Origin of the sequence: Phyllobacterium sp. NPDC097923 (assembly GCF_044760925.1) — a bacterium.
Taxonomy (GTDB): domain Bacteria; phylum Pseudomonadota; class Alphaproteobacteria; order Rhizobiales; family Rhizobiaceae; genus Phyllobacterium; species Phyllobacterium calauticae.
The window spans coordinates 1-53,352 of the sequence record NZ_JBIWBL010000009.1 but is presented as its reverse complement, the minus strand read 5'-3'; the positions used below and the strand labels follow the sequence as shown (position 1 = coordinate 53,352).

The window sequence follows — 53,352 nt, the reverse complement described above, 5'->3', positions numbered from 1 at the left end:
TATCATTTCTCGGGAGAGCGCTTCGACCTCGTTTTCGCCAGACAGGAGCGCCATCGCAATCTTCGTATCGTTGGCGTCGATCATGGGAGGCGGCTCTTTCGGCATGACCTGGCTATAGCCCGGCAGATCGAGAAGAACCTGCTCCAAGCTCTGGCAAGCCTGCTTCAACCGAAGAAAATCTTCATGCTTGCCTTCATCCGGCAGGCTGACTACGCGGCCGTGCTTGTCCCTGAAGCGGCCAAACCATACGAGGTTTTCAACGTTATTAAGCTGGAAAAACTCTGTCAGCAGTCGCGGATTGTAGTCAACATATCCCCGCTCTTGAAGGAAAGTCAGAGGCCGGGGAAGCGCCTTGTTGAGCTGCATAGCTCGCTGCGCGAACACGCTGTTCGATCCTTCTGCTGGCGGAATGAATGTTTCCATCAGCGTGCTTTTCTGGTCAGATGACCCCATCGAAAAGGGGTTGAAAGTGTTGGTCAACTTGACTTCGGAATGGCCGTAAAAATCCTTCGCGCCCATCATGAAGTTGAGGGTGAGAAAGTCCTCATCCCTACCGAAAAGGCGGGTGATTTTCTTCAGTGAGTTGAGGGTATCGGCCGATGCCTTACCGTCAACCATAATCGCACCGCTGTTCAGGCAAAGGGCATTGAACACAAGTCCAAATATCTCTTCGGACTTACCGGAACCGGTGCCGCCAAGAACCATTCTGTGGGTCTGGATGTCTTTCGCGGCAGACCACACCTCCTGACCAGAGTACGCCCCCCGGCCTACTCCGTGGTAAATGACGCCAGCGCCAACGTCGCCTGTAGACTTGTCTTTGAAGCCCTTTTTGCCGAGGTCCATCGGAACCCGGTAAGGGGCATCCCACAACTTACGGGCATAGCTCCCCTGTGACAGAGCGAGGAATACCGCGCCAATCGCCAGAAGTTCCGGCCAGAATGGTGCCCAAGACAAGAGCAGAGCTATGACAGCCAAGCCAAAATAGGGCTTGAGAACGTCAGCGGGATCGTTGTGGCAATCCTTCACCCATTCGGTGAGGCTTTTCCTCCTTTCGCGCCGGGAGGATAAGCGAACAACGTCTGTATGCTCGACGCCTTCAAACTCTCTCGTGCGCTTCGCCATTCAACTACTTCCCTGTGCCACCAAGGCGACGGGGCGGATTGCTCCCTCCGTTGCCAAGGCCCCCGCGAGGCTGGTTCCGCATCCGGGCAATCTGACTGCCAGTTCCGGCCAACGACCCACGCCCGCCGATGGCAATCTGCGATGCTGCCGCAGCAGCAGGATTTCCAAGCATCCCTTCGCCGCGCTGCGCTTGCGATCCGAGGAACCGGCTCATACCTGCCTCGACGCCATCCATCACGGCATCCCCAACGCCGTCGATCAGGCCGCAGCAGATGGAAACCAGCGCTACCGCCGCCGAGGCGTAGATCATGAACCCGCCGATTGCCAACGCGATATTGCCCAACTGCCCCCCGGCGCTGACCGGTCCAGCATAAGCCATGGCCGCATATGCGTTTCGTGTGAGGATGTTGAGGAAATCCAGCCCCACGCGCATGAGCATCATGCAGAAGATAAGTCCGATGATGATGAGAGCCGGGCGCACCAGCAATGCCAGCAGCACCATCAACGCTCGCGCGATGCTCGTCCCCTGCAAACCACCTTGCCGGTTTGGGTAGAACATTTGCATCAGCCAGAACGGCGCTGTGATGATCGTCTGTACCGCCAAGATCAACCACGAGAGTGCGGCGAGAAAGAAGTAGATCAGCGGCATGTACGGCACGACCACAGCCAGCAGAAAGCCGATGGCGACCAATAGCCAGCCGAGGGGACCCACCATTTCAAGCAGCTTTCCTCCGATATACGCCAGTGGGTTCACCATCCCCACCGCCGATTCCGACGCAATTTCACCAGCTTTGGCAGCAGCGACGAGAGCGCCGCCGGCACCGAGCATCGCACCGCCCGTCGTTTGCAGTTGCGGGATAGGATCGGCCCAACCTTCTCCGTTCAGAGAGTTGCCTTCATTGTTCTGGCCCATCATGCCGAGCACCCAATCGGTCAGACGGCCCCAACCCATACCCGCACCGCGAATAGCCGCGATATCAGACGAGTTCGTCCCCAATCCGCTATCTCGGTTTGCGTTGTTCAAGAATGTGCCCGACATCTGATCGAGGTTGGCCATGTCCGACGAATACTGCTTGAAGAAGACTTCCAGTTCATTTGAACACGTTGATTTCCAGAAGGCCCACGAGCTGGAGACCACGCAGCCCCAAGCTGCCGCCAGATCGCGCGAGGCAGGAGTAGCAGAAACGGATATCCCCTTGCGGATGCCGTCGCGGGCAGAGGTCGCATTCACGAGAATACGCTGGTAGAGGACCGCATAGAACCAGCCGTTTCGATTAGAAGCAGACATTGCCTGCGCAGTTGTCTGGCGCAGCTCCGGTTCAGATTGCTGAAACTGAGTGTTGATGGCTTGCTTAGCCGCCGCCACAACCGTCGAGATAGACTGCCCAATAGCGTCCACTTCTGCCGGGCCGCGCTTCCGCATGCCATCTGCAGGGTACAGTATGTCAGTCAACCTCTGCGCTTCGGTATCGAGCGACGAGAGGATTGCATCGGCACCGGCCTTACCTGTTCGGGCAGCATATTTGCTGATTGTGCTGGCGATCTGGTTCTGGATGGCCATGTTGGAAGGATCAGCGTTCGCGTTCGCCTGAGCGTTCGGCACCGATTTTTCAATGGAATAGGTAGCCGTAACGCCGCCGCAAAGCCCAATGCTGTCATTCAGCGAAGCAGGAGCTTTGAAGTAGATGCTCCGTTGCGCAAATCCTTCTTGGGTGTCTCGTACCTCTGCCCCCGAAACAGGAGTAATCTGGCCGTTCGTCGTTGCCATACTGGCAAGACTTTTATTCAGCGAACGTTTGCAAAGCTCGCCGCCCACCCGCGCCTGCAACGCTTGGGTTATAGCAGTCCGCAGATCAGATTCGGTGCCATCCCCCCCGTCACTCCACCAGCCGCTCTCATTCAGGTTCGTGAACGTCTTGTTGACGGCATTGGCACTTGCCATTTTATCGCCAGCGATGCGCCACATCGAGTCCCCGAGGCCAGACGACCATACGGCCACCTGCATCGTGCCTATTTGCAACGCGCTGTATCCGTTGAAGGCCGGGAAGCAGAGGATCGCGCCCAAACCGGCTAAAACAAGCGTCCAGCTTGGGTTCATTGAACGACCACCGGCCTCGCCATCATTTGCCGTATCTTTAAGGGCCGCGAATATGAGGTAGGTGGCAACGACAGCGATGACAGCCAGCATCGCCCAATTCAATGTTGTGACGAGCTGCGCCAGAATATCGTTGGTGTTATCGCAGCTACCGCCAGACGGAGCCGCTTGACCACCCGGCACCCATAGGTAATCGAACGTGCAGCCAAGAATTCGCCGAAGGAATACGAGGCCCGCACTATAATCTTCGGGAGTGAAAAGCTCTGTAATATCCGGCCGCTCAGCCATTGTGTCCCCCTAAGACGTTAAATACTCATACGTGGTGTGGCCGCATTTCTAGGCTCAGCCGGGCGCGCTCGTGTCTTGCTATCAAGGTCAGACCTACTTGCCTGCACCACGGCCCTCATATTCGACATGAAGGTAGCAAGCTCGTCGCCAGTAGGCGTCAAACTTGGGGAACCGACGCTTGAAAGCGATCCCCCCATCTGTTCCATTGATTGCGTAGCCGCCACGTGGGCCTCAAATGCCCGCGCAAATATCTCTGCTGGTTCGGTCAGGTACGCCGCATACTGCGGAGAGATAAGGCCCTTTTCTTCCAGCGCCGAGACAATCCTTCTGGTGGATTGCGCGAATTTATGGGAGCGAACCTTTTCCAAGATAAAGTCTTTATCGCCAACATTGTGTATCTGGTGACCGATCTCGTGAATCAGGGCACCGGGCCGCGTCGGCACAATGTGAATTGCGTGAAGCTGAATATCTTCGTTGGCTCGATAAAGCGTTGCCGATCCACGGTCCAAGCCACCGGCCCGGCCCATATCAGGGGCAAAGAAAAACTTCACGGTTTCATCGCCGAAAAGGCGATCTCTCGGCATTCCAAAGGCTTTCGCCGCTGCCGACAGCGCTTGAGTAATACGTGCCTTGGCGTCAGTGGCAAGATCGAGCGACAATCCCTGTTGGACGGTAAAGGTGTTCGGGCCGAGATCGGGCGCACCCTTCGGCTGGAATTTCGCTCCATCATAGGCACGATAACTAATCCGTTCGCCCGCAGCCTCCACGAGCCGCCCGCGCAGCGATGAGGCAAGATCAACCTCCGCAAGACCGGTGGCATTGATAACCGAAACCTCGCGCGCAATGGCTTCCACCATTGCCTTGATTGACGTGTCGGCCGCGATCTGCGCCTCGCGCCCACCCGCATCCCATTCCATCAGGCTATCGAGCTTCTCTTGCCATCCATGCCGACCGGTAGAGACAGCTAGCAGAACCGTTCCCCATGTCTCGGCCGCGCGTAAAGGACCAACCTTGGCTACTAAGCGGTCATAAACCCCGAACGCGTCCCCCTCAAATGGCAGTTGCTTGGCGGCAGCGGCTCTTGCACCCATCACCGCATATGCATGCTGGATTGAACGGTTTATATGCTGCAAGAGGGGAACCGGCGCGTCGGCCGCAAAAGCGTTCAGCACCGCATCTGTGACCTCGCGGGAGGATCGAGCGGGAGGCGCAATGTTCGTTGGCGCCCGTGCTGTAACGCTCAGTGCCCCCATAATGCGCCCCTTGTCAAAGAATGCTTCCAGCCGGGTCACGACATCATTTAGCGAGCGCACATCGTTCATATGCTCATAGATCGCTGGGCGGCCATCGTTACCGCTCTGGATCATCGCCCATCTGCCTTCGTATGCCTTCTCAACAGCCGCAGGGCTAGGCTTATGCGCTAGCTCCAATCGGAGAAGATAGCGGCCCCCGCTCTGCCTCAAGGAAAGCGAGATGCCGGGGCCGAAATCGAACCACTTTTTCGCGTTCTGGTCCATCTCTCCTCACCTTTCATCGAAGCTGAACGGGTTGATCCCAAATCCTATGTCGCTAACGCGCCCGACCAATTCCTGCTCGTTTATGACGCCTGCCGGGGCAAACTTCGTTCCATCGTGCTTGACGAGGCAACATTTATCGAACTTCAGCTTCTCGCCGTTCTTGTCCTGTGCCTGCAACAAGGCACACGCCTCCATCTGAATCTCACCGGCCTTTTCTTTGCCGAAGGCCAGAGTGACCCGATAACCTGGCTGCACTGCCCCCTTCGGTTTCGGGGCTATAACGAAAAGCCAGAGTCCCGAATCCGGCCCATCACCTTTGAACCAAAGGACGCTGCGGCCGGGAGGAATAGCGTCACAGCCAATTCGCGCAATATACTCGCCGATTGGCATGCCGCCCGGCTCACCATCGATGAACGCCTCTTTTTCCGCTGCATATGCAGCATTCTTGAGGGTGATGTTCAGTGAGGTAGATTCCTCAACTGACAGCCTTTTCACCTGCGGCGAAGCCTCTTGCTTCGGCGTGGCGGCAACAGAAGGCTGCTCGAACGACGTTTCGCGCTCCGATCGCTCGAATTCCCCGATCTCATCCTCATCCGAGAACCCGACCTGATCTTTCGCCTGCTTCTCGATCATTGCAGCGCTCGGAGCATCGTCGTCATCTTCCACACTCGAATACGCATCAACCGTCATAGTCGCTCTCCGCATGTTTCGATCCGCTCGATGCAAGTCGCTCGTCAGCCAGCCTCTCCACGGCTTCCTGAATCTGCTTGGCGGCATAGAGCATCTTCGGCATTCGGCTGATCCGACCTAACGCCTCATTGATCGCCGCCTTCATCCTGTCTGGATTGAGCTGCACATCAGATTTGCGTCGAGCCTCTTCGTGCTTCGCCGCCGTTGCCAGCTCTGAAACGTAGATGTCCCGTGCAGCCGAGGGGCGCGAGGGATCATCTACCTCATAGGTAATTTCGATGTCGCCATCGCCGACCTCGAAATCCTGATCATCGAAATAGCCGTCGCTATCCGGGACAGCCACATCAACGTCTACTGTCGCTATCTCGTGGCTATCGTTGTGATCTGCGCGTTCGGCTGGCTTATTTCCTGTCAATTCGATCCCTGTGCCTCTGCTGCGAGCATTCCTGCAACGACCGCGGCCTTGCGAGCCTCTGACTCCGAATGGTAGGTGCGGAGGCGCATCGAAAGTGCCCGCAAGCGGTTAAGTTCGATCATCAGGCCACGCTCTGACTGCATCTGAAGAGCATTGGTCCATTTTTGATAGGCGGGACCACCGCCATAGTTGTCTATCAAGGCATCCATGGCCTGAAGGACGCTCCCCGCCCCATCTCCGTCCCCGCTGGCCTTATTCGACATCGCCGCGACCGCAGCCAACGAAACTAGCGCAGGCGAGCGCCAAGCCTCTGCCTCGCGCGCACGCAGCATCGAGAATTCACCTCCAACAGTGCCTGTCTCATTACCCGTGGGCTTCTCCACCGCAAAACCAGCGAGCTGCTGGATTACTTTTCGCTTATCCTCTTCCGAGGCATTTACATCGAGCAACAACGAGGCGTCCGTCGAGCGCGGATCTCGCCGGTCAGCCGCCTGCTGCGCGACACTCGGAACAGATCCCGGCGATACGTCGATCTGCTTGTAAACACGCGAGGTTGAGCTACCGGTGCCATCAATAGCGCCCGTCACCTTCTGCAAAAACGCCACTTGGGCGCATGCATTGGGTCCTTGCCCTGTCTCATACGAGTAGTTTTCCTTGATCGCGACCAAACGCTCGCGCCGCATCTGCTCAGTTACGGTATTTGCGTAAGCCTCTTGGCTCTTCTTGGTGGCCTGCTGCAACCTTTGCCCTTCGCCGGAAGTTTGCCGGTTGAGCACCTTGAGCGCTGCGAGGACCTGTTCCAGCGTCTCGGAGCCAGCTTTGGCGACATCATTTTCCAAAATCTGCGTTTCTTGGATCAGATGCTTTTCGACTTGCTCGTGGGTGGCAATCCATCCAGTGCTAATCGCACACCATGCCGCAGCGGCCGAATTAGCGCCAAGCAGCATGCTACCGCCGAGAACAACTGAACCGAGAACAAAACGCTTATGCTTTTTCATCGGACAGCTCCTATTGAAGACCGGCGCGGCGCTGGCCAGCGCCTACAGAGACAACGCCCTCGTTGCCGTTGAACACAGCTCGGTTAACCCGAGACAGGGCATAGGAAGACAGCGCCAGTTCCGTTCTCGCATTGTCTTTGACCTGAAAAGCCATCAGAGCGATGTTTGCGGCTTCAATCCGAACAGCGTCGAGCAGCGTGGCTCTCAGCGGCTTGTCGGCGCTGGCCTGCGCCCACTTCACCCCACCATCGTCACCTGTCCAATGCTTCATCAGCTCGGCCAGCTTTTCTCTCGGGCCACCCGGCTCATTTTCGGCAGCGATGGACGACAAAACGTTCACCACGACCGAACGACGAACATCGTTCCTGTTCTTTTCGAAGGTCTGCAAATCGCCTGCCACACCGCCACCGGCTTGCTTCTCAATCGGGGGTCCGGCAACGAAATTGATATACTCTGCCGCCGCCGAGCTGTTGCCGCTGAATATAGCTTCGGCATCAAAGTTCGAGCCGCTTTGCGCCAATGACGCCCAATCCTTCGGGGACCCATATTGGCCCGGCTTGAAATAGGTGCCATTACGATAGGACGCGGCTTTCCCGGCCATTGCCATGTTTGCAGCATAGAAAGACTGGCTCTTTGTCTGCAAACCGCAACTGTCATAGCCCGTGACGCCATAGCGCTCTTTCGCATCGGCAATTTGATACGCCTGCCTCTGCGCAACATTTGCGCTTGCTGCCGCTTCAGCAGATTTCTTTACCACGGTAGAGGTTTGCTGACCCGATCCCGATTCCTGTTTCGTCAGGACCTTCAGCGCTGCCAACAGAAGCTGGCGTTGGCGCATCTCTTCCGTGATGAGCAACGTCTTCGATTTCACGATCTGCGTCGTCACAGCAGTATCGAGCTGTAGCGTCCGCTGGATTACATGCGCCTCAACAGCACATGTCACGGCAAACGCAGGGGACGAAATCCCCGCCATCGTAATCGCAGCGAGATAAAACGCCGCCTTTTTCTTCGAAATAACGGTCATTGCATATCGCCTCCCATACCCGACACCGCCACGCCCATCATTGTCGAACGGGACGCTGAAAGCGCCGCGCCGCGCATACGGGCATTCATCAATTCCAGACGATCCCCTACAACTTCAGCATTAGGCTTGATCGTCGGCAGTGGGGCGAGGACATCAATGTAGTCCGCAGCCGTCACGACTTCAGCGCCGCCATAATTTCTATTCACGAGAAACGGCGCTGCATTCGAATCCCCGGCGTTGCGCTCGCTTCGAACGGTCGATTGGCAGTATGTCGGGCCGAGGGCCGCACGCTCCTGATCGGTGCAGTAATGTCCGATCCTCTTAAGAAGCGAGTTCTTGATTGTCGCGGCCGCGTTTCCGCCGCTGCTCAGGTATTTCTGATCAGATGACCGGAAAGCGGTCAGCATCTTCTTTTCGGAATTATCGACACCTGAGAGACCCGACCTTGCATCCACAACAGCGCAGGATGTCTCACCTTGACCAGTTTCATACGAATATCGGTTTTTGATGTCGGCCATACGGAGCGCCTGCTCTTGCGCAAGTTCCGCATTCACCGCCGCCTCTTCCGATTTCTTGATCACGTGCTGTGTTTGGGATGCTGAGCTGGAGACTTGCCGGTCAACCGTTTTCAGGCCAGCCATGAAGCGCTCGAAACTAGTCGCCCATTCCATGATCGTTGCATTGGCAGCGCCCGGCATCGTCGTGCCAGCGAAAGCGATGCCAATCACCAGTGCGGTTGCTGCTTTTCGCATCGGATATCCCCTTTACTGCTGGAAGAGATTTCCGAACGGGTTGCTCGTGTTTCCGGTATTGCCGGTGGGCTGCGTTCCATTACCCACCGTGTTGTTTCCAGCCTGCACGGCAGGCGGGGTCATGATCGGCTGGTCGATGCCGTTGCCGGTGCTCATTGACGCCAGCGTGAAGTCATACTTTCCGATGCCAGGAATACTCGGAAGCTTCAGCTCTGTTACGCTATTCCCTGAACCGCCAAGCAGCTCATTCATCTGTCCTCCCATGACGGAATCGAACTGGTACATATTGTTGTTGATCTTCCCCACCACCTTCTGCAGTTGGTCATTGAGCACTTGGCAAACTTGCTGCTGAGCTTTCTGGATCAAACCATTGATCAACTGATCCGCCGCCCCGCCCAAGAAATCGAAGCTTGTGGGGATCAGGTTCGAGAGATCGAGGGAATCGAGCAGGTTTGAGCCAAGGCAGCTATTGGCCCCGTTAAAAAACTCGGAGCTATCCACTTTCGCTGCATCGAGAAGCGCTATCTGTCTCTGAACCGCTGCATCGGCCGCTTGAGTGATCCCGCATCCACCCGCACCTTGAGCGGAAGCCGGTGAGGCCGCAAAAATCGCCGCCGAAACTGCCAACCCTGCAAACGTCGCCTTCGTTGTGGCACGCATGTCCGTCTCTCTCCTGTTAGCCTCTTTCCCACGCGGCAAGAGCCGCCAAAGCAATTCTCAAATTTCTGACGGACAAAACCGCCGCGAGATGATCGGCACCATATGCCGCCGTCTTCTCGAAACCTTGGCCGGTGCGATCCTCGACCGCGAGCGGCTTGTACAGGTCAACGAGGACGGCACCTTTCAGCGGATTTACCGCCAGTTGAGTTCCGCTATCGGGGTTTGCGTTCTCTGGCACTCGCTCGACCTCTGAATTTCACTGTGAAATCAAAAAAAGATTTACTGCATAATGCGGCAATATCCAACCCCCCGCAGGCCGCATTGAGAGCAATCCCGCAGAGTTGAATAAGAACGGCCTGTCGGCAGGAAAAACGCTAAATACGGAACCTTTGGACGATTTTGATAAACCGCTCTTCGATTTTCGGAGCATCAAGGGGGATATTTTTCTCGGAGCAGAACTTTCGGAAGGCATTCGCCACAATATCTGCATCAGGGGTGACGCCTGTCGAATGCTCCCTAACCAGATCACGCCAATGGCTGAAATAAATCGATCCGCTTGCTGGAAATGCTACGGCTCCAATGGCCCGCCCACCTTCTCTGCGCGGCTCTGTTGTCTTCGATCTTTTATTTAAAAAATAAGATTCTGATTTCTGCCTAGTATTTTGTGTACCCCTTGCAGCGGAAACCGGGCGGTCAGACCGGTCCTTTTTTTGCATTCGCTCAAGTCGAGCGCGGCACCAGTTCACGACCTTGATCAAGCAAGCCTGAGCGGGCCGTATAATCGACGTTACACCCAACGTCTTCCCGCTCTCAACCACGATGAAACCGCTCGATTTCAGATGAGCCAAAGCCTGCTCGACTGATGATCGGCTGCACCCCGCCTTTTTAGCTATTGTCGCAATGGAAGCGTCACATCGCCCGCGCGCGAGGGCGCTAAGCTCGCAGATCGTGTGCAATACCGCTCGAAAACTGGCACGAGGAAGCTTCGCATAGATCTCGGCTACGTTTGCCCCGCTCTTTTCGAGCTTCGCTGAGAACCAACCCGCACTGATGTTACGAGTTCTCGCCTGCGCACGCCGTTCCTCCAAGGTAAGCCTCGAATGGATGGCCAAGGGTGTGCCCCATTTTACCGGTCGCGCTCTCCGGCCCGCCGAGAGTTCCGCCCGACGCTCATTCACCGCGCCGTAGACAGACTCCACAAACTCATCATCCAGTAGCCCGCGAGCGTGCGCACCGATGACAGCCTTGATGCAACTATCCAACGCCGAATGTGACCATGTATTTTTGACGTTAGATAGGATTGTTCGTTCGCTGAGTTGGCACGTCGCCAACGCTGAAGCACTCATCTTTCTCTCTTTCCGGTTAGCCGGAAACGCCGAGAAAAAAAGACAAAAAGACTTGCATTTCGCCCTGAAGGAATCTACCTTCTAGGGAGAACGGCGCTCGGCAAAAGCGTTCTTTTCTATCTTAGTTTTCGACCCCGGACGGGAGACCGTCTGGGGTTCGGCATTTCTGGGGTTAGCTTTCTAGTCCTTGACTGATTCCCTTTCCAAAATTTTTCACAATGAAACCCGACAGAAAAAGTATGTCAAACTTTTTAACGCCGGGTAACTCATTCTACACGGCTGCAACTGCTGGTGACGTGGCTCTCTCTGAGCGCACCGACATAGTAGCCTCCGTTTTTGCTCCCAAATGCTGACTGATCAGCTCACGGGAGAGATTCGCCACAACCTCATTGTACACGACCAGCGCGCCTTTGATGCCGATCATCCCATCAAGGGACTTATCGCTCGCCGCAGCGCATAGAATCGCGGCTACGTCCGACGCCGATGCGATCTCCTTCGCCACTGTCGAGTTGCGCACCACGGCCGTGCCAAGCTTGTTGCTCCAATCTGCGCAAAGCGCATCCTTGGATTTGTCGCAAACATCGTTCTTGGCTTTTACGATTACGCCGAAGGTCTTCCCACCGAAGGCAGCCAGCGCGCCTTTTTCGCTGAGTGACGCGGCGCACCTGGCTATCTCCTTTTGGTCCCAATAGACCCGGAAACCACTGGCCGCGTCAGACGCGCCCTCTCGAATTCGGATCGATGCGCCGGGAGTGAAAAGCTTTTGCGTCGAGTCCCCGAAAGGATCGGTGCCGACAAAAAGACCGGTATTGATCGCCCCTTGCTGCCGTACAGCTTTGACGATTTGCTCATGCATCTCTTGCAGCCGAGGCCGGATCAGATCGCGAACATGATCAATCGTAACCTTGCAGCCACCGTGGACCATCCTTGTGAGCATGTCACAGGCGATGTATTCCGCCCGCGCCTCGTCGTCTGCCTCGCTGATAATCCCCGTCATTCCTAAAAGGAGGCCGGAAACGGAAGCCACGTCAGCTTTCATGAAGCCGACACGGCTTGCCACGCTCGATGTCAATTGCTCGAGCACTTTCTTGTGCCCATCGCGCTTGAGCAAAAAGCAGTGCCGGATCGCGCCGCTTTCGTCCGTATACATTGCCTTTTCGCCCATTCGCTTCCCCGCGAGAGCCGAAACGGCGGCAAAAAGGTTGCCTTCAACAGCATATCGCGTCCGACTGACGCTCCCGCCCTGCACATTCTGGAACAGGGCCATCATCACGCTGTCTTCGGGACTGCCATCTCCCAAGAACGGCTTCCAGTGAAGACGTTCATAACCATTTCCGAAATCGGGGGATTTTCCCTTCGCTTCGGCTTCTTCCAGCGCCTGAGCGAGAGGTTGAGACCACATGGGCGCAATGGACCGGGCGAGGCCAATCCCGTCATCGTCCAGACGCGCACTCTTGAACGCCCATATCTTCGTGACGCCCTTAGCCTCAACTGTCGCTTGGTGTTCTTCGCGTAGGATCGCATAGACAGATGCCATCGGCATATCGATCAGGTGCTCCTCGCCGGGTACTGCGATCCGCACGCTCCACTCGCCAAGATTCAGGGGCTTCTCCTCGTTGAAGCGTACATCGGTGATCACGGCCGGGACACCGATCTCTCTATCGGTGTGATCTGTCCCGTCGATATAATCGACGGCGGCATTGAACAGCGTCGAATCTCGCAGCCTTGAGACCAGCTTGGGGTAAACCGTGACGATAGCGCCGGGTGCGAGTGTTGGTGCTATGTCGAGCAGGAAATCAAGCTTGTGCCCGGCATCGAGCACCATTTTCTCAAGCCCCTTGATTTCCTTTTCAGCATCGCGTGTCCATTGATTATCCCAAAACCCTTGGGCGACCTCCAATGGGTGTTCTGTCGCTCCAAGGCTGCGCAATTCGTCAGAGCGGTTCATCACACGGTCGAAAATCGGATCAGAGAAACGAATTTCCTGACCACTCGGCGCGAGGCTTTCCAGCCGCTCAACAACCGACATCTCGCGGCCAAGGGTTTGATCGATCATCCATCCCTTGCCCCGCGCTACCGCGTCCTCAACAGCCAGCACATCGATTGGCTTGATTGTCTCCTTGTAAGTCAGCTTGTTGAGCGCAAGGGGACGTTCGGACATGCGTGCTGATGCCGCGTTGCCACTTATCAGCGATGCCACTTCTTTCACCTGCGCCCGCCAGTCATATTCTCGCAGCCGCAGAGGATTTTCGCCGAGGGCGTCCAGCAAGGCCACGCGCATCTGAAAAGCGGTGTCCAGCTCGCCCATGATCGTGCGCTGCATGCCGGAAGGCAGCGCGATCATACGGCCCATCAGCTTCTCAGAATATTTCGTCTCGATATCGGATTCCGGGTCGATATCGAGCGTGACGGCAATATCCGGGTTATTCTTGAGATATTCGCGGCTGACAAATTGCCCCACCTCGTTGAGAAGGTCGAGCGTATCCTTAATGTTGGACTCGTTTTCACGGGTGGCCGTAGAAGCCGCTGTAAGCGAACGGTTCTTTCGGTTGAACAACTGCGCCAGACGATCCGAGCTGGCCAGCCCTTGCAGGGGCACCGTATAGAGCGGAGGATGAATTTGCCCGACACGATTGATGCGGCCGTCCATCTGGCGCTCCTGCGTCACATCGCCCTGCATCTGCGCCTTGATCATCTCCCGCTGCCGCACGTCGAAACCATTTGCGGGTGACGCCTGCGCCGACAGGCCCACAGCGGCCGACTGGTTCAGGATCAGAACATCCACACGACCGTTATTGAAGTCCGAAACAACATCGTGCTTAAGCGGCTTGGGCCGGGCGCTAATGACAAATCCGCCCCCATCTTCCGCTGGTCGCGACATAAAGGAACGGCCCGTGATTTCTCCCAATGATAACCCGTGCTTTTCGAGTGCCACGGCTAAGTCGTCGATCACGGTCATCGACAATAGGGAAAAGTCGGCCGCATCCACCCGCGCATTGAAATCAGCCAGCCAATCTTCGTATTCGTGAAGGCGAATTTCTGTGACCGCCCCGAATCCATTGCTTTCCTTAACGGTCAGCAACCGGTCAGCTACACGCTTGATCACATGCCCGAGGTGGGGCTTCTCAGGGAGGACATAGGCTGACCCCTTCATGATGCCCGCATTGTCGGCATCATCGAGGCCATCATTATCCCAATGGCTCGCGATCAGATCGCGCATCAACGTGTCGCCAGTATTGGCGACCGCCACCAGAGGCTTCCTGCCTTCGGCGATTGACTTCAGCACGAGGTCTTCCAAGAAAACCCCATTGATAGCCAGCGTCAGGTAGTTCGACAAATGATGGAACCGGGAGGCTGGTGATTGATAATGCACGCCGACCGAGCCTAGAGCACGGTCCCGTTCCGCACCCTCTGGCATCTGTTCGATGTCCTTTTTCAGCTCCTTTTGCCGATGCTGAGACCAATCTTTGACCTCGCGGCCGAGGGCCAGCAACTCGGACATCTTGTGCGCGAAAAGATCGACCTTTTCGAGTACCTGAGCAAAGCGAACCGGATCGACATCTTGCAGAGAAACAGTTTCGCGAGCGACTTCAGTGTTGTCGAGTTCACGCGCAATAAGCCCTCCCGACCGCGCCATCTCGTAAGAAAGCGCTTCCTGCAAAGCCAGCGGCTCTTTTTCGATCAGCTCCACCAGTCTGTCGGGCGGAATCCCGACATCCGGTAGCGCAGAGCCGTAGACGCGCAAATTCCGCGCACCCTTCAACGCCGTCCCTGACGCATATGCAACGGAACCACCTGCCGCTTTGACGCCCTCAACCAGTGCTGTCATCGAGAGACCGACGTTCGACCCCTCACCGGCTGCTCGATGAGCCTCGTCCATGATCAACAATGGTGGCTTGTCCTGCTTGCCAAGCCACTCCATGATCGCCGCAAGTTTCGCTTCCCTGCCCTGCGCGCCGAGCTGCGAATATGACGACAAGATCATGTTCATCGACGGATCAATCGTCTTTTCACGTTTGGCAGACGATGGCGATGCCCGGAAAACGAAACCCTCTCCACGTCGCCGCTCCCCCTGAAAATCGGGGTCAAGGATCGATGCATCCTTACTGCTGTTGACGATGTAGGGTTTGATAAACTGCGGCAGCTCATTGGCTGGCTTCCGCATTACCGTGGCCAGATCGCGCGCTACAAAATCCGTGAATAACGAGGCATTATCGGTGAAGAACAACACCGGCCGATCCTCTTTGAAGGCCGCACGGGCGAGCGCCGCGAGCTGACGGCCTTTCCCAACGCCCATCAGATCTCCGACAATAATGGATTCTGCCCGCAGCGCTTTATGAAGCGCAAGCCCTACACCATCGACCTGTCCAGCATGCAGCAAGCCTCCCAACTCGCTGACCTCAACGCCAAGGCTGTCTGCAACAAAATTATCTACCGGCCCGCGAACGCGCTCCAGCTCCGTGAGGGCAAGTGCGACCGGTTCTGCCAGCGCTTTTTGAATCTTGAGAACAGGGCCACCAACAAGGGAGGCGGACTCATACGTGACTTGGAACGGATCATTCTCAACAACCAAGTCATCGACCAGCACATCAGGCGAAACCACGAACTCGGCCTCGTCCTCCGACATCTCAAGTTCGTCTTCACTGACCGCCTCGAACACCGGTTCCTCGACACCTGGACCGACCGGGGGAACTGCCGGGACCAGAGCCGCCGGCACATCACCGTTGGGCGTCTCATCTGTCGTGATATCAGCGTCGTCAAAGTCGGGAGCTACGAACGTTCTAGCAACCCGGGTGTCTGGCGCCGAGCGCCGAGCCATAATCTCGTCCATGGCCAAACGTGCAGCATCGCCCCACGCGAATAGCTGATCAGTGGTATGGAGATATGGCAGCTCATCGGGGATTTTTTTCGCTCTCTCAGCGGAGAGCGGGTTTTCAAGCCGGGGGCCAAGGGCATAGACGATCACAGGGAACTCAGCGCCGGATTTCCGATAGAGCCTTCCGTCGAGCATGGCAGCGCCAGCAACCTCGAAGGTCGCATGGAGATAGTTGTTGAAGAAGCGTGTCGCTCCCTCAAGCTTGCCTTCGCCCATCATCTCACCCGGTAGAACTAGGAACGAGCGACCACTGTCCGCTCGCACCTGGTTCAACGCGTCATAGACGATCCGATGGTCAAGGCGTGAGATGGAGAGCGTGCGGCCCTCTCTATCAGCCACATTCTGTGCCTTGATCGCCTCAAAGGGTGGGTTTGCCAGAACGGCGTCAAACGCCATTCCTCCAAATCCACCTTCAGCGTTCACTTCGAAAGCTCGCGGCCTGATATTTACAAACGGTGCGCCCGCATCCTTCAGCACTCTTGTGCCACGTTCTGCGCGTGCCTTGTCCAGCTCAAAGCCTTCTATACGTGCTCCGGCCGCCGCAGCGCCGAGCGCCAGCGTTCCGTTTCCGGCCGTTGGCTCAAGCACCAATTCTCCCTCGCGGATGCGCAATATATCCTGTGCGACAGCCGAGATCGTAAGAGGCGTTGAATATTGCTGCAAACGCAGCCGTTGCGCATTTCGTTCGCCATGAGCGGCAGACCTATCAGTCAGCTCTCTGGCGACTTCACGGAAAGCCCCACCGCTGCGCACGAGGTTTGCAGCTTGGACCGCCAATGCGGCTTCAATTTCCTCCTGAAAGGCGAAAACGCTAAGGAAAGGAGACGCGTCATCGACAACTATATCCTTGTGCAACCGGGCTATCGATCCCCGGTCAAAGCTATCACCTTGCACGATAGCCAGTGCTACACCGGCCGCGCACCCTGCCAGCTCAGTTGTTCGAATCGCGCGTAGGAACCGATCACGATGCTCGCCTTTTTCACGACCGTTGCTGAAGCGGTCGTACTCGTAGTGGGCCTCATTCGCTTTGTTGACTGCTACTCGGCCCCCGATGGTTTCAAATACCTTTGAACCGGCGAGGTTAAGGCCGATCTGGCGCGGAGTGACCATATCACCCATGCCGGTGCCGCTCATGCACTCGTGAAAACGCTTGGACAAGAGCGCGCGGTCGGCAACATCGACGTTGAAATCATCGTCCCAAAGCCGCCTGATCGGAAGGCCGCAAGCAACCCACAAGTCGCTTGGATCGAGATCGCCGGGCGGTCTTACGACGAAAATCGTGGCTTCGCCCCTCGTAACCGTATTGAGAACGGGCACATTGCAATACTTCAGACCGCCCCGCACGCCGGTTGCCCGCACATCATCGGTCGTCGCAATCAAAAGATCGCCTGCATTGCCGTGCATGCGAGAAGCACGCGGTATATACGCGGCTCCGATGCCATCGACAGAAAGAATGGGGAGTGGAACGGAAGGCATACCTTAGCCCCGGCCCTAGAAGTCGCGACCCGGCGAGGCAAAACGCGCGGGCGGGCGACTTTGAAGCGAAGAGGAAGGCTTTTCTCCTCCAGCCGACAGCAACCTTTCATGCGCTCTAATCGCTTCCTTCGCAGGCGTCGGCGTGACCTCTGGCGCGGACTTTGGCAGTGCAGAATAGCTCGTAACTGCATACGCGGCCGGACGCTCTAAAGCCCCGCCGTCTGCACCGCGAATGGCTATTGCTATCGCCCCGGCGAAGGAACCCGAATGAAACAACTCTGGCCGCTTCAGCAGATTATCCATCGACTTCCGTACGATTGGCACCGTAAAGCCCGGTGTAAGGGCAACCGATGCCTCTCCGGACTTCACCACATCATAAATCCGTTGAACCGCTGCGCTGTCCTCGGGAGCGGCTTCGGACATCCGGTCGATGACGATCTGCGCCGAAACGCCAGTCGCCGCCGCAATTGCTGCCGCTGCCGCCGCTGAGTTGCTATCGAGCTGGCTACGTTTCAGCGTGTCACCAAAACCGTTCGACAATTGGAACTGCACGCCATTCCCGAGGTCAGCCTCAAAGCTTGCGCTCCGCATGTAGAACGCCTTGCTCTGCGCCTCGCCTTCTTCATTTTTCTCTGAAATCGTCACGATCACGGTTCGAGCCATAACGCCAGAACCAACCGGCGACCGAACGTCGAAAGCCTCTTTGACAGCGCGTTGAGCCTCATCCTTTGAGGAAGGTGACAGCAACACCGCCTTGTCTGGCTGGTAAACCTGTAGCCGCATCGAGCCATCGGAAAATTTCGAGAGTGACACCGTACCCGACATTGCTGCCTGAAACTCGGGATCGCTAACAAAGCCATATGCTGCTTGCGCGTAATACTGGCGATCACTGAAATCGAGCCGGGTATTGTTGAGCAAGATTACTCCGCCCGGCTTCACGCCTTGATCGTTTGTCCTATCGGCGAACTCGGATAGCTCTCTTCGATTGGCAAAGCGATCTTCCCATAGACGCACCCGCTCACGATCATCAACATCATTGCGGCCCTTCATCATGTTCGCCGCTCGCGCTGGTGACATGAGTTGGACGGTCAGCTCTTCGCCATTTTGAAGTTGAGTGCCCTTAACGGACGTTACACCGTCTTTTGAGGTGTATTCGCTCACACTGAGAGCGACGTTGCCGAGGGTGGCAGGCAATTTTGGACCAGCAAATTTCTTAGCACGTTCGGCCATGCTCTTCTCCAACCAACTAAATCACCGTCTGACAGACTCGCCAGCACTCACTGCGAAATAACAGACAGCAATCAAATTGATTGTCAAGCCGGACTCAAAAACACTGTCGAATCACCGACGAGGACGGACACGCCGAAACCCTACAGAGCAGCTAGTTTCCATGCATTGTCGAGGCCAATTGACAATGCATCTCTGTCGGAAAAAATCTCTCGTGTCGAATGGGCGACCACCTGACCGTAAGCTAAGGCAGTGGCCTTTCGCGCTTCTTCCGTCGCAAAGATCGTGGCTTTTGAAAAACGCACGTCGAACCAGCCACCTCGTTTTAAGTCCACGGAAAATAACGGTCTTTCGGTCGGCAGCATCCCGATTATTTTCCCGACATGTTCTGAGTGCCCCAAGACAATCGGCATTATGAAGCCGTCTTCCAGCCACAAGCCCGATGCAAAATCTGGAAATTCGGGTGCAGCCATCGCTTCACCAAGAAGCGCAGCGGCATCCGATCCGATCTTAGAGGCCGCGCGCTCGATGACGGCTTCATACAGCTCACGTTGCACATCGAACGGGTTGGGACATTTTGCTAATCGGGTAGCCACAACATCCGCAAACGCACCTTCGACAACGAATCGCGTTAGCTGCGAGACTGTGAACTCAGTACGTTGATCTGGTGCGCTCAAACCTTGTACCTACCTTGGAACAGTTTCATGATCACTTGCCGCTCGATCATGTCACGAGGCGTATAACCTTTACGGGACGCATAGGCCGCGAGCGCGATGTAGACGACCCAAAAAATGACGAATGGCCAAAGGAGGGGTAGCTTTGTGAACTGCCACACCATCCCCGTCGCGATCCCCGAGGGGATAAGCAGCATCACTGAACCATGAAGCCCTAAAACCCCATTGATCGGCTCGCCCGTCCAGCGCCACCCATCACCGGAAAAACTTACCCGCTCTTCATCAGCCATTCCGATCTCCTATGAACTGGTTGCATGAATAGGGCCAGCAGCGGATTTGCCCGACATCCAAATGTGTGAAGCGGGAATACACCCCTACACCGCCGCCTTTAAAAGTCATCGCCGCGATAGCCAGTGATCGAGGCGGATATCCCGGCACTTTCAGGTCAGCGGCAAGCCCACCCATATGAAGAGAGTTTCTAGCCGCAGTTTCTATGGCCGCATTATGCCGGGGCGTGCGATAACCGCTTGTGAGGATAAAAGGCAGCATCGAACCATGGATCATCGCCATCGTTGACTGAACCGACGACACGAAGTCGAACAGCGACGGCTCGATCCAGAGCGCCTTATCGTCATCCTTCACATCTCGCCAGAACCACGATAATTCCGCGACCGCGCGACGGTCCAGCTCGCCGTTGAACCGGTATCTAGCCGCGATGCTCTCACCCGTTGCCTCACGGTAGAGCTGTAGTGACCCAAAACCAGAAGTGCGAGGATCTGTTTCGGGCGCAGCCTTCTCGACTTCTTTTGTGAATGCCCGATCCTCGGCATCATCAGCCGACGGCGCGAACGGTATCCTGTCCTTCTTATCGACCGCACCCTCTTCGGCCGCAAAGGCTGTCGCCCCCACGGCCCACGCGCTCGAAAACGCCCCTACGAGGAATGAGCGACGATCCAGCATCTGTCAAAGTATCCGCTCTGAGCTGCTATAGCCGTAGCGCTTGAGCGCCAGTATTGCAGCCTCTTCCGAGATATTGCCGGATTTAAACTGTTCCGCGACAGTCGTCTTCATCGGCTTGCCTGATCCGCCGCGCGACATGAGGTCGTAGAGAAAGGCACGAGAGCCGAGAAAACCAACTTTCGTAAGTTCCTGCCGCGCGTCGTCATTGAGTACCACCCACTCCCGCAGGCAGACACGACCTCCTTTGGTATCTCTCACCAGTACCTGGCTGACGATCATATGAGTTGTCGCCACCGCCATCTCGAATGCTTGGCTCTGCATTTCACGCGGAAATTTGCCAACAATACGCTGGATCGCCAAAGCCGCAGTGTTTGAGTGAACCGTGGTATAGACCGCGTGCCCCGTGTTCGCCGCCTCTTGGGCTGCGGCCATTGTCTGATAGTCGCGCTGCTCGCCAACCACGATCAGTCGCGGCACGCGGCGCATCGCTTCTTCAATCCCCATTTCAAAACTGCTGAAATGCGTCGGGATTTCTGATTGCGCTATTACGCAGCGGTGAGACTGAATTGAATCAAACGTGAACTCAATAGGCTGCTCAAGCGTAACGATGTTGCCTTCAATGGGCGTTTCTTCTTCCATCACTCGCCGAAGAAGCCCTGCAAACGTTGTCGTCTTCCCCGATCCGGTCGGGCCAGACAAAATTACAGACCCCATCTCAGGCGTCGATTCCGCGATAATGTCTTCCTCAAGCTGGATGTCTCGAACGGTGGGCGGATGTTCGGGAATATAGCGCAGCACCATTTGCCCCCCGAGCGAGGCCCCGAAAGCGCAAGCGGTCACGTTCGCTCGAAAACGGTAGACTTTAGGCTCGCCATGCTCATCGCGATCCCCGAAATCACGAGCGTCGATCCGCTTATTGAATGACCGCGCCCCGGCAAGCCGCGTCTCGACATCACCACCCGAGCCGCTGATGTGTTTTGCAGCCCGCATGAAGTCCGTAGTGTCGTATGTCCACTCGGTCAGAGCGATCAGCGAGCCGAGCTTGTTCATCAAGATTGGGGAGCCAGTCTGGAAAATGACATCCTGACAGCCATTTCGCGCAGCGTAGCAGAGGATGCGCATAACATCCTCGCCAGTCTCAGTCATGCGAAAGCTTTGCGACAGATCGCGTTTACCCGACCATAGGCCAATCACCTGCGCATACTGCTGGTCCATCATTTGCCCTTCGCGATTGGCACCGGCACGTTGCGCATCGTCACATCAGCAGACCCCACAGGGAACGCATCCACACCGGCCTTGCCTCGGAATGTCGGCGAGACGACGATCTTGATCGTCTTACTTCCGCGAAGCGCTACGCGGCCGTCACGGCTGATCTGAAGAGCCTTGCTCTTTTGAGAAGCGATAGGCATCGAAATTGCGCCTCGGGATGCCAGATCATGGTAACGGGCCATTCCCTCGTAATCACGCCGCATGCGCCGTTCAGCTTCTTCAAAATAAGACCGAGCCTCGGCAATTCCAATTGACTGGCCTTCCTTGTACCCGCTTTGCCAAGCTGTGCTGTCCTCTTTAGAATGAGGACGCAGGTCGATGCCATTCTCAGGATCGGACTGCATGAACAGGTACGTGCGCCATGAAGGAGCCTGCGCTGTCACTCGCGCAGGAGTGACGATTTCAAACCTTCCAAGCGTTAACTCAAGAATCTGAGGACCATTCTTTTCAACGCGGCTGTTCGTGAGCACGACAACTGGCGGGACAATATGATCGTTGATCATAAGTGAGGGAAAAGGATAGGTGCGGTCCAACCAGCCCGCCATCTTATTGAGGGAGGCGTTAATCCGCTGAGCCTCCTGCGCATAACCGTCTCTGATACCGGCAGTGCGAGCAGTCTTCCTGACCATCTCTTTTCGGGCGGGACCCTGCCCCCCGAGACCGGAACCGGGCGGGACTTGTGGTCCACGTCTATCAGGCGTTTGACCACGCATATAAACTGAAGGATCGACAACCACATTCGACCCTGCTCCTGTAGGTGCTTGCAGCATCTGACCGGACGCAGGATCGCGGATGACGCTCTGGCCAGCCATCCCCGGCTGGTTCAGCATAACGCCCTGTTGCTGGCCCGGATATGCGCCGGGATAACCACCGGGATAAACGCCGGGATAAACGCCGGGATAACCAACTGCCGGATAACCGGGATAACCCATAGGATACATATTAGGATAAGCAACCGGGGGCTGATATCCGCCGGGATAGGCAGTCACCTGATTGGGATACACATTCTGTCGTACCGGCAGAGTGTCCTCTTGCGCATGCGCTAGGGAAACCCCTGTCATCAATATTGCCGCCGCAAAAGCGCCGTTCATGCGAACCATCTGATAGTGCCTCCTAGAAAATCAACCAAGGCAACATTCCCCGGTGGATCGCCCAAGCCTCGCTTGGCAGTTGCAATGCTCTTTTTCTCAAACCCGATTCGAGCAAACCGCGCTATCGCTGCCGCACGTTTCTCAACCGGTAGAGATAGAAGATGAGCGGATAGCTTCTCTTCCAATATCGTCAGGGGGAGCACGATCCCGGCTTCTCCTGATGTCTCATCATCCATTTGTAAATCACCCCTGCTCTCCCCAACGACGAGCGCTTTTGAGCAGCCCCCTTACTATACTAACTTCACATTGCTTCGCAATCTTGAAATCAATGTCCTTTATTCCCGATGAGGCTTCTTTCAGGACCGTTGCATTCCCGCCAGCCCCATAAATCGTTGATGCACCGTGGCGACCGATCTCAGCAATTAGAATTGGCCCAAACTCCCGCCACGCTTCGCGACGAGCTTGCGCAATATGCATAGTGATATCGCGCTTGCCTCGCTTGGCGTAGCAAACGCCGGTTTCGAATATCTCAGCGACCCCATTTACCGAGACGTTCAACCTCGTCTCAATGATCTCGCAGGTGCGCTTTTCAACGAACATGGCCGTCTCGATATCGACCTTACGAAACTCGACCTCATCGCCTTCAGCTCCATCAGAAACCAGTGCGATCCGCCACTCCTTTGAGCCAAAATCTACAACGGCAAAACGTCCCTTTTCCTCTTTGCCCCCACGAGGTGAAATCCCTGCAAATTGATCCAGCGAGAAATCAGCCAACACCGCTTCAGCCGAACCCATTACACCCAACTTTGAGACCAACAACGCGCTACCATTCGACAAGCGGCAGTTCGAAAGAGAAGAACGTAGATATGCCGCTTCATCGCTAGATGGGGCAACACCTGACCCGACCATTAGGACTGATGAGCCAGCTATCCCCAAGCGGTCATAAGCTGCGGCGATCATTACCGCCGATGAGTGAGTATCCGAGAGGGCCTTCGGCAACTCAGATTCAACGAAGCCTGTCCGATCTGAACGGTCCCCTACCCTGACAACCGCATCACCGTAAGTGACAACTTGGGGAGGCTTATCGCGAGGACCCGAGACGCGAGTCCCCAATCCTAGACGTGTTGGAAACTGAACCAGACGTGTCCCACCGGGAACCGTCGCCATAGCCTTGACCCAAACCGAACCAATATCGACGGCGCAATTTCGAGCGGTTACTGCCATGCTAATATTTATGAATTTGGAGCAGCCGCTGTGTTTACGTCAGCAGAGGCCGAGACCCGTGGAGCCATGGTGGTAGCGTTGTTCTCCAGCGTCCGCTTTACATAGGCGTCAGTTGGCTCATTTGATGTTGTCTGGCAACCGGCGAGAGTGGCGGCGACAACAATCACAGCAATTGACTTTCCAAGCATGTTCACAACCTTCTACAAATCAAATTCAATGTCCTTTTATGCCAGCTAGAGGATGAAATGAAAAGCACCAATTCGCTTGATGCCGAGGCCATCGGGAAGCCATCACCTGATAGCACGTGATATCACTTGATGGCAGGGATATGCTGCAATACATCTGATGATATCAGTGGTCCGTAAACGTAGGGGATGTTGTTTTGCCATCATTGAGAACGGAGAAGGCATATCGAAGGGCTGCGACCCGTTGGAATGCAGAACTGGCTCGTTGTGGTTTGGAGCCGACCCCCGAGAATTATGTGGTGGTCGCCACGGCAGATGATCCTTATCTAACTGATGCGAGTTGGCGCTTCATCAGAGCGGCGATAAAGTGGTGGATTACAAGCGAGATTGGTCATGAGGAAGCTGAGCGATTTACGCGCCTTTTTCGTGAGAAAAAGCCAGCCGTAAAGCCGAAGCTAAAGCTGCCAAAAGGCGTTGGGCCACAGTTAGAACAGGATTTGATCCATGTCCTTCGAAATGGAAATCGTGGACGCTTCCAGCTTCTTGCCGCAGATATGATTGAAGCCGGTATCGCAACAGGCTTGAGACCGGTTGAATGGAAGGATGCAAGCCTTGTTGATGATGTCTTGACAGTTCCGAACGCAAAGTATCGGCCGGGCGTTTCCGGTAATGGTGAGAAAAGAGAGCTATTCCTGCTAGATGACGTGATTACGTTCGAGCAGCGTTCGGCCATTGATAGGGTTATTACTGCCTTGAATGGCGTTGAGTGGGATGACATTGGAACGCATGTTCGCCGCGCCCTACGTGGAGCAAAGGCAGAACTAAGAAAGATGAAACTGATCACTCCCAAGGAGATGAAAACGCGAATTTACGACGCCAGACACCAGTTTGCAGCTAACGCGAAAAATACATTGGATTATCAAGGTGGTGAGGTTGCGGCAGCTATGGGACACCGTAGCGCAGTAACTGCACACACATCCTACGGAAACCGTAGGAAAGGGCGTGTTGGTCTCCCGGTTAAACCGTCCGCTGTAAGCGTTGAGAATGTCGATAAAAGGTCTCTTGCTAAGTTGGCCGGTTCAATTGCTAAAGCCGTTAATCAGTCCGTGAATATTGCTCAACCGAAAGCTTCTGATAATGGCGCTTCCAACCAGACTACGAATAATGAAATGAGCACGGCGAAAGTTCGCGCAACACCCTCACAGACATCGGGGTTCAAACCATAAATCAAGCCGTCTCGTATTGCATTATTTGCTGTCTTTGATAACTTCTAGGCTCTATTTTTGTGAGGCTTAGATGACGACAAAACGCGTTAGGTCGGAACGGGATGATAATCTCAGCTACGACGCGAAGAAGGCAAAAGAGATTTTTGCACGCAAGCTTGCTGACGATGCAGGTGGAAGGCGCAGCAATTCACAGATGAAGCGCGATGCTGATTTGATATTGACCCTCCTTCGTGATGGAGAGGTCAAAGGGGCCAGAATGTCTGTTTTCACAGCTACGTTCCAAGACCTCTTCAGCATCTCTCGTGAAAGTGCGGGTGCTCGATGCCGGGCTGCGATCAAATTTTTGAAGGATGAAGGCCGGGTTCATCCCAATGAAGACAAACATCCGGTATATTCTCTCAGCGAGTAGAATGAGGTGTGATGTGCGCGACCTGGCTGAAGTTTCGATGATTGATCATTTTCCGCGTGGCGGCATGGATCGCCGGGGCGCAGCCAACGCCAACGATGGCGCTGTTCATCGTGCGCCTAAGCGCGCCAGCTTCCCTGCCGACCGCCTTACGGTGCCCGCTAAGGGGGTTTTGATCCGTATTCCAGTTTCAATCGATATGTTCGATGACTGTGCTATTCGTGACAAGCATCTACCACAACCGGACCTTGAAGTTTCTATTGCTGTTGACGAGCAGGGCGCGTTCCTTACGGCGCGTCTGAATGGGGCGTCTTTCAGGCGAACAATGAGGCGTGTTCGCGATGATCAACGTGATCATAAGCCGCTTGGTAGACTGTTTATTGTCGGGAGAATTGTCACGCCGGGTGTCATCACCGATCCCGGTTTGCAATACGAGTACATTTGATCTGGTAAGGCTGTGATCCGATTTGGATCGCTCCCGTCACCTACGGCGCAATTTGGGAGCGCGGTTCCCGCTCGCGATCTGCTTCATGAGCGGTTCGGTAAGGTGATTATTTCTCAATTAGCGTCAAGGTTTCATAATCGATGAGCAGCCGAGTGTTTCCATCGGCGGCAATCTTGGCGTTGTCCATCATGAAGATCAGCATTTCGCCGACAGACAAGCGGTGATTTTTCTTGAAGTTTTTCATGCGGTCAGACTGGTCGCGTGGCAGACGCATGGAGGAATTATCTATCGTCGGCCTCACGTCATCGTCTGAATCGAAACGGGCGTAGTCAACGAGGACCCTGTTTGATCCATCTTCGTTGATGCCGGTGATGTTCATCAGGAACACGTAAAGGTCGCCTGTTGGAAGCCGGTGGAGTTTTTTAAAAGTCTCAACTCGTGCCGCCTCTTCTCGGGGAAGGCGCAACGTATGCATGTCAATGATGGGGCGTTCGGCTATCGCCTCGCCCGATCCAGCTTTCGATGCTCTTCGCGGAGCCATTATCTCCCCTTCCCCAACCTATGTCGCCGCATCTGGAGCGGACGCTTAATGTTACAATCAATACCGTGCAATGGAAAGTGATATCCTGCGAATGATTAAGATATGGGATGTCGAAATCTACGACGCATTTCATTAAATCAGATCATTGCGCGCTGTGCATCTATATAATGCTACCAACCGTTAGCACGCGCATGATAGCGATGTAAGGCGATATGAGGTGATAGCACGTGATATCATGCGGTGTACGCCGTGGTAATATGGCGGTCTTGATATCAGTTCACGATTCGATTACTCTGTCCTTGAGCGATAATAGGGAGCGTACACCCATGCCTGACGTTTCAGAAATGGCTTATAAGCCAACGAGCCTGCCCGTCGCTGCATGGGAAGCCTTGCCCTTCGCATTTTCAATGGATGTCGCAGAATCGCTGGCTCACCCTGCAATAAAAAGCCTCTTTAGGCTATGGGGTTCTTCAGACGGTGAAGTCGCTCGGGGCGGCTATACATTCACAGTAGATTCGGGTGATCTTTCTGTATCAACGGAATTCCTTAACGGAGACGGCGATTGGTGCTCTCTTTCCTTGTCCGGTGATGGTCTTGTGCTTGTAATTGGTAACAACGGCGAGCGGTTGAGGCTTACTGTCCCGGCAGATCAGTTGGATCGGGTCGAGTTATTCGAGGAATGGTTCCCGCACATCCAGCTTCAGTGAACCACAACAAGTAGCGAGCTGGTCTAACAATGAAAATCTTCCGACGCCGCAAGGTGGCTCAGACTACCGATGCTGATGATACGCCCCCGGTTGCAGATAAGAGGGGCTTTTTGCGTTGGCCCGGCAGGGTGATCCCCCGCCCTATTAAAGATTCTCACCGCAACGCGTTGAAGATGACGGTCTCGGCCTTCAGCGCTGATCGACCTGATTGTCCTGACTGCAAGCGTGAAGGCCGTAGCGGCGTTCTTGTGCCGATTTCGGGACGGCCCAACGCTAGACGATGCTCCGATCCAGATTGCGGACTGGAGATTACATTACGTGAGCTTGCGGACATCAATGGGCCTGTCGTCCATTATGCTCCCGAGGCTCGTAGAGCCTATTTTATTAGATCGGCGACCATTCTGTTTGTGATTGCTTGCGCGGTTTTGTCAGCCGCAGTGCTTTATAGCGGCTGGGTCGGATCGGGCCTAATGATGTTTGCGGCCTTTCTGCTTTCGATGCCGCTTTTCATGGGCTGCTTCGCTATGCGCTACCGCGCTTGGCAGGTCGCTGAGAACCGATTTTATGAGGAAAAAGCTCCACTTGGGGAGTTCATACAAGCAGAATTAGCAAATATATTTAAAAAACAATCCTAAATGGAACAATAATAAGGTGGGGGTAGAGAAATAATAAAATGCGAAAGGATAACGCTGTACACGAGGGCACCAGCCATTTTATTTAATTGTGACAATCTGACAAATCACTAAGCTTTGATTGTCACGGCATACCTACAGGAGTCTATCCCGACAATGAGAAATGAAGTTCTGCCGCGTGGGGAGGTGTACCAATGACGCGGAAGACGCAGAAGCGCGGTAGCCATCGTCCCACTGAGAGGCGATTGCGAACGCGTTTACGAGCAGTCATCGAGAAGCAGCGTGAGTACATCGGTGAGTTGTCGGAGCTTATGCGTCAGGAGCAGTCATTGATTGCCGAGCTGGACCATACCCCGCCTCGTGCAGATGAACTCCAAAATTTCGATACCGCCGCCCGGCGCAAAGCGCACGACACGCTCACTCAGTACATCGTCAAGCTCACTCAGCTCCGAGATTACACCAAAGATTTTCTCACCGTGATCGATGAACTGGATGACCTCGACAGCCGCCCTCGCCTTCTGCCCGTGAGAGATGTCGATACCGCGACTACCAGCGATCACATCACCAGCTTGCTTGATGGCTCCCAGTTTCAGATCCTGACGCGCAGTCTCGTCGGCTATGAGATTACGGCCGACGATTATCGCAGGCTGTTTGGCCTGCCAGATGAATATTTGCTTTGGACCAAGAAGGTCCAAGACACGCGGCGTGGCGTCGTCCTGAAACATCGGGTGTGGGATAAGAGGCGCGTTAGCAAAGGCCACGACGATGATGAAGGCTGAAAACGGCCACAGAGCTTCGTAGGGAGGCGTTTCGCCCCTCTGACGTTAGTTTCCCCATTGAACCTCGCATTTCGCTCTGTACGGGCAAATGCGGGGTTTGTTTTTTCCTGGCTGTTGGTAGTTTCGCAGCCTTGATAGATCGCTCCCGTCACCTACGGCGCAATGTGGGAGCGCGGTTCCCGCTCGCGATCAGGCTGCGTGCATTAGAACGCAAGTAAACGCAAATGCGTTCATGCACGTGCAAGCAAAAGAACGCGCAAGAACGCAACAGCAAGCGAAAGAACGAGACCGCACGCGAACGCTTGCAAAAGCTGTTTACAGAACGTTAAAGATTGATAATGTATATGAAAGATACCGAACGCATTTGAATGAGTTTGCGTGCGTGCTCACGCTACAATCCAAAAGGAGCGCTTATATGCCCGTTATTGCAGCATTTAATTCGAAAGGTGGATCAACCAAAAGCACGGCCCTGCTCGTGCTGGCGGATTCGTTGGCACGACAGAATGCCTCAGTGACGGTTATCGATACTGACCCTCAGCGATCGATCGCTAACTGGCGTGAGCAGGCGACGACATCGACCATTGAAGTCATTGAGCAGACATCGAGCACCGGCATTCACAAAGCTATCAAAGATGCCTCAGCCAAGAGCGCGTTTGTGTTCGTTGATATGGCGGGTTTCACGTCCGATATGAGAACCCCTGTCGTGAGCAGGGCCGATCTCATGATTATCCCGATGCAGCCTAGTCCAGAAGACGCACGAAAAGCCGCAGACTCCTTCGCATTGATTACGAGCGACGAAGAGACGCTAGGTCGGACGGTCGATAAGCGAATTCTCTGGTCGAGGACCGTACCGAATATGATTTCGCGCGTGGAGCGCAAAATCATGGCTGAAATTCAAGGGAACGATGTGCCTTCCTTCACAACCCACCTCCACGAGCGGTCTGCTTACAAGGCCATGATGCTGGAAGGCGTTCCACTCGCAGAGCTAAATCGCGACGAGTACAACGGTGTCGATAAGGCGATAACAAATGCCGACCTTCTCGCGGCCGAGCTGGTCGAATACATCATCAACAAGCAGGAGAAAGCCGCATGAGCAGCAAACCTCTCGGATTTGGGAACCGTCATATCGATCCAAACCCGGCCGATGTGAGAAACAAGCTTAGCCTTGCTGCCAGCATGAAGCCGACCCCTGTAAGCGACGATCTGCCGACCGCCAAGGAAGTCGAGCGAATTGTAGAAACGCAGGAAGGTACGATCCGACAGCAGCCGCTCAAGATCGCCAGCAAGCGCAAAAGCAAAGGGATCGTTCAGCCTCTGAACATGCGGGTGCGTCTGGCAACCCACAACCGGTTCGTGGAGCTTTCCAAGACATTGCGCATGCCCTACGACGAGACGCTTGAATGGGTTCTGGAAAGGGCAGGGGTGGATGAAGATGGGAATCCGCCAGCTCTCTAGTGGCGGATCGACGCGAGGACCGCAGCCTTGCTTGCGGTCCTCGCAACAGACGATTAAGCCCCGGCCATACCGAAAGCCTTGCACATGTTGTCGAGTCCGACTTCAAGGCCGATAGTGTTCGCGATCATTGCAGTGATGCCGTTGACGAAATAGCACATAATTCCCCCGATCAGATAGTAGACCGGTGTGCTCCATGGCACCATCTCGCCATTGGATTTGCGATATGCCGAACGGGCGGCGTTGAAAAGCGCCACCGTGCCGATGATCATCCAGATCAGAGTTACGGAGTATTGGAACTGCTGGCAGTACGTGCCCGTGATCGAGCCAGATTGCGCATAATCGAGAACATTGCTCGTGGTCGCATCTTCGGCGAGTGAAAAGGTGCCAGCCAAGCGGTAGAAAATAACTGCGCCCATCGCCGCTGCGCTGCCGAGGGCTAGCTTCATGATCGCGCCGGTAAACGTCGCCTGACGCGTCGAGAAACGGCTATTGCCGCTGGTGTACTGGTAGCCTTCTAAAAGTCCCATGCCGCCCACGATGACCCCAAAGATCGTGATCGACAGGATCATAATGGAGAGAAGGATTGAGTTGGCTTTGAAGAGATTGATTATGATTTCGGTGAGATCGGTCATCTTTTAATCCGCTTTCCCCAATTCCTTCAGAAGTGTTTCGTTGTACGCTTTTAGCTTCCGGTTCTCCGCCCGAACCTCCATCAATGCGTTCTCCAGCTCGCGGACCTGATCGCGAAGAATATCGACCTCGTTGCCGAACAGATCGGTGTCAGCTCCCGCAGGCGGTGCTTTGTATTGAAGCGTCGGCTGGTCTTCTGGCGCAAATTCATAGCGAGACACGTTGCCTTCGCCGCCCGGCCTAGTAATCACAGGGTCTGGTGCGCGCGCGTCCTGAGCTGCGGCCATCTGCGGTAGCGCTCCGCACAGGATCGGTAGCGTTATCGTGAAGAGAATTCGTGAAAACATACCTTGTCCGTGACCTGTTTCGAGTTTCATTCGACAATGTATCTCGATACGGAAACATTGTCATGTCGCCTTTCTTCTGGCAAAACAGTTTCCAGTCAAGGGCGCTGGAATCTTCGTCTGCGCCTTGTGCGAGTAGGAGTAGCACTCGCGCGCTTGAGCAAGGAGAGGAAAACTCATGCAGTTGAAGCGAACGGCCATAATTACTGCTGTTTCGGTCGCCACGGCGCTCTCGTCTACCGCCACCATGGCGGCACCGTTGACGTTCACAGAGCTTTTTAACCCGGCCGAGATCAACGATCCGAAGAATGTCGTTGCTTCGATTATGAACCGCTTGTGGAAGAACGATATCCAAGAGGTTATGGGCGCGAATTACGAGTTCATGTATGCCTCTTTTGAGGCGAAGGGTAACACTTACCTTGTCTCGATGATGGGATCGCCTCTGTGCGGCGCCAATTCTTGCTCATGGTACGTCCAGCGTGTTTCGCCTGACTTCAAGGTGCTGGCGACAAGTGAGCGCATCAACGCTTGCCAAGACCGGAATACGGTCGATGTGACTGACGACAAGCTTTCGATTTGCGGCAAACAGGTGGAGCTTCCATGATCAGATCCTCGCGCATCCTGTTCACGGCCGCGACGATCTTTCTCGCGGGCACCATGTTTGCCCATGCGGCCAGAAACCCGCAGCCCACCGCAACAAATTGCGGCTCGATGCTCAACAACATACGGCAGAGCGAGGGCAGCGGGAACTATAGCACCAACACCGGGAACGGTTACTATGGTGCTTATCAGATGGGCCGATCCGCTTTGATCGATGTCGGGTATATGCGCGGCGACGGCACTTGGACCGGTAAGAATGGCATCAACTCGCTAGAGGACTATCTGAATACGCCGTCGGCGCAGGACGCCGCATTTCTGGAATACGGAAACCGGAACCTCACCTATCTCGGGAATTACCAGCAGTACATTGGTCAGACGATAAACGGGGTCACTGTCACCCGTGGCGGCTTGATCGCCGGCAGTCACCTTGTCGGAGCGGGGGGCCTCAAAGATTGGCTCACAAGCGGCGGTTCCTGCACTGGCAGAGCAGTGGACGGCAATGGAACGTGCGCGGGCACCTATGTTGCTGAAAATCAGGTCAATGAGACGTGCAGCGGGGATGAGGTCGCGGCAGGTGGGGGCGGCTCCTGCTTGTCAGCCCATCCCGTTCAGAGTCCTGTTGTCTTCAGTGAGTACGGTGCCTGGAATCGCCCCGGCGCGGGTTCTGGTAACGGCTGGCATCGCGGATCGGACATCTATCCGCAGGGAGCGCAGGGCCAAGCTTCCACTAATCAGCCTCTATTTGCTGCCCATGACGGCAAACTGAGCGTCGGTTCGATGGGCGTCAAAGTGACAGGCAGTCAGTTCCGAACGCTCTATCTGCACTCATATTCGCGGCCTGACCCGAAAGACGTGAGCGCCGGGGAAGAAATCGCCAAGATCGGCGACAATCAGTCGGCAGGAAAACCGCACCTCCATTTCGAGGTGCAAGTTCCAGCAAGTGCCGTCAAAGCGAGCAAATGCGTGCCGGGATCGAGCACTGACGATTGCGTGTTTCCCGTAGGCGGCGGCAAACGCGATCCGAACGGCTATGCCACCTCGGATGCATTGTCGTCGGCATCCCCGAATACGTGGTATTATGTGAATCCAGAGCGCTACTTGAAAGAGCGCGTGCCTGTCGTCGGCATGGCTGCTGTTCGCGCCGGTCGCAGCCAGTCGCTCCCCAATACCTGCACGCCGGGCCAAGATGTTGCCGAGACACCGACCAGTTCTGGCGACAGCGACAATTCTGCCGCGATGGCAGGAGGCGAGGGGACTTACATGACCAGCGGAGGCAGCGCGGCGGCAAACGCCGACAAGGATTTGCGCTCGCTGGCGATAAATATGACCCGGCAGAATGCCCTTGAGCTTCGCGCAGCAGCTTCGCTGGCGCAGAACCTTGAAGGTCGAACCGATAGTGCTCTCGCACATATGCTCCTGTTGATGTCGCGAACAGAGATCGGGCAGCAGTGATGATCCGCGGTTTCGTGATCGCGTTAGTTTTCTCGGGGGGCGCGTTGGTCGCGTCTCCCGAAATTGCTTTTGCGGATGGATACGTTGGGCACTGGCTGCGGGTGATAACCGCCGAGGGGGAAGAGCCTGATCCAAAGAACAATGAAGGCTGTGAGGCTTTCTTGCGGTCAGACGAGTACGATCCCGACGAGAGTGCAGCGGCAAATCTGACCATCACGCCCCATCGCATGGAGACAGATGAAGAAGGCTCAGATGTTACCGGGGTCGTTGAATTCGGCCGGACTGAGGGAGGGCGCACGCCTTTTTCGATCAAGGCAGAACACGAGTACAGCGTGGTTGGCCGTAAAGGTTTCATCGAGCAGCACGACAGCAACTACATCTCGATCACCATCCATGATGTCCAGCTTGACGAGCAGGGCAGCGTCGGTGATGTGGTAATGCGTTATTGCCGCCAGCGCTGACGCCCGGCGCTAACGCCGCTCATAGATCGGTCGCAGCATCAGATAGACGGGATGAGCGACAATCGCGATCCTTCCCACCAGCTCATAATCTGAGGTCGAATCCGCAAGCCTCTCCATCTGCGCTGCCGTACCGAAGAGGCCAGCGAGAGCGAGCATGATTCCACCTAGCAGGAAAGTGGAGAGTAGCAGGGTGATTTGCCACGGAAGCACGAGAGATTCCGTGTAGTGCGCGACAAGGAACACGCTCGCGCCGCCACCCAATAGACCGCCGAGTGTTACGAGGTAGCTACGGCAATATGTGCCCCATGAGGCTTGTGATTTATCCGATCTCGTCATCGTAATCCCTACCGATCCGGCACCAGCTCTGGCACTTGTGCGTTGTCGTCGTTCCACATTTCGGACGACTTGATAATCATCTCATCGACCGTGTTGGTCTGGTTTCGTACCTTCGCTACCAGCTCATCAAAATCGCGCATTGTAAGCGCGTCAGGCGACTGTTTTCTGGCTTCTTGGACGATGGCCGTTATCGTGCTTTCCGCAATCTCAGGCCGTGTGCGGCCGGTCTTCAGAACAAGCTCTGTCTGCCAGTGATCGTACATTCCAGCCGCTTCCGGGCAGGGGGTTTGCATGCCGACATAGTTTAGAAAACGCCACATGCTTCTGTCGGCAAACCGCAGCCAGAGGAACGTGTTTGGTGCCATGACCCCGGCAGATCGAGCGGCTTTAAGTGTACCATCCTTGCCGTCAGTAAGCGACGATGCCAAGACGCCAAATACGTATCCGTGCCGCTGCACGATCCTGTCTATCACATCGACCGGGCGCTTCGGATCGATCCCGGTGGCGGGCTTCACGATGATCTTTGCCAGCTCTTCTTTCGCCCGCTTCGTTGTTTTGAAATTGGGGCCGACCTTTGCCAGATGTTCCGACAGGATTATCATGTTGGATGGCTGCTCGATGCCGGTGCCGATATCAGCACCCTTTGCTTTCTTTTTCTTAGGCTTCCCGGCCTTTTTATCGGGATCAGGGTAGTCGTATGGCCCGATCACAAGACTGTCGCCAAGCTTGGTCTTTTCACGGTTGATGTCGCGCCAGACATCTCGAAGGAACTCTTCGCTCGCATCCAAGACACTTGAGAGCTTGATGTCGCTGTCGTGAAGCGCATTCACGCGCACAAGGGCCGAGTACAGGATCACGGTCGCGTACCATGGCAATTCATCTATCGCAGCCCTTACAGCGGCGTCATTACGAAGGTTCACATTTAGAAACGGGTTGTGCGGCCCAAAGGGCTTCTCTAGGGCCTTTCGCAGAGCGCTGCGATTGATTGCCCGTTCACCTGCCTTTCGGTCCTCGTCGGCTTCTTCCGGCTTGGGGGAGGTCTGTTCTTCGTCGTTCTCAGGAACCTTGAATTTATCAGCGACGATAGCGCCGCTGTCGATCAGCAGCTCAAGTGCTGACATCGGCTGAGACGCAGGGCCGGAGCTGGCCGAATATCTGTGCATGGGGAATTTCAGGAAGAACTCGCAATGAGGATAGAACGGCGCGAAGCGCTGCATCAGCTCCTTGTGGCTCATTGCATACTCTGCATCCTTCTTCGGCCGCAGATAGGTAATGATGTGCTTGCTCTCGACCTTCGCTCTCATAAAGAGGCCGACCAGAACTATGATCCCGGCGCACACCACGCCGAAGGGAAGGGACGACAGAAAGATCGACTGGATACTCAGGTCCTTGCCCGGCGTGTAGGCGAAATAGTCGCCCCACGCGGTCAGTTTCCAAAGCGTGCCGGTTTCAGCAGTGCGAGCCGCGCGATAGAGCATTCCTACTGGCGCGCGGAAAATCACCCATACTACAGTTAGGATCGCCAGACAGAAAAACAGCGCCGTGCCGATTTCCAGCCATCCGACGCTCTTCTGATCCCTTGGTGCCATTTTCCCTTTTCCCACTCGATCATTGACAATGATTTCATTAGCGGAAACGTTATCAAATGTTTCAGCGATTTGCTATCAGGAGGGTGCAGTGAAACTCATGATTGTCGAAAGCCCTACCAAGGCTAAGAAAATTGGATCGCTGCTTGGTTCCGATTGGCGAGTAGAGGCCAGCATGGGCCATATTGTAGATCTTCCAACGGACCAGATGGCCGTTGAACCGCAAACATACCAGCTCACCTATGTAGCATCCGAGCGCGGCCGATCTGTCATCAGCCGGTTGAAGCCATTGGTCGCCGAGGCCGATGCCATTTATCTTGCAACGGACCCGGATCGTGAGGGGGAGGCGATTTCCGAGCATCTGAAGCGTTACTTGCGCATCGAGCGGTATCAGCGGGTCACATTCAACGAGATAACCGAGACCGGTATAAAGGCGGCACTCGCCGCGCCTCGCCCGATTGATCGGCGGCTTGTCGCGGCACAGGAGGCACGCAGAGCAGCGGATCGGTTGATCGGCTACCGAGTGTCCTTTCCGATATCGACGGCAGCGGGGCAGTCCCTGACAGCCGGTCGTTGCCAGTCGCCCGCAGTCCGCCTCGTTGTCGAACGGCAGAATGAGATAGACCGCTTCAAGGTGACAGACCATTTTTCGGCGTTAGCGGAGTTTGAGAACGGCTCGTGGACCGCCGAGTGGCAGACCAAATCCTTTCTGCAGGGCGATGACGAATACATCCTCGATCAGAGTTTGGCCGAGCGAGCTGCGGCTTGCCGCCGCTTCACGGTGACGGCAGCGGCCGAGAAGCCCGTTGCCAAGGGACCACCCGCACCGTTTACGACCTCCGCGCTCTTGCAGGCGGCGGGAGCCACCCTTGGATACCCTCCAGCCCTGACACAGAAGCTTGCACAGAGCCTTTTCGAAGCCGGTTTGATTACCTACCACCGGACAGACAATCCGAACCTCTCAGATGACGGGATTGCGGCTATCGGTGCCTATGCTGAGGGGCAGGGATGGCAGCTTTCGGAAAAAAAACGACGCTGGCCGCTGCCTGAAGGAGCACAGGAGGCTCATGAGGCTATTCGACCAACTCATGTTGAGGATCGTGAGGCGGGGGAGGATGACAAGCAAAAAGCGCTATACAAGCTGATTTGGCAGCGCGCCGTTGCCTCGCAGCTCGCAGATGCCGTCTACAAAACAGTGACGCTCGATCTCACGGCCGATGCCGGTGGCGAGCGCTTCCATTTCCGTGCTCGCAGCGCCGAGCTGGTTAAGCAAGGGTGGAGGATCGTTGCTGCGGATGAAAAGAGCGATGACGAAGATGAGGACGAGTCGACCAACGGGCGCGTCCCGATGCTACAGCCAGGTACTTCCGTGACAGCGACGGGAGGCAAGATTTTGCGCAAGGCGACAAAGCCGCCCCGGCGCTACACCGAAACCAGCTTGATCCGCAAACTTGAGCAGATGGGCATCGGTAGGCCATCGACCTTTGCGGCTATCGTATCGAATATCTGCAACAAGAAATATGTTGTGGTGGAAAAACGGTATCTCGTCCCGACACAGAGCGGCCGGGCCATCGTCGGAAACCTCGTCGGCCGTTTTGACTTCGCCGAATACGACTTCACCAAAGACCTCGAAAAACGCCTCGATCTCATAGCGGAAGGCAGAGAACGCTATGTCGATGTGATCGCTGATCTTGATCAGCGCCTCGATGTTGAGCTTGGGAAGCTCGCGAGCGTGAAGCCTGCCCACCCATGTCCTAAGTGCGGCAAGGCGCTGCGACTTGTGACGGGTAAGTCGCGGAGCTTTTTCGGTTGTTCGGGCTATCGCGATGGATGCCCTGTCATTTGTGAAAACGACAACGGCAAGCCGGGAGCAGTCATCGAGCGGTCGGATACGCCTTCTGAGAAGCAGGCAGCGTTTGCAAAGCGGATCGCGGAAGAGAATGGCTTATCTCTGCCGGAAGAGGTTATGGCGTCTGCAAAAGCTCTCTCGGTGTGGATTGATGAGGCCCTTGCCGCCGCGCCGCCTCGACTTGCCAGCGACAAGCAGCGTGAGTTCATCGCGACCTTGATCGAGCAAAATGGGCTACAGCCCCCTGCCGGATGGCCGGATAATGTCACAAGCGATGTGGCGAGCGCCTTCATTTCCAAGAACGGGAAGGCTAAGGGAAAATCGAAGCCCGCGCGCAGGCGTAAAGCTTCATGACATCAGCAGGGGAAACAGATGGGCGTTCATCCTAAACAGCCGAACCAGATTGACATCGATGTGGGCAATAAAATCCGGCTGCGCAGGCGACTTACTGGCATGAGCCAGACGGCTCTAGGAACAGCGCTTGGGATCACATTTCAACAGGTCCAGAAGTACGAGAAGGGCACAAACCGGGTCGGCGCAAGCCGACTGTCGGATATGGCCCGCATTCTAGGGGTGCCGGTTTCGTATTTCTTTGAAGATGGGCAAAGCCATGATGTGGCTGAAAGCTCCGGGGAGTCTGAACTTCTTACTCAGTTCGTTGGCACTTCCGAAGGTCTAGCCTTGAATCGTGCGTTCGCGCAAATACCCGATGGGGGTATCAGACGAAAGGTTCTCTCACTGGTGAAGGCTCTAGCCGACGAAGAGCAATGACCGGATGGCCGTCCTATTCGGCGTTGTTCTTGAGTGCCATAATCGTTCGTGATGCCTGCGGCGCTCCGCTGATCAGGTCAGCTACGATCTGATCGTCCCCTCGCGTACTGATCGATATCGAGCCGAAGCCGAGTATCCGGCCGAGAACGGATTGCGTAAGCTGAACGCCTATGATCTCTCGAACAGAGGTCGTGAACATATCTCGGCTGATGAAACCGGTTCGCCAGAGCACGCGGTTACTGAAAACTCTAAGCTCTGTTGTCATGTACCTGATGAGGCACACGAGCACTTGTGTTGCAAAGCCCATGGCAATGATGGCGGTCGCAATTCGGCAGACAAGGAAGATCGTGGGGTAAAAGCTCTCGTAAAGAGATAACCCGAGCACCATCGGGCCAAGATTGTGCATAAGGTAGAGGTCAGAGGTCCAGACGTACCAGAGAGCCGCTGTTCCGAGGCCAGCAATCAGCACCGGCCCGACGAATATGATTTTCGAGAGACGGTAGATCGTCAGTGGTTCTTGTTCGCCGTCTTCCATCCATCACTTCCGTTGTTTGTTTCACAACGAAGTCATATCATTTTTTGTTGTCGAAGGAAAAGCGGGAAAGGGGCGCATGAGCGCCCCTTCTGGTTTCAAGGTAGCCAGCGTTCGCGCGAGCACCAGTCGTCCAGCCAGTCGGCGGCAACCTTGTAAACGATCCACATGACGAATGCACCGCCGAGACCGATTGATGGAAATCCGGCCATAAAAGCGACAGTGAGGACGATAAGGGCGTGAAAGCTTGCTTCGATAGATGTGCTCATTTTGTATCTCCAAGGTTTGAGCCGCAGGGAGATAACCCCTGCACCTTGATTCTCTCCCGCTTCCTTGCAAGGCACAAAAAGGCCCTCGAATCCGCCGATAGCCGATCAGACAGGGTTGGGTCGGAACCGCTCAGGTTTCCTTGTTTCGGGTTTTGACGAGCCGATACTCCTTGGAGACGACGCCGCTCTCACTGGCTGCACCAACCATGGCAGCTCTTACCCACACGGTCTTTTCAGGTAGACGACGAAGGTGGCCCCGGCGAAGATGAAGACGGGGGCTGGCGTGTGAACCGCCCCGACTTTACCGGAGACCGTTTGGTTTAAGTTATGCTGCCATGGCCGGTGCGTCCAGCATGGCGTAGTAGCGTTCCTCGGCCTCGGCTGGAGGCATGTTTCCGATGGGCTCCAGAAGGCGGCGGTTGTTGAACCAATCGACCCATTCCAGTGTTGCGAATTCGACCGCTTCGAAGTTGCGCCATGGCCCACGTCGATGAATGACCTCGGCCTTGTAAAGGCCGTTGATCGTTTCGGCGAGAGCGTTGTCATAGGAATCGCCAACGCTGCCGACGGAAGGCTCGATACCTGCCTCCGCCAGCCGCTCGGAATACTTGATCGACACGTATTGAACGCCCCTGTCGGAATGATGGATGAGCCCGCCGCGATGGACGGGCTGCCGATCATGAAGCGCCTGGTCGAGGGCATCGAGCACAAAGCCCGCATGGGCGGTTCTGCTCGCTCGCCAGCCGACGATGCGGCGGGCGAAGGCATCGATCACGAAAGCGACGTAAACGAAGCCCTGCCAGGTGGCCACATACGTGAAGTCGGATAACCACAGCATGTTCGGCGCTGGAGCCTTGAAGTGTCGATTGACGCGGTCGAGCGGGCACGGAGCAGACTTGTCCGATAAGGTGGTTTTGATCGGCTTGCCACGAATGATGCCTTGAAGTCCCATCATTCTCATGAGCCTTGCGACGGTGCAGCGTGCGACGTCGAAGCCTTCTCGCTGCAACTGTCGCCACACTTTCCGCACGCCATAGACCTGGAAGTTCTCGTTGAACACCCGGCGTATCTCGACTTTCATGGCAATATCATTCCGTTCGCGGGCCGATAGGCGACCCACGTCCGTGCGCTTGGCGACGACTTCGTAATAGGTGGACGGGGCAATCGGCAGCAGTCTGCAGATCGGCTCGACCCCGAGCGCCGAGCGGTGTTCGTCGATGAAGGAAATCATCGCTTCAGTGGGCGGTCGAGCTCCGCCTGGGCAAAATACGCCGAAGCTTTGCGTAAAATCTCATTCGCCTGACGAAGCTCCCGGTTCTCCCGCTCCAGAGCCTTCATCTTCTCCGCCACGTCACTCGGCAGACCTGCACGCTTGCCGCTGTCGACTTCGGCCTTCTTCACCCATTCATGGAGGGTATGCGCTGAGCAACCGATTTTAGCCGCTATTGATGATACCGCCGCCCAGCGGGAGGGATGTTCGGCTTCATGCTCCGCCACCATTCGAACGGCGCGGGCACGGACTTCAGGAGAAAATTTGTTCGTCGTTTTGCTTGTCATAGACCCTACTTCTCACGAGTTGGGGTCTCCGGCAAAGCCGGGGCGGTTCAGTGTGTTCCACTTGCGCTGCCGGTATTACCGGGGGACGGACGATCAGCGGCCAGCGCCAGAACCTTATAAGAAAAGAAAGGCTGCTTCCCCTTGGCAATCCGCGCCTTGTTCAGTTTGGCAGGGGCTTCAATATCCGCCGTCGCTACGTTTTCGCAGTTGAGGACTGCACACGCTTGAACCACGGCCATACCTTCATCCCTCGTGTCGTTCATTATGTTCGCGAATCCGGTTTCACGGTCGCTTCTCGCAATGACCGCTTCGAAATGCTCCGGCTGAAGAATGAACGGCTCTGCTGCAAACTGCTGCGGCTTTTTGGGCAGCAAACCGGCGCTGTTAAGGGCTTCCATCGCGCGGGCGCTCAAAGGGCTGACTTGAGCCTGATCGACTGCTGCCAAGCTGTTCTCGTAGGGAACGAAAGCCCCGCCGATACCTACATTCCACGTCTCGATGACATCCAGCCATGAAATAGGAAGGATAAAGACGCCTCCCTGCGGAAAGCGATCTAGGATGACGTTGAGATGCGCCAGTTGCGGCGGCGTTGCACCTGGCTCCCAACAAAGGGCAATGCGACGGGTTGACTTGTAGTGATCGAGATAACCCGCGTCCTTTGCATCGGTTTTCTGCCAAGGAGCTTCGAAAGCAACGAGCGGGAAGGGGAGCTTCAGGAGGTCTATGTGCGCTTGCGATACGTGCAGCGGATCAAGCAGCTCTGCGCAGTTGGGCAGGATAAATTTCACTGATCTGCGAAGCATATCGCTGACGATGCGGATCGCGTTGATGGACTGAACAAAATGCGGGGGGAGACGCTGTACGACCTCTTTCATGCTCTCAATCGCATGGGCGCTATAGTTCAGCGCCGTAAAGTTCTCGCCTGTCTCCATTTCTAGTCTCCTTGCCCGTAGATCACTTCCAGAAGACCACGGGCATCCGCGTCTTCAATTGCTTTCAAAGCCGCCGCATGTCCGGCGACATTTTCACGTTCTCGTGCGAAGCGCGCTTCAACATCGCGCTTGAGAGTTTGGATCAGCTCGTGCTTCTCGGCGGTAGGAAAGACGGCATAGTGCTCAGCGGCCGCGAAGGCGACGTGCGGGATCGTAAACTCGTCAAGCGTCGGTTCATCTACATGATCCGAAGGCATGGGATCAGACCTTCACAACATATTCGGGCTTGATGGGAATGCCTGTTTCCATATTGACGCAGCAAGGCGGGATGGGGATCATGCGGCCATCAGCCAGATGGCGAATATGACCTCTTCGCCAGTGTGGTTTGACGGTCCAGCCGCCCTCTCCCTTCCGGTTTTGTGATGCCTGTTGGCTGGCGCGAACATCGATCACGATCATTGGGCCAATAGGCGGCTTTTTCTTCTGCAAGCGCTGCTTGTTCAAGCGCGCCGGGGCAGGCTCTTCCCGGCGGATGGCTTGCGGAGTGGCAAGGGCGCCGATCAGCGCCGCTGACACACCAAAGCCCGTGTCCACGAGCAGTTGCGTCGAATCGTTGTCGGCGTGGCTGACAAGGACGTGCTTGTGATCGCCGCAAACTCTCTGTCCGACTTGATTCAGGAAGACCAAGCCATTGCGGCGATGATTTTCGAACATGACGCGCACGGAAAGCGAGACGAGCTTTCCATCGATAGGGCTCATATTTTTCTCACAGAGAGCCGCCATATGGACGTGCTCATCGAGCACCTTCTGCACCCACGAGACCCAAAAAACATCGTGAGGGATAGGAGCAACTTCCGCGTCCCATAGCTCGTTGGCAAAGTCTATGAATGTTTGGAGGGTATCGTCTTTGGGGTCTGCATCGAGAAAGCTGAAGGTAAATTCGGCGGCGCTGGCGGCGCACGCCTCAACATGCCGGGCCATCTCATCGATCTCATTGGCCTTCCATGGCTCCATTGAGCGGTAGTGGCCGGATTTCAGGTGTTCGAGGGCTGTGTGCAATCGCATTGATGGATCTCCGGTTTACGACTGACACCATTGGTTTCGATCACGGTATCCTCCGCGATAGGCATGGCCGAGGCCGAGCTTGATCATCTGGTCTGCAATGTCTCCATGCTGCGTCATCACCTGCGTCAACACGCGGCCATAGCGATCTTCGCCTTGATCTCGGTATTGGATGCCGGGCGTGCTCATGAGACGCTGAAGCTGTTGGGTAGCGCGATCCGCAAGCGCTCGCTCCTGACCGCAACGAGCGCCTTCGCCAGCTTCTGGTGCGTCATAACCGACGATCCGGTACTTAATGCCGTCCCGCCAGAACGTGTCTCCATCGACGATGCAGGTTATCCGCTTGCCCGTAGTGCAGATCGGCCATTGATCCTGTGCTGTTGCGGGTAATGAGGTGGTGAGTGCTGCGAGAGCAGCGATTCCAGCTCTGATATGCAATTCTTGCTCCCTTCAATTGTCCTCAGCTTCGCGCTCTTCGGCTGCTGCCTCGATCTTTTTCGCCAACTGTTTTTTTACCCGGCGTGTCGCGCCGGCATCTTTTTGATCGGGGAGGTAGTATTTCATGTAGGAAGAGGCCGTTTCGATATCCTTCTCAGTGTGGCCGAGCGCTTCTGCGAAGAATGCGGCTTTCGTCTTCGACTTAGGCCGGAAAAACTGGTCCGCGATTTCCGCGTACAGTGCGCGAACGTTATGCGCCTTGATTTTCTTGGCTTCGATCACGTTCGGCGTGTCTTCGAGCGAGACTTTTGGCCAGAGTTTTTCGAGGATTTCGTCACGGACGGCGGGAAGGATGCACTTGGGGTTCGGAGCGCGCAGCAAGTCTGCTTTGAATTCGTCGCTCGTCATCTCGCGCCATATCTGGCCACTTTCACTGTAGCGGAGCACCATCCAAGCAAAAATGACATCTCGCGCTTTTGTCAGCACGGGGATCGGAAACGACTGGTCGAATTGCGTCCCCTCGTTTCCACGAGTCTTTGCCTGTCCGGAGAATAGGACGCGCCACGTCTCGTAGCCACGGCCACGGGTATGTTCTGTGTTCGTGGTCGGGTCTGCCATAATCGGCAGGGGCGAGAAGACGCCTTGGCAGAAGATTTCGAAAGGGCGACGGCCGGTCAGGATACCGAGAGCCACGCCGATCTCGACGGCGCGTGTTCTCGATATATCAGAGGCCGTTTCACGAGCTGCTTGTTCCAAGGCGCTCCAAGAGGCGTCTGTGGCCGGAATAAGCTCCTTTGCGCGATCTAGGATATCCTGCCAGTGTGGCATAGGCACCAAGTCGCGGTGTTGCTCAACAATTGCATCTCGATATTGGATGGATCGGGCCTTTTGGGCATCTTCGGGTGGTCTGACGATGGAAAGCGTTAGTTCATCATCCAGTCCGCGTCTGCGAAGCTCGTTGCGATAGGCGGCGGTTGTCGTCAGAACGGTGTTGCTCTTGAGGGTTTGCAGCATTTCGTCCAGCTCCGACTTCCAGAGCTTCCCGAGGCCGCGCTTATAGACGGCGCTGGCCTGCTTTTCGGTCTTGCCCTCTGCGAGCGAACGATCGTGCTCTTCTTTGAGCGTTTGAGCTGCTGTGCCAAACAGATCAATACTATCGGCGCGGGTCGCCTTGCGCCCGCCAGCGCCGCGAGATTCAACCGTGCGGAGTGGATCGTCAGAGCGGTCGAGGACCTTAACGAAGTGCAGCGCCGGGTGATTGTCACCGTAGGCTTCACGAATTGCATTGCGGTAGCGCGAGGCATAGATGTTGCGCGTCGATACGGACTTGTCCGCAAACGTCTCCCATTCCTTTTCCCAAAGGTCGGCGTAATCATCGGCGTCGGCTGTCAGGTTTGCAACAAATGTTGCAATGGCATCCTTGACCACCGGGCGACGGCCGGTCTTTGCACGCTGCTGTTCGTCGGCGTCGGTCTTCTTCGCGTTCATTGAACTTTCTCATTTCCTTGATGTGCGGTGATCATTGGCGAAGGCTTCATGAAGCCGCTCACTGCGGTTCGCTTTCATCGCTGACTGTGAAAACCACCGTTTCACCTTCGATAGTGTACGGCACCTTTTTGCTAAGGAGCTGATCGGCCGCGATTTCCGGCAGATTGTAGGTTTCCACGATGACCTTGCGCAGTTGGGGCCTGTCGTCTTCGAAATGATATCCATTAATCGCCCATGCGACGATTCCGGGCGTGTGAACGGCGGGGCTTGATCCGAGACGGTAGGTTGCCATTTGCGATCTCCTTGGATGACTATGGAGGCAGAATAAAATAAAAATATATGGTCGGCAACATAAAAAGTAAAAATAACGACTGTTTATTTTATTAAATTGAGGGAGCAAAGCCCGATTATGCCCTTGTAGCGCGTAGCGTCACATGCTACATAGGAGTATGATAATCGGCTTTCGACACAAGGGGCTTGAGACCCTTTACAAAACCGGCTCTGCCCGTGGGGTTCAAGCTGCTCATGCGCCGAAGCTGTCCCGTATCCTTGCTGCCTTAAATGCAGCGGCATCGCCTGCCGAACTGAACCAACCAGCCTACAAGCTACACCCCTTGAAAGGGACGCTGAAGGGGCATTGGTCGATATGGGTAAATGGCAACTGGAGGGTTACTTTCCGGTTTGTCGGAGCTGACGTGGAGTTGGTCGATTACGTGGATTATCATTGAAGGAGACATACAGTGATGAAGAACCATCCCCATCCGGGCGAGCTGCTTCGCGAGGATGTTTTGGTGCCTCTCGGCATTGAGGTGACTGACGCGGCGCAGCGCCTTGGAATTGCCCGGTCTACGCTCTCTCGGATCATCAACGGGAAGGCTGGCATTAGTCCTGATCTGGCGATCCGGCTTGAACGTGCTGGCGTCAGCACCGCACGGTTTTGGATGAATTTGCAGTTGAACTACGAACTGTCCAAGGCCGAAGCGCGGGATCAGCCGGAAGTGAGGCCATTGCAGTCGGCAGCGGCTTGAAAATCGGAATCGTTCGTTCATTGGATTTGGCACGCCCAAACGTTACCAGTCTTTGCAGGATATCGAGGGAACCAAGATGAACGTCGTTTTTGCAGCAATAAGCGCCAGCCTCTTTTTGGCAATGCCTGCGATGGCTCAAAAGAGCGAAGTGAAACGCTCTCAACCATTTCAGGCGCAGGAGCGTTGCGAGACCAGATTGCAGGGACCGGAGCAGGAGCTATGCGAGGTGGCACAAAAGGCGACCCATGCGCCTAGCGGAAACCAAGAGAGCAGCGGAAGACAATAAGGGCACAGCCAGGTCATCGGGGCCTAGCTGCCAAGCGTACCAGCGTCCCGCGCCATCTCTTCTGCTGTACCCCATGCGTCTTCCCGGTCTTGAGTGTAGTATGCGATTGCCTCTGCCCTTTCACGCGAAAGGTTGGGGCGAGAGATGCGATATTCGCCCTCCCGCTTACTGATTGTCAGGCCGAGGGCGCGCACCGCGCCAAACAGGGCCTTGTCGTTTCGTGTGGGAACGTTGAGAGCATCGGCGATAATTTTGGCTACAGTCACCATGTGCATTCGATCTCCGGTTAGAATTCGTATGTTCGAGTGCCGTCCGGCAGCTCGCAGGCGATTTCCACGTGCAAGCTTTCGATCTCGTCCGTCTCGTAGTATTCGTCACGCCACTTGATCGCCGCTCCGTAGCTCTCAGCCGTGTGCACGTCGCATTCGCGCTCGTAGCCTGCGTTTTCCACCACAGTGTATCGCTTCTTCATATCAGCGTCCTTTCGGTGATGCTGCGGGCATCGAGGGGATCGTGCCGTAGGTGTACGTATCCAGCTTCTGGTTGGCGTGCTCGCGCTCGGCCTTGCGGATATCGCGACCATATCTGAGCGGATCAAAGTAGAACTCGATCTCAAGGCCAAGATCGCCATATGTGGCGACGTAGAACCGGGGCATTTCTACCCCGGCGCTGTTTAGGCATTTTGTCATCTCATCGTTTCCTTGTGGCTGATTTGAAGGTGTGTTCGACGGTGATTTTGAGGAAGAGGGGGATGGAGATTTCGAGGGCGATTTTGGTAGAGCCGTTGGGTTTGAGCTTTGCGAGGATACGGGCGAAGGAAGCCTTGAGGCGTCGGCCGGTTGCGCGGCAGAACTGGAACGTCTGGAACATTTGCGGACCTTTCGTTAGGCATCAGCGCCATGTGAAGACTATAGGCTTGAGGCCGCAGGCGGTCAACATAAAAAGTAAAAATAACTGAAAATAATTTTACGAAATAGGCGATTAAGGGGCTTGCGTTTAGTAAAAATATCAGGCATATTGAGACCATGAAGAGCGGGAAAGCGGGTTCCACCATGACGACGACGAGAAAAGTAAAAAAAAGCGAGAAAAGTAAAAATAATTGTTGACCTGAGCGCAGAAAACGGCCATAGTAGGATTGGAAAAGGCTCCGATATTGGCTGAACGCGCAAGAAAAGTAAAAAAATCGCGATATGGGCGATAAAAAGTAAAAATAATGCTTGCGATTAGTAAAAATAGCTGGTAATATAGTAAAATTATGCGGGTGAAAGGGACACAGGCGGCGCGTTTAATATAAAACTACACCGGTGTAGTTTTATATTAAACGCGCCGCCTGTGTCCCTTTCACCCGCATAATTTTACTATATTACCAGCTATTTTTACTAATCGCAAGCATTATTTTTACTTTTTATCGCCCATATCGCGATTTTTTTACTTTTCTTGCGCGTTCAGCCAATATCGGAGCCTTTTCCAATCCTACTATGGCCGTTTTCTGCGCTCAGGTCAACAATTATTTTTACTTTTCTCGCTTTTTTTTACTTTTCTCGTCGTCGTCATGGTGGAACCCGCTTTCCCGCTCTTCATGGTCTCAATATGCCTGATATTTTTACTAAACGCAAGCCCCTTAATCGCCTATTTCGTAAAATTATTTTCAGTTATTTTTACTTTTTATGTTGACCGCCTGCGGCCTCAAGCCTATAGTCTTCACATGGCGCTGATGCCTAACGAAAGGTCCGCAAATGTTCCAGACGTTCCAGTTCTGCCGCGCAACCGGCCGACGCCTCAAGGCTTCCTTCGCCCGTATCCTCGCAAAGCTCAAACCCAACGGCTCTACCAAAATCGCCCTCGAAATCTCCATCCCCCTCTTCCTCAAAATCACCGTCGAACACACCTTCAAATCAGCCACAAGGAAACGATGAGATGACAAAATGCCTAAACAGCGCCGGGGTAGAAATGCCCCGGTTCTACGTCGCCACATATGGCGATCTTGGCCTTGAGATCGAGTTCTACTTTGATCCGCTCAGATATGGTCGCGATATCCGCAAGGCCGAGCGCGAGCACGCCAACCAGAAGCTGGATACGTACACCTACGGCACGATCCCCTCGATGCCCGCAGCATCACCGAAAGGACGCTGATATGAAGAAGCGATACACTGTGGTGGAAAACGCAGGCTACGAGCGCGAATGCGACGTGCACACGGCTGAGAGCTACGGAGCGGCGATCAAGTGGCGTGACGAATACTACGAGACGGACGAGATCGAAAGCTTGCACGTGGAAATCGCCTGCGAGCTGCCGGACGGCACTCGAACATACGAATTCTAACCGGAGATCGAATGCACATGGTGACTGTAGCCAAAATTATCGCCGATGCTCTCAACGTTCCCACACGAAACGACAAGGCCCTGTTTGGCGCGGTGCGCGCCCTCGGCCTGACAATCAGTAAGCGGGAGGGCGAATATCGCATCTCTCGCCCCAACCTTTCGCGTGAAAGGGCAGAGGCAATCGCATACTACACTCAAGACCGGGAAGACGCATGGGGTACAGCAGAAGAGATGGCGCGGGACGCTGGTACGCTTGGCAGCTAGGCCCCGATGACCTGGCTGTGCCCTTATTGTCTTCCGCTGCTCTCTTGGTTTCCGCTAGGCGCATGGGTCGCCTTTTGTGCCACCTCGCATAGCTCCTGCTCCGGTCCCTGCAATCTGGTCTCGCAACGCTCCTGCGCCTGAAATGGTTGAGAGCGTTTCACTTCGCTCTTTTGAGCCATCGCAGGCATTGCCAAAAAGAGGCTGGCGCTTATTGCTGCAAAAACGACGTTCATCTTGGTTCCCTCGATATCCTGCAAAGACTGGTAACGTTTGGGCGTGCCAAATCCAATGAACGAACGATTCCGATTTTCAAGCCGCTGCCGACTGCAATGGCCTCACTTCCGGCTGATCCCGCGCTTCGGCCTTGGACAGTTCGTAGTTCAACTGCAAATTCATCCAAAACCGTGCGGTGCTGACGCCAGCACGTTCAAGCCGGATCGCCAGATCAGGACTAATGCCAGCCTTCCCGTTGATGATCCGAGAGAGCGTAGACCGGGCAATTCCAAGGCGCTGCGCCGCGTCAGTCACCTCAATGCCGAGAGGCACCAAAACATCCTCGCGAAGCAGCTCGCCCGGATGGGGATGGTTCTTCATCACTGTATGTCTCCTTCAATGATAATCCACGTAATCGACCAACTCCACGTCAGCTCCGACAAACCGGAAAGTAACCCTCCAGTTGCCATTTACCCATATCGACCAATGCCCCTTCAGCGTCCCTTTCAAGGGGTGTAGCTTGTAGGCTGGTTGGTTCAGTTCGGCAGGCGATGCCGCTGCATTTAAGGCAGCAAGGATACGGGACAGCTTCGGCGCATGAGCAGCTTGAACCCCACGGGCAGAGCCGGTTTTGTAAAGGGTCTCAAGCCCCTTGTGTCGAAAGCCGATTATCATACTCCTATGTAGCATGTGACGCTACGCGCTACAAGGGCATAATCGGGCTTTGCTCCCTCAATTTAATAAAATAAACAGTCGTTATTTTTACTTTTTATGTTGCCGACCATATATTTTTATTTTATTCTGCCTCCATAGTCATCCAAGGAGATCGCAAATGGCAACCTACCGTCTCGGATCAAGCCCCGCCGTTCACACGCCCGGAATCGTCGCATGGGCGATTAATGGATATCATTTCGAAGACGACAGGCCCCAACTGCGCAAGGTCATCGTGGAAACCTACAATCTGCCGGAAATCGCGGCCGATCAGCTCCTTAGCAAAAAGGTGCCGTACACTATCGAAGGTGAAACGGTGGTTTTCACAGTCAGCGATGAAAGCGAACCGCAGTGAGCGGCTTCATGAAGCCTTCGCCAATGATCACCGCACATCAAGGAAATGAGAAAGTTCAATGAACGCGAAGAAGACCGACGCCGACGAACAGCAGCGTGCAAAGACCGGCCGTCGCCCGGTGGTCAAGGATGCCATTGCAACATTTGTTGCAAACCTGACAGCCGACGCCGATGATTACGCCGACCTTTGGGAAAAGGAATGGGAGACGTTTGCGGACAAGTCCGTATCGACGCGCAACATCTATGCCTCGCGCTACCGCAATGCAATTCGTGAAGCCTACGGTGACAATCACCCGGCGCTGCACTTCGTTAAGGTCCTCGACCGCTCTGACGATCCACTCCGCACGGTTGAATCTCGCGGCGCTGGCGGGCGCAAGGCGACCCGCGCCGATAGTATTGATCTGTTTGGCACAGCAGCTCAAACGCTCAAAGAAGAGCACGATCGTTCGCTCGCAGAGGGCAAGACCGAAAAGCAGGCCAGCGCCGTCTATAAGCGCGGCCTCGGGAAGCTCTGGAAGTCGGAGCTGGACGAAATGCTGCAAACCCTCAAGAGCAACACCGTTCTGACGACAACCGCCGCCTATCGCAACGAGCTTCGCAGACGCGGACTGGATGATGAACTAACGCTTTCCATCGTCAGACCACCCGAAGATGCCCAAAAGGCCCGATCCATCCAATATCGAGATGCAATTGTTGAGCAACACCGCGACTTGGTGCCTATGCCACACTGGCAGGATATCCTAGATCGCGCAAAGGAGCTTATTCCGGCCACAGACGCCTCTTGGAGCGCCTTGGAACAAGCAGCTCGTGAAACGGCCTCTGATATATCGAGAACACGCGCCGTCGAGATCGGCGTGGCTCTCGGTATCCTGACCGGCCGTCGCCCTTTCGAAATCTTCTGCCAAGGCGTCTTCTCGCCCCTGCCGATTATGGCAGACCCGACCACGAACACAGAACATACCCGTGGCCGTGGCTACGAGACGTGGCGCGTCCTATTCTCCGGACAGGCAAAGACTCGTGGAAACGAGGGGACGCAATTCGACCAGTCGTTTCCGATCCCCGTGCTGACAAAAGCGCGAGATGTCATTTTTGCTTGGATGGTGCTCCGCTACAGTGAAAGTGGCCAGATATGGCGCGAGATGACGAGCGACGAATTCAAAGCAGACTTGCTGCGCGCTCCGAACCCCAAGTGCATCCTTCCCGCCGTCCGTGACGAAATCCTCGAAAAACTCTGGCCAAAAGTCTCGCTCGAAGACACGCCGAACGTGATCGAAGCCAAGAAAATCAAGGCGCATAACGTTCGCGCACTGTACGCGGAAATCGCGGACCAGTTTTTCCGGCCTAAGTCGAAGACGAAAGCCGCATTCTTCGCAGAAGCGCTCGGCCACACTGAGAAGGATATCGAAACGGCCTCTTCCTACATGAAATACTACCTCCCCGATCAAAAAGATGCCGGCGCGACACGCCGGGTAAAAAAACAGTTGGCGAAAAAGATCGAGGCAGCAGCCGAAGAGCGCGAAGCTGAGGACAATTGAAGGGAGCAAGAATTGCATATCAGAGCTGGAATCGCTGCTCTCGCAGCACTCACCACCTCATTACCCGCAACAGCACAGGATCAATGGCCGATCTGCACTACGGGCAAGCGGATAACCTGCATCGTCGATGGAGACACGTTCTGGCGGGACGGCATTAAGTACCGGATCGTCGGTTATGACGCACCAGAAGCTGGCGAAGGCGCTCGTTGCGGTCAGGAGCGAGCGCTTGCGGATCGCGCTACCCAACAGCTTCAGCGTCTCATGAGCACGCCCGGCATCCAATACCGAGATCAAGGCGAAGATCGCTATGGCCGCGTGTTGACGCAGGTGATGACGCAGCATGGAGACATTGCAGACCAGATGATCAAGCTCGGCCTCGGCCATGCCTATCGCGGAGGATACCGTGATCGAAACCAATGGTGTCAGTCGTAAACCGGAGATCCATCAATGCGATTGCACACAGCCCTCGAACACCTGAAATCCGGCCACTACCGCTCAATGGAGCCATGGAAGGCCAATGAGATCGATGAGATGGCCCGGCATGTTGAGGCGTGCGCCGCCAGCGCCGCCGAATTTACCTTCAGCTTTCTCGATGCAGACCCCAAAGACGATACCCTCCAAACATTCATAGACTTTGCCAACGAGCTATGGGACGCGGAAGTTGCTCCTATCCCTCACGATGTTTTTTGGGTCTCGTGGGTGCAGAAGGTGCTCGATGAGCACGTCCATATGGCGGCTCTCTGTGAGAAAAATATGAGCCCTATCGATGGAAAGCTCGTCTCGCTTTCCGTGCGCGTCATGTTCGAAAATCATCGCCGCAATGGCTTGGTCTTCCTGAATCAAGTCGGACAGAGAGTTTGCGGCGATCACAAGCACGTCCTTGTCAGCCACGCCGACAACGATTCGACGCAACTGCTCGTGGACACGGGCTTTGGTGTGTCAGCGGCGCTGATCGGCGCCCTTGCCACTCCGCAAGCCATCCGCCGGGAAGAGCCTGCCCCGGCGCGCTTGAACAAGCAGCGCTTGCAGAAGAAAAAGCCGCCTATTGGCCCAATGATCGTGATCGATGTTCGCGCCAGCCAACAGGCATCACAAAACCGGAAGGGAGAGGGCGGCTGGACCGTCAAACCACACTGGCGAAGAGGTCATATTCGCCATCTGGCTGATGGCCGCATGATCCCCATCCCGCCTTGCTGCGTCAATATGGAAACAGGCATTCCCATCAAGCCCGAATATGTTGTGAAGGTCTGATCCCATGCCTTCGGATCATGTAGATGAACCGACGCTTGACGAGTTTACGATCCCGCACGTCGCCTTCGCGGCCGCTGAGCACTATGCCGTCTTTCCTACCGCCGAGAAGCACGAGCTGATCCAAACTCTCAAGCGCGATGTTGAAGCGCGCTTCGCACGAGAACGTGAAAATGTCGCCGGACATGCGGCGGCTTTGAAAGCAATTGAAGACGCGGATGCCCGTGGTCTTCTGGAAGTGATCTACGGGCAAGGAGACTAGAAATGGAGACAGGCGAGAACTTTACGGCGCTGAACTATAGCGCCCATGCGATTGAGAGCATGAAAGAGGTCGTACAGCGTCTCCCCCCGCATTTTGTTCAGTCCATCAACGCGATCCGCATCGTCAGCGATATGCTTCGCAGATCAGTGAAATTTATCCTGCCCAACTGCGCAGAGCTGCTTGATCCGCTGCACGTATCGCAAGCGCACATAGACCTCCTGAAGCTCCCCTTCCCGCTCGTTGCTTTCGAAGCTCCTTGGCAGAAAACCGATGCAAAGGACGCGGGTTATCTCGATCACTACAAGTCAACCCGTCGCATTGCCCTTTGTTGGGAGCCAGGTGCAACGCCGCCGCAACTGGCGCATCTCAACGTCATCCTAGATCGCTTTCCGCAGGGAGGCGTCTTTATCCTTCCTATTTCATGGCTGGATGTCATCGAGACGTGGAATGTAGGTATCGGCGGGGCTTTCGTTCCCTACGAGAACAGCTTGGCAGCAGTCGATCAGGCTCAAGTCAGCCCTTTGAGCGCCCGCGCGATGGAAGCCCTTAACAGCGCCGGTTTGCTGCCCAAAAAGCCGCAGCAGTTTGCAGCAGAGCCGTTCATTCTTCAGCCGGAGCATTTCGAAGCGGTCATTGCGAGAAGCGACCGTGAAACCGGATTCGCGAACATAATGAACGACACGAGGGATGAAGGTATGGCCGTGGTTCAAGCGTGTGCAGTCCTCAACTGCGAAAACGTAGCGAC

The 53,352-nt window shown here is 55.3% G+C and carries 67 protein-coding genes and 1 other annotated feature (1 of these 68 only partly in view); of the genes, 27 read left to right on the top strand and 40 right to left on the bottom strand.

The genetic code is table 11. The annotated features are described in order from the left end of the window. The 9 genes in view from ACIQWS_RS24755 to ACIQWS_RS24715 are tightly spaced (at most 17 nt apart) and all read right to left on the bottom strand, a layout consistent with a single transcriptional unit that may run on beyond the window. Window positions 1–1,122, bottom strand: partial view of a hypothetical protein gene (locus tag ACIQWS_RS24755; protein ID WP_130519735.1) — the 5' end (the start) only. The gene continues 1,488 nt to the left of window position 1, outside the view; only the first 1,122 of its 2,610 coding nucleotides appear in the window; it begins with the start codon at window positions 1,120–1,122; its stop codon lies off the left edge, out of view. Between the two features lie 4 nt (window positions 1,123–1,126). Further along, entirely contained in the window at window positions 1,127–3,505 is a 2,379-nt protein-coding gene (locus ACIQWS_RS24750) for a DotA/TraY family protein (protein WP_130519737.1), read from the bottom strand. A gap of 17 nt (window positions 3,506–3,522) precedes the next feature. After that, window positions 3,523–5,022, bottom strand: a complete 1,500-nt coding sequence (locus tag ACIQWS_RS24745; RefSeq protein ID WP_130519739.1) for a hypothetical protein — start codon at window positions 5,020–5,022, stop codon at window positions 3,523–3,525. 6 nt (window positions 5,023–5,028) lie between these two features. Then, window positions 5,029–5,712 carry a hypothetical protein gene (locus ACIQWS_RS24740; RefSeq protein ID WP_130519741.1) on the bottom strand — a complete coding sequence of 228 codons (684 nt, stop codon included), beginning with the start codon at window positions 5,710–5,712 and terminating at the stop codon, window positions 5,029–5,031. Then, window positions 5,702–6,127 carry a hypothetical protein gene (locus ACIQWS_RS24735; RefSeq protein ID WP_130519743.1) on the bottom strand — a complete coding sequence of 142 codons (426 nt, stop codon included), beginning with the start codon at window positions 6,125–6,127 and terminating at the stop codon, window positions 5,702–5,704. Before ACIQWS_RS24735 ends, ACIQWS_RS24740 begins: the two co-directional genes overlap by 11 nt. After that, a complete protein-coding gene (locus tag ACIQWS_RS24730; RefSeq protein WP_130519745.1) occupies window positions 6,124–7,125 on the bottom strand; it encodes a hypothetical protein in 1,002 nt (333 codons plus the stop codon). Before ACIQWS_RS24730 ends, ACIQWS_RS24735 begins: the two co-directional genes overlap by 4 nt. A gap of 10 nt (window positions 7,126–7,135) precedes the next feature. Then, window positions 7,136–8,149 carry a hypothetical protein gene (locus ACIQWS_RS24725; RefSeq protein WP_130519748.1) on the bottom strand — a complete coding sequence of 338 codons (1,014 nt, stop codon included), beginning with the start codon at window positions 8,147–8,149 and terminating at the stop codon, window positions 7,136–7,138. Beyond that, window positions 8,146–8,901 carry a hypothetical protein gene (locus ACIQWS_RS24720; protein ID WP_130519750.1) on the bottom strand — a complete coding sequence of 252 codons (756 nt, stop codon included), beginning with the start codon at window positions 8,899–8,901 and terminating at the stop codon, window positions 8,146–8,148. Before ACIQWS_RS24720 ends, ACIQWS_RS24725 begins: the two co-directional genes overlap by 4 nt. 12 nt (window positions 8,902–8,913) lie before the next feature. Beyond that, the gene (locus tag ACIQWS_RS24715; protein WP_130519752.1) at window positions 8,914–9,561 is read right to left on the bottom strand and encodes a hypothetical protein; all 648 of its coding nucleotides are present in this window, start codon (window positions 9,559–9,561) and stop codon (window positions 8,914–8,916) included. A gap of 88 nt (window positions 9,562–9,649) precedes the next feature. Here ACIQWS_RS24715 and ACIQWS_RS24710 point away from each other — a divergent pair, with 88 nt between their 5' ends. After that, window positions 9,650–9,814 (top strand): hypothetical protein, encoded by a 165-nt coding sequence (locus ACIQWS_RS24710; RefSeq protein ID WP_164056736.1) that lies wholly within the window; start codon window positions 9,650–9,652, stop codon window positions 9,812–9,814. Window positions 9,815–9,935: 121 nt separating this feature from the next. Here the strand turns inward: ACIQWS_RS24710 and ACIQWS_RS24705 are convergent, their stop codons facing one another. The 10 genes from ACIQWS_RS24705 to ACIQWS_RS24660 form a co-directional block, all read right to left on the bottom strand. Further along, complete coding sequence (locus ACIQWS_RS24705) at window positions 9,936–10,907, bottom strand: helix-turn-helix domain-containing protein (protein ID WP_130519756.1); 972 nt, start codon at window positions 10,905–10,907, stop codon at window positions 9,936–9,938. Window positions 10,908–11,178: 271 nt separating this feature from the next. Continuing rightward, a complete protein-coding gene (locus tag ACIQWS_RS24700; RefSeq protein WP_130519758.1) occupies window positions 11,179–17,259 on the bottom strand; it encodes a strawberry notch-like NTP hydrolase domain-containing protein in 6,081 nt (2,026 codons plus the stop codon). Between the two features lie 15 nt (window positions 17,260–17,274). Then, a complete protein-coding gene (locus tag ACIQWS_RS24695; RefSeq protein ID WP_130519760.1) occupies window positions 17,275–18,489 on the bottom strand; it encodes a hypothetical protein in 1,215 nt (404 codons plus the stop codon). Window positions 18,490–18,629: 140 nt separating this feature from the next. Next, entirely contained in the window at window positions 18,630–19,163 is a 534-nt protein-coding gene (locus ACIQWS_RS24690) for a hypothetical protein (protein ID WP_130519762.1), read from the bottom strand. After that, window positions 19,160–19,450 (bottom strand): hypothetical protein, encoded by a 291-nt coding sequence (locus ACIQWS_RS24685; protein WP_130519764.1) that lies wholly within the window; start codon window positions 19,448–19,450, stop codon window positions 19,160–19,162. The genes ACIQWS_RS24690 and ACIQWS_RS24685 overlap by 4 nt, the downstream gene beginning before the upstream one ends. Next, window positions 19,443–20,120: a DUF882 domain-containing protein gene (locus ACIQWS_RS24680; protein ID WP_130519766.1), complete on the bottom strand. Its 678-nt coding sequence runs from the start codon at window positions 20,118–20,120 to the stop codon at window positions 19,443–19,445. Before ACIQWS_RS24680 ends, ACIQWS_RS24685 begins: the two co-directional genes overlap by 8 nt. A gap of 3 nt (window positions 20,121–20,123) precedes the next feature. Then, complete coding sequence (locus tag ACIQWS_RS24675; RefSeq protein ID WP_130519768.1) at window positions 20,124–21,338, bottom strand: type IV pilus twitching motility protein PilT; 1,215 nt, start codon at window positions 21,336–21,338, stop codon at window positions 20,124–20,126. Beyond that, window positions 21,335–22,489, bottom strand: a complete 1,155-nt coding sequence (locus ACIQWS_RS24670; protein WP_130519770.1) for a type IV secretory system conjugative DNA transfer family protein — start codon at window positions 22,487–22,489, stop codon at window positions 21,335–21,337. The genes ACIQWS_RS24675 and ACIQWS_RS24670 overlap by 4 nt, the downstream gene beginning before the upstream one ends. Then, window positions 22,477–22,716, bottom strand: coding sequence for a hypothetical protein (locus ACIQWS_RS24665; RefSeq protein ID WP_130519772.1), 240 nt, complete (start codon window positions 22,714–22,716; stop codon window positions 22,477–22,479). The genes ACIQWS_RS24670 and ACIQWS_RS24665 overlap by 13 nt, the downstream gene beginning before the upstream one ends. A gap of 7 nt (window positions 22,717–22,723) precedes the next feature. After that, window positions 22,724–23,275 carry a hypothetical protein gene (locus ACIQWS_RS24660; RefSeq protein ID WP_130519774.1) on the bottom strand — a complete coding sequence of 184 codons (552 nt, stop codon included), beginning with the start codon at window positions 23,273–23,275 and terminating at the stop codon, window positions 22,724–22,726. An 811-nt stretch (window positions 23,276–24,086) separates the two neighbouring features. Here ACIQWS_RS24660 and ACIQWS_RS24655 point away from each other — a divergent pair. The 3 genes from ACIQWS_RS24655 to ACIQWS_RS24645 all read left to right on the top strand — a co-directional run bounded on the left by ACIQWS_RS24655 (window position 24,087) and on the right by ACIQWS_RS24645 (window position 25,966). Beyond that, window positions 24,087–25,115: a hypothetical protein gene (locus ACIQWS_RS24655; protein WP_288193623.1), complete on the top strand. Its 1,029-nt coding sequence runs from the start codon at window positions 24,087–24,089 to the stop codon at window positions 25,113–25,115. A gap of 70 nt (window positions 25,116–25,185) precedes the next feature. Next, window positions 25,186–25,524, top strand: coding sequence for a hypothetical protein (locus tag ACIQWS_RS24650; protein WP_130519778.1), 339 nt, complete (start codon window positions 25,186–25,188; stop codon window positions 25,522–25,524). A 13-nt stretch (window positions 25,525–25,537) separates the two neighbouring features. Then, entirely contained in the window at window positions 25,538–25,966 is a 429-nt protein-coding gene (locus ACIQWS_RS24645) for a hypothetical protein (protein WP_130519780.1), read from the top strand. A gap of 106 nt (window positions 25,967–26,072) precedes the next feature. Here the strand turns inward: ACIQWS_RS24645 and ACIQWS_RS24640 are convergent, their stop codons facing one another. Further along, entirely contained in the window at window positions 26,073–26,507 is a 435-nt protein-coding gene (locus tag ACIQWS_RS24640) for a hypothetical protein (RefSeq protein ID WP_130519783.1), read from the bottom strand. 326 nt (window positions 26,508–26,833) lie between these two features. Here ACIQWS_RS24640 and ACIQWS_RS24635 point away from each other — a divergent pair, with 326 nt between their 5' ends. The 5 genes from ACIQWS_RS24635 (at window position 26,834) to ACIQWS_RS24615 (ending at window position 30,080) form a co-directional block, all read left to right on the top strand. Then, window positions 26,834–27,214: a hypothetical protein gene (locus ACIQWS_RS24635; RefSeq protein ID WP_130519785.1), complete on the top strand. Its 381-nt coding sequence runs from the start codon at window positions 26,834–26,836 to the stop codon at window positions 27,212–27,214. A 29-nt stretch (window positions 27,215–27,243) separates the two neighbouring features. Beyond that, on the top strand, window positions 27,244–27,849 hold the full coding sequence (locus ACIQWS_RS24630; RefSeq protein WP_130519787.1) for a hypothetical protein: 606 nt from the start codon (window positions 27,244–27,246) through the stop codon (window positions 27,847–27,849). Window positions 27,850–28,040: 191 nt separating this feature from the next. Then, window positions 28,041–28,625 carry a MucR family transcriptional regulator gene (locus ACIQWS_RS24625; protein WP_130519790.1) on the top strand — a complete coding sequence of 195 codons (585 nt, stop codon included), beginning with the start codon at window positions 28,041–28,043 and terminating at the stop codon, window positions 28,623–28,625. Window positions 28,626–29,040: 415 nt separating this feature from the next. Then, complete coding sequence (locus ACIQWS_RS24620) at window positions 29,041–29,718, top strand: AAA family ATPase (RefSeq protein WP_164056987.1); 678 nt, start codon at window positions 29,041–29,043, stop codon at window positions 29,716–29,718. Beyond that, window positions 29,715–30,080, top strand: a complete 366-nt coding sequence (locus tag ACIQWS_RS24615; RefSeq protein ID WP_130519794.1) for a hypothetical protein — start codon at window positions 29,715–29,717, stop codon at window positions 30,078–30,080. The genes ACIQWS_RS24620 and ACIQWS_RS24615 overlap by 4 nt, the downstream gene beginning before the upstream one ends. 53 nt (window positions 30,081–30,133) lie before the next feature. Here ACIQWS_RS24615 and ACIQWS_RS24610 read toward each other — a convergent pair whose 3' ends face one another. Both ACIQWS_RS24610 and ACIQWS_RS24605 read right to left on the bottom strand, forming a co-directional pair. Continuing rightward, a complete protein-coding gene (locus tag ACIQWS_RS24610; RefSeq protein WP_130519796.1) occupies window positions 30,134–30,712 on the bottom strand; it encodes a hypothetical protein in 579 nt (192 codons plus the stop codon). A gap of 3 nt (window positions 30,713–30,715) precedes the next feature. Further along, window positions 30,716–31,087: a hypothetical protein gene (locus tag ACIQWS_RS24605; protein WP_130519798.1), complete on the bottom strand. Its 372-nt coding sequence runs from the start codon at window positions 31,085–31,087 to the stop codon at window positions 30,716–30,718. 145 nt (window positions 31,088–31,232) lie between these two features. Between ACIQWS_RS24605 and ACIQWS_RS24600 the strand changes: the two genes are divergently transcribed. From ACIQWS_RS24600 to ACIQWS_RS24590, 3 genes are read left to right on the top strand one after another with little or no spacing between them, the layout of a single operon-like run. Continuing rightward, entirely contained in the window at window positions 31,233–31,658 is a 426-nt protein-coding gene (locus ACIQWS_RS24600; protein ID WP_130519800.1) for a hypothetical protein, read from the top strand. Beyond that, window positions 31,655–33,106, top strand: a complete 1,452-nt coding sequence (locus ACIQWS_RS24595; protein WP_130519802.1) for a M23 family metallopeptidase — start codon at window positions 31,655–31,657, stop codon at window positions 33,104–33,106. Before ACIQWS_RS24600 ends, ACIQWS_RS24595 begins: the two co-directional genes overlap by 4 nt. Beyond that, a complete protein-coding gene (locus tag ACIQWS_RS24590) occupies window positions 33,106–33,567 on the top strand; it encodes a hypothetical protein (RefSeq protein WP_130519805.1) in 462 nt (153 codons plus the stop codon). The genes ACIQWS_RS24595 and ACIQWS_RS24590 overlap by 1 nt, the downstream gene beginning before the upstream one ends. A gap of 9 nt (window positions 33,568–33,576) precedes the next feature. On the opposite strand, the gene ACIQWS_RS24585 is transcribed toward ACIQWS_RS24590, so the two are convergent. Beyond that, a complete protein-coding gene (locus tag ACIQWS_RS24585; RefSeq protein ID WP_164056985.1) occupies window positions 33,577–33,723 on the bottom strand; it encodes a hypothetical protein in 147 nt (48 codons plus the stop codon). A gap of 188 nt (window positions 33,724–33,911) precedes the next feature. Continuing rightward, window positions 33,912–35,492, bottom strand: coding sequence for a hypothetical protein (locus ACIQWS_RS24580; RefSeq protein ID WP_130519806.1), 1,581 nt, complete (start codon window positions 35,490–35,492; stop codon window positions 33,912–33,914). A gap of 97 nt (window positions 35,493–35,589) precedes the next feature. Between ACIQWS_RS24580 and topA the strand changes: the two genes are divergently transcribed. Together topA and ACIQWS_RS24570 are read left to right on the top strand one after the other, a co-directional pair. Next, window positions 35,590–37,692: a type I DNA topoisomerase gene (gene topA, locus ACIQWS_RS24575; RefSeq protein WP_245462372.1), complete on the top strand. Its 2,103-nt coding sequence runs from the start codon at window positions 35,590–35,592 to the stop codon at window positions 37,690–37,692. Between the two features lie 18 nt (window positions 37,693–37,710). Continuing rightward, window positions 37,711–38,109 carry a helix-turn-helix domain-containing protein gene (locus ACIQWS_RS24570; RefSeq protein WP_130519809.1) on the top strand — a complete coding sequence of 133 codons (399 nt, stop codon included), beginning with the start codon at window positions 37,711–37,713 and terminating at the stop codon, window positions 38,107–38,109. Between the two features lie 13 nt (window positions 38,110–38,122). Here ACIQWS_RS24570 and ACIQWS_RS24565 read toward each other — a convergent pair whose 3' ends face one another. The 9 genes from ACIQWS_RS24565 to ACIQWS_RS24525 all read right to left on the bottom strand — a co-directional run bounded on the left by ACIQWS_RS24565 (window position 38,123) and on the right by ACIQWS_RS24525 (window position 44,679). Then, window positions 38,123–38,644 carry a PH domain-containing protein gene (locus ACIQWS_RS24565; protein ID WP_130519811.1) on the bottom strand — a complete coding sequence of 174 codons (522 nt, stop codon included), beginning with the start codon at window positions 38,642–38,644 and terminating at the stop codon, window positions 38,123–38,125. Window positions 38,645–38,739: 95 nt separating this feature from the next. Next, entirely contained in the window at window positions 38,740–38,910 is a 171-nt protein-coding gene (locus ACIQWS_RS24560) for a hypothetical protein (protein ID WP_164056983.1), read from the bottom strand. A 325-nt stretch (window positions 38,911–39,235) separates the two neighbouring features. Next, window positions 39,236–40,467 (bottom strand): IS3 family transposase gene (locus tag ACIQWS_RS24555; protein WP_279795634.1). Its coding sequence is split into 2 segments (ribosomal slippage): window positions 39,236–40,176 and window positions 40,176–40,467, totalling 1,233 coding nucleotides; the frame shifts between segments, so codons are not numbered across the junction. Further along, window positions 40,067–40,183: a sequence feature (AL1L pseudoknot), on the bottom strand. Its footprint overlaps the gene before it by 117 nt. A gap of 47 nt (window positions 40,468–40,514) precedes the next feature. Continuing rightward, window positions 40,515–41,399 (bottom strand): hypothetical protein, encoded by an 885-nt coding sequence (locus tag ACIQWS_RS24550; RefSeq protein WP_403184994.1) that lies wholly within the window; start codon window positions 41,397–41,399, stop codon window positions 40,515–40,517. 2 nt (window positions 41,400–41,401) lie between these two features. Then, window positions 41,402–41,656 carry a hypothetical protein gene (locus ACIQWS_RS24545; protein WP_130519815.1) on the bottom strand — a complete coding sequence of 85 codons (255 nt, stop codon included), beginning with the start codon at window positions 41,654–41,656 and terminating at the stop codon, window positions 41,402–41,404. Window positions 41,657–41,660: 4 nt separating this feature from the next. Further along, window positions 41,661–42,464 (bottom strand): hypothetical protein, encoded by an 804-nt coding sequence (locus ACIQWS_RS24540; protein ID WP_130519817.1) that lies wholly within the window; start codon window positions 42,462–42,464, stop codon window positions 41,661–41,663. Between the two features lie 15 nt (window positions 42,465–42,479). Next, window positions 42,480–42,899, bottom strand: a complete 420-nt coding sequence (locus ACIQWS_RS24535) for a thermonuclease family protein (protein WP_130519819.1) — start codon at window positions 42,897–42,899, stop codon at window positions 42,480–42,482. Window positions 42,900–42,911: 12 nt separating this feature from the next. Continuing rightward, on the bottom strand, window positions 42,912–44,387 hold the full coding sequence (locus tag ACIQWS_RS24530; RefSeq protein WP_288193628.1) for a protelomerase family protein: 1,476 nt from the start codon (window positions 44,385–44,387) through the stop codon (window positions 42,912–42,914). 58 nt (window positions 44,388–44,445) lie between these two features. Continuing rightward, entirely contained in the window at window positions 44,446–44,679 is a 234-nt protein-coding gene (locus ACIQWS_RS24525; protein ID WP_130521491.1) for a hypothetical protein, read from the bottom strand. Between the two features lie 157 nt (window positions 44,680–44,836). Here ACIQWS_RS24525 and ACIQWS_RS24520 point away from each other — a divergent pair, with 157 nt between their 5' ends. From ACIQWS_RS24520 to ACIQWS_RS24510, 3 genes are all read left to right on the top strand, one after another. Beyond that, entirely contained in the window at window positions 44,837–45,115 is a 279-nt protein-coding gene (locus tag ACIQWS_RS24520; RefSeq protein WP_130521493.1) for a type II toxin-antitoxin system RelE/ParE family toxin, read from the top strand. 12 nt (window positions 45,116–45,127) lie between these two features. Then, window positions 45,128–45,415 carry a HigA family addiction module antitoxin gene (locus ACIQWS_RS24515; RefSeq protein WP_130521495.1) on the top strand — a complete coding sequence of 96 codons (288 nt, stop codon included), beginning with the start codon at window positions 45,128–45,130 and terminating at the stop codon, window positions 45,413–45,415. A gap of 76 nt (window positions 45,416–45,491) precedes the next feature. After that, complete coding sequence (locus ACIQWS_RS24510) at window positions 45,492–45,701, top strand: hypothetical protein (protein ID WP_164056900.1); 210 nt, start codon at window positions 45,492–45,494, stop codon at window positions 45,699–45,701. 23 nt (window positions 45,702–45,724) lie between these two features. Here the strand turns inward: ACIQWS_RS24510 and ACIQWS_RS24505 are convergent, their stop codons facing one another. The 4 genes from ACIQWS_RS24505 to ACIQWS_RS24490 are packed head-to-tail and all read right to left on the bottom strand — an operon-like array spanning window position 45,725 to window position 46,571. Beyond that, a complete protein-coding gene (locus tag ACIQWS_RS24505) occupies window positions 45,725–45,970 on the bottom strand; it encodes a hypothetical protein (protein ID WP_130521497.1) in 246 nt (81 codons plus the stop codon). Window positions 45,971–45,987: 17 nt separating this feature from the next. Next, entirely contained in the window at window positions 45,988–46,173 is a 186-nt protein-coding gene (locus tag ACIQWS_RS24500) for a hypothetical protein (protein WP_130521499.1), read from the bottom strand. Window position 46,174: 1 nt separating this feature from the next. Further along, entirely contained in the window at window positions 46,175–46,390 is a 216-nt protein-coding gene (locus tag ACIQWS_RS24495) for a hypothetical protein (protein ID WP_164056977.1), read from the bottom strand. Between the two features lies 1 nt (window position 46,391). Continuing rightward, window positions 46,392–46,571: a hypothetical protein gene (locus ACIQWS_RS24490; RefSeq protein ID WP_271082349.1), complete on the bottom strand. Its 180-nt coding sequence runs from the start codon at window positions 46,569–46,571 to the stop codon at window positions 46,392–46,394. Window positions 46,572–47,437: 866 nt separating this feature from the next. On the opposite strand from ACIQWS_RS24490, the gene ACIQWS_RS24485 reads away from it, so the two are divergent. Genes ACIQWS_RS24485 through ACIQWS_RS24470 form a run of 4 tightly spaced genes read left to right on the top strand, consistent with a single transcriptional unit; the run spans window position 47,438 to window position 48,284 of the window. Further along, complete coding sequence (locus ACIQWS_RS24485) at window positions 47,438–47,617, top strand: hypothetical protein (protein ID WP_271082349.1); 180 nt, start codon at window positions 47,438–47,440, stop codon at window positions 47,615–47,617. 1 nt (window position 47,618) lies between these two features. Further along, window positions 47,619–47,834: a hypothetical protein gene (locus ACIQWS_RS24480; protein WP_164056977.1), complete on the top strand. Its 216-nt coding sequence runs from the start codon at window positions 47,619–47,621 to the stop codon at window positions 47,832–47,834. A gap of 1 nt (window position 47,835) precedes the next feature. Continuing rightward, the gene (locus ACIQWS_RS24475) at window positions 47,836–48,021 is read left to right on the top strand and encodes a hypothetical protein (protein WP_130521499.1); all 186 of its coding nucleotides are present in this window, start codon (window positions 47,836–47,838) and stop codon (window positions 48,019–48,021) included. A gap of 17 nt (window positions 48,022–48,038) precedes the next feature. Then, on the top strand, window positions 48,039–48,284 hold the full coding sequence (locus ACIQWS_RS24470) for a hypothetical protein (protein WP_130521497.1): 246 nt from the start codon (window positions 48,039–48,041) through the stop codon (window positions 48,282–48,284). Between the two features lie 23 nt (window positions 48,285–48,307). On the opposite strand, the gene ACIQWS_RS24465 is transcribed toward ACIQWS_RS24470, so the two are convergent. From ACIQWS_RS24465 to ACIQWS_RS24455, 3 genes are all read right to left on the bottom strand, one after another. Then, the gene (locus ACIQWS_RS24465) at window positions 48,308–48,517 is read right to left on the bottom strand and encodes a hypothetical protein (protein ID WP_164056900.1); all 210 of its coding nucleotides are present in this window, start codon (window positions 48,515–48,517) and stop codon (window positions 48,308–48,310) included. Between the two features lie 76 nt (window positions 48,518–48,593). Continuing rightward, window positions 48,594–48,881, bottom strand: a complete 288-nt coding sequence (locus tag ACIQWS_RS24460) for a HigA family addiction module antitoxin (RefSeq protein ID WP_130521495.1) — start codon at window positions 48,879–48,881, stop codon at window positions 48,594–48,596. Between the two features lie 12 nt (window positions 48,882–48,893). After that, the gene (locus tag ACIQWS_RS24455) at window positions 48,894–49,172 is read right to left on the bottom strand and encodes a type II toxin-antitoxin system RelE/ParE family toxin (RefSeq protein ID WP_130521493.1); all 279 of its coding nucleotides are present in this window, start codon (window positions 49,170–49,172) and stop codon (window positions 48,894–48,896) included. Window positions 49,173–49,329: 157 nt separating this feature from the next. Here ACIQWS_RS24455 and ACIQWS_RS24450 point away from each other — a divergent pair, with 157 nt between their 5' ends. The 6 genes from ACIQWS_RS24450 to ACIQWS_RS24425 form a co-directional block, all read left to right on the top strand. Further along, window positions 49,330–49,563: a hypothetical protein gene (locus ACIQWS_RS24450; protein ID WP_130521491.1), complete on the top strand. Its 234-nt coding sequence runs from the start codon at window positions 49,330–49,332 to the stop codon at window positions 49,561–49,563. Window positions 49,564–49,621: 58 nt separating this feature from the next. Continuing rightward, entirely contained in the window at window positions 49,622–51,097 is a 1,476-nt protein-coding gene (locus ACIQWS_RS24445; RefSeq protein WP_288193628.1) for a protelomerase family protein, read from the top strand. Between the two features lie 12 nt (window positions 51,098–51,109). After that, window positions 51,110–51,529 carry a thermonuclease family protein gene (locus tag ACIQWS_RS24440; RefSeq protein ID WP_130519819.1) on the top strand — a complete coding sequence of 140 codons (420 nt, stop codon included), beginning with the start codon at window positions 51,110–51,112 and terminating at the stop codon, window positions 51,527–51,529. 15 nt (window positions 51,530–51,544) lie between these two features. Further along, the gene (locus ACIQWS_RS24435) at window positions 51,545–52,348 is read left to right on the top strand and encodes a hypothetical protein (protein ID WP_130519817.1); all 804 of its coding nucleotides are present in this window, start codon (window positions 51,545–51,547) and stop codon (window positions 52,346–52,348) included. 4 nt (window positions 52,349–52,352) lie between these two features. Next, the gene (locus ACIQWS_RS24430; protein WP_130519815.1) at window positions 52,353–52,607 is read left to right on the top strand and encodes a hypothetical protein; all 255 of its coding nucleotides are present in this window, start codon (window positions 52,353–52,355) and stop codon (window positions 52,605–52,607) included. 2 nt (window positions 52,608–52,609) lie between these two features. Further along, window positions 52,610–53,352, top strand: a 743-nt coding sequence (locus ACIQWS_RS24425; protein WP_403184987.1) for a hypothetical protein, incomplete at its 3' end; no start/stop codon positions are given.

Bases quoted from the DNA above. Each gene is read 5' to 3' on its own strand.
- ACIQWS_RS24750 (WP_130519737.1), bottom strand. From the start codon at position 3,505: ATGGCTGAGCGGCCGGATATTACAGAGCTTTTCACTCCCGAAGATTAT.
- ACIQWS_RS24745 (WP_130519739.1), bottom strand. From the start codon at position 5,022: ATGGACCAGAACGCGAAAAAGTGGTTCGATTTCGGCCCCGGCATCTCG.
- ACIQWS_RS24740 (WP_130519741.1), bottom strand. From the start codon at position 5,712: ATGACGGTTGATGCGTATTCGAGTGTGGAAGATGACGACGATGCTCCG.
- ACIQWS_RS24730 (WP_130519745.1), bottom strand. From the start codon at position 7,125: ATGAAAAAGCATAAGCGTTTTGTTCTCGGTTCAGTTGTTCTCGGCGGT.
- ACIQWS_RS24725 (WP_130519748.1), bottom strand. From the start codon at position 8,149: ATGACCGTTATTTCGAAGAAAAAGGCGGCGTTTTATCTCGCTGCGATT.
- ACIQWS_RS24720 (WP_130519750.1), bottom strand. From the start codon at position 8,901: ATGCGAAAAGCAGCAACCGCACTGGTGATTGGCATCGCTTTCGCTGGC.
- ACIQWS_RS24715 (WP_130519752.1), bottom strand. From the start codon at position 9,561: ATGCGTGCCACAACGAAGGCGACGTTTGCAGGGTTGGCAGTTTCGGCG.
- ACIQWS_RS24710 (WP_164056736.1), top strand. From the start codon at position 9,650: ATGATCGGCACCATATGCCGCCGTCTTCTCGAAACCTTGGCCGGTGCG.
- ACIQWS_RS24705 (WP_130519756.1), bottom strand. From the start codon at position 10,907: ATGAGTGCTTCAGCGTTGGCGACGTGCCAACTCAGCGAACGAACAATC.
- ACIQWS_RS24700 (WP_130519758.1), bottom strand. From the start codon at position 17,259: ATGCCTTCCGTTCCACTCCCCATTCTTTCTGTCGATGGCATCGGAGCC.
- ACIQWS_RS24695 (WP_130519760.1), bottom strand. From the start codon at position 18,489: ATGGCCGAACGTGCTAAGAAATTTGCTGGTCCAAAATTGCCTGCCACC.
- ACIQWS_RS24685 (WP_130519764.1), bottom strand. From the start codon at position 19,450: ATGGCTGATGAAGAGCGGGTAAGTTTTTCCGGTGATGGGTGGCGCTGG.
- ACIQWS_RS24680 (WP_130519766.1), bottom strand. From the start codon at position 20,120: ATGCTGGATCGTCGCTCATTCCTCGTAGGGGCGTTTTCGAGCGCGTGG.
- ACIQWS_RS24675 (WP_130519768.1), bottom strand. From the start codon at position 21,338: ATGATGGACCAGCAGTATGCGCAGGTGATTGGCCTATGGTCGGGTAAA.
- ACIQWS_RS24670 (WP_130519770.1), bottom strand. From the start codon at position 22,489: ATGGTTCGCATGAACGGCGCTTTTGCGGCGGCAATATTGATGACAGGG.
- ACIQWS_RS24665 (WP_130519772.1), bottom strand. From the start codon at position 22,716: ATGGATGATGAGACATCAGGAGAAGCCGGGATCGTGCTCCCCCTGACG.
- ACIQWS_RS24660 (WP_130519774.1), bottom strand. From the start codon at position 23,275: ATGGGTTCGGCTGAAGCGGTGTTGGCTGATTTCTCGCTGGATCAATTT.
- ACIQWS_RS24650 (WP_130519778.1), top strand. From the start codon at position 25,186: ATGACGACAAAACGCGTTAGGTCGGAACGGGATGATAATCTCAGCTAC.
- ACIQWS_RS24640 (WP_130519783.1), bottom strand. From the start codon at position 26,507: ATGGCTCCGCGAAGAGCATCGAAAGCTGGATCGGGCGAGGCGATAGCC.
- ACIQWS_RS24635 (WP_130519785.1), top strand. From the start codon at position 26,834: ATGCCTGACGTTTCAGAAATGGCTTATAAGCCAACGAGCCTGCCCGTC.
- ACIQWS_RS24630 (WP_130519787.1), top strand. From the start codon at position 27,244: ATGAAAATCTTCCGACGCCGCAAGGTGGCTCAGACTACCGATGCTGAT.
- ACIQWS_RS24625 (WP_130519790.1), top strand. From the start codon at position 28,041: ATGACGCGGAAGACGCAGAAGCGCGGTAGCCATCGTCCCACTGAGAGG.
- ACIQWS_RS24620 (WP_164056987.1), top strand. From the start codon at position 29,041: ATGCCCGTTATTGCAGCATTTAATTCGAAAGGTGGATCAACCAAAAGC.
- ACIQWS_RS24615 (WP_130519794.1), top strand. From the start codon at position 29,715: ATGAGCAGCAAACCTCTCGGATTTGGGAACCGTCATATCGATCCAAAC.
- ACIQWS_RS24610 (WP_130519796.1), bottom strand. From the start codon at position 30,712: ATGACCGATCTCACCGAAATCATAATCAATCTCTTCAAAGCCAACTCA.
- ACIQWS_RS24605 (WP_130519798.1), bottom strand. From the start codon at position 31,087: ATGAAACTCGAAACAGGTCACGGACAAGGTATGTTTTCACGAATTCTC.
- ACIQWS_RS24600 (WP_130519800.1), top strand. From the start codon at position 31,233: ATGCAGTTGAAGCGAACGGCCATAATTACTGCTGTTTCGGTCGCCACG.
- ACIQWS_RS24595 (WP_130519802.1), top strand. From the start codon at position 31,655: ATGATCAGATCCTCGCGCATCCTGTTCACGGCCGCGACGATCTTTCTC.
- ACIQWS_RS24590 (WP_130519805.1), top strand. From the start codon at position 33,106: ATGATCCGCGGTTTCGTGATCGCGTTAGTTTTCTCGGGGGGCGCGTTG.
- ACIQWS_RS24585 (WP_164056985.1), bottom strand. From the start codon at position 33,723: ATGCTCGCTCTCGCTGGCCTCTTCGGTACGGCAGCGCAGATGGAGAGG.
- ACIQWS_RS24580 (WP_130519806.1), bottom strand. From the start codon at position 35,492: ATGGCACCAAGGGATCAGAAGAGCGTCGGATGGCTGGAAATCGGCACG.
- topA (WP_245462372.1), top strand. From the start codon at position 35,590: ATGATTGTCGAAAGCCCTACCAAGGCTAAGAAAATTGGATCGCTGCTT.
- ACIQWS_RS24570 (WP_130519809.1), top strand. From the start codon at position 37,711: ATGGGCGTTCATCCTAAACAGCCGAACCAGATTGACATCGATGTGGGC.
- ACIQWS_RS24565 (WP_130519811.1), bottom strand. From the start codon at position 38,644: ATGGAAGACGGCGAACAAGAACCACTGACGATCTACCGTCTCTCGAAA.
- ACIQWS_RS24560 (WP_164056983.1), bottom strand. From the start codon at position 38,910: ATGAGCACATCTATCGAAGCAAGCTTTCACGCCCTTATCGTCCTCACT.
- ACIQWS_RS24550 (WP_403184994.1), bottom strand. From the start codon at position 41,399: ATGGAGACAGGCGAGAACTTTACGGCGCTGAACTATAGCGCCCATGCG.
- ACIQWS_RS24545 (WP_130519815.1), bottom strand. From the start codon at position 41,656: ATGCCTTCGGATCATGTAGATGAACCGACGCTTGACGAGTTTACGATC.
- ACIQWS_RS24540 (WP_130519817.1), bottom strand. From the start codon at position 42,464: ATGCGATTGCACACAGCCCTCGAACACCTGAAATCCGGCCACTACCGC.
- ACIQWS_RS24530 (WP_288193628.1), bottom strand. From the start codon at position 44,387: ATGAACGCGAAGAAGACCGACGCCGACGAACAGCAGCGTGCAAAGACC.
- ACIQWS_RS24525 (WP_130521491.1), bottom strand. From the start codon at position 44,679: ATGGCAACCTACCGTCTCGGATCAAGCCCCGCCGTTCACACGCCCGGA.
- ACIQWS_RS24520 (WP_130521493.1), top strand. From the start codon at position 44,837: ATGATAATCGGCTTTCGACACAAGGGGCTTGAGACCCTTTACAAAACC.
- ACIQWS_RS24510 (WP_164056900.1), top strand. From the start codon at position 45,492: ATGAACGTCGTTTTTGCAGCAATAAGCGCCAGCCTCTTTTTGGCAATG.
- ACIQWS_RS24505 (WP_130521497.1), bottom strand. From the start codon at position 45,970: ATGGTGACTGTAGCCAAAATTATCGCCGATGCTCTCAACGTTCCCACA.
- ACIQWS_RS24500 (WP_130521499.1), bottom strand. From the start codon at position 46,173: ATGAAGAAGCGATACACTGTGGTGGAAAACGCAGGCTACGAGCGCGAA.
- ACIQWS_RS24495 (WP_164056977.1), bottom strand. From the start codon at position 46,390: ATGACAAAATGCCTAAACAGCGCCGGGGTAGAAATGCCCCGGTTCTAC.
- ACIQWS_RS24490 (WP_271082349.1), bottom strand. From the start codon at position 46,571: ATGTTCCAGACGTTCCAGTTCTGCCGCGCAACCGGCCGACGCCTCAAG.
- ACIQWS_RS24485 (WP_271082349.1), top strand. From the start codon at position 47,438: ATGTTCCAGACGTTCCAGTTCTGCCGCGCAACCGGCCGACGCCTCAAG.
- ACIQWS_RS24480 (WP_164056977.1), top strand. From the start codon at position 47,619: ATGACAAAATGCCTAAACAGCGCCGGGGTAGAAATGCCCCGGTTCTAC.
- ACIQWS_RS24475 (WP_130521499.1), top strand. From the start codon at position 47,836: ATGAAGAAGCGATACACTGTGGTGGAAAACGCAGGCTACGAGCGCGAA.
- ACIQWS_RS24470 (WP_130521497.1), top strand. From the start codon at position 48,039: ATGGTGACTGTAGCCAAAATTATCGCCGATGCTCTCAACGTTCCCACA.
- ACIQWS_RS24465 (WP_164056900.1), bottom strand. From the start codon at position 48,517: ATGAACGTCGTTTTTGCAGCAATAAGCGCCAGCCTCTTTTTGGCAATG.
- ACIQWS_RS24455 (WP_130521493.1), bottom strand. From the start codon at position 49,172: ATGATAATCGGCTTTCGACACAAGGGGCTTGAGACCCTTTACAAAACC.
- ACIQWS_RS24450 (WP_130521491.1), top strand. From the start codon at position 49,330: ATGGCAACCTACCGTCTCGGATCAAGCCCCGCCGTTCACACGCCCGGA.
- ACIQWS_RS24445 (WP_288193628.1), top strand. From the start codon at position 49,622: ATGAACGCGAAGAAGACCGACGCCGACGAACAGCAGCGTGCAAAGACC.
- ACIQWS_RS24435 (WP_130519817.1), top strand. From the start codon at position 51,545: ATGCGATTGCACACAGCCCTCGAACACCTGAAATCCGGCCACTACCGC.
- ACIQWS_RS24430 (WP_130519815.1), top strand. From the start codon at position 52,353: ATGCCTTCGGATCATGTAGATGAACCGACGCTTGACGAGTTTACGATC.